This window comes from Arsenicicoccus piscis (assembly GCF_022568835.1).
GTDB lineage: Bacteria > Actinomycetota > Actinomycetes > Actinomycetales > Dermatophilaceae > Arsenicicoccus > Arsenicicoccus piscis.
Window position 1 is genome coordinate 1 of sequence record NZ_JAKZHV010000002.1, and the last position, 56,724, is coordinate 56,724.

Sequence of the window (56,724 nt, forward strand, 5' to 3'; positions counted from 1 at the left end):
CGAGAACGCCAACAAGCTGAAGGACGCGGACCTGCTGTTCACGTTCTACATGGACGCGGCGACCAAGAAGCAGGTCGAGAGCCAGCCGCTCTACGCCGCGATCCCTGCCGTCAAGCGCGGCACGGTCGTGACCTCCTCCGACCAGCAGCTCGTCACCGCCATGTCGATGATCAACCCGCTCACGGTGCCGTGGGCCCTCCCCCGGCTCAGCACGCTGATCGACGAGAAGGTCGCGCTCCTTGGCTGAGTCCGTCGTGGCCGGGCCGCGCCCACGGCGGTCGCGGGTCGCCCTGCCCGCCCTCGTCGTCGCCGGCCTCGCGCTGGTGGTGGCGGTGCTGGTGAGCCTCGCCGTGGGGAGCAACCTGGTGCCTCTCCCGGAGCTGCTCGCCGCGGCGCGCGGGCACGGCGACCCCTACGTGCAGACGCTGCTCGACGCGCGGGTGCCGCGCACCCTCACCGGCCTGCTCGCCGGTGCCGCGCTGGCGATCGCGGGCACGTGTGCGCAGGTCGCGACGCGCAACCCGCTCGCCGACCCCGGCATCCTCGGGATCACGACCGGCGCCTCGGCGGGCATCGTGACGGTCACGAGCGCGGCTACGGGCCTCGCCGACGGAAGCGCCGCCGGTGGGCTCGGGCTGATCGGCGGCGCCCTGCTCGGGGCGGTGGCCGCGACGGTGGCGGTCATGGCGCTCGGCGCGGCCGGTCGCGAGACCGAGGGCACCCGGCTGCTCCTCGGCGGAGCGGTCGTCACCGCGGTCACGCTCGCCTACAGCCAGGCGATGGCGCTGCGCAGCCCGGCGGCATTCGAGGCGCTGCGCTACTGGAGCGCGGGGTCGCTGGCCGGTAGCGCGGGTGTCCCCGTCCTCATGCTGGTGGCGGTCCTGGTGGCTGCGGCCGGCGCGTTCCTCGCCGGCCGAGCGCTCGACGCCCTCGCCCTCGGTGACGAGACCGCCTCGACCCTCGGCCACCGGCCGGCCCTCACCCGCGCCGTCGTGCTGCTGCTGGTGGCGCTGCTCGCCGCCGCGGCCACCGCGCTCACCGGGCCGATCGCGTTCGTCGGGCTGGCCGTGCCCCACATCGCGCGCACCCTCGTGGGTGCGGGGACCCTGCGCCAGCTCACCGCCGGTGCCCTGATCGGGCCGGCGGTGCTGCTGCTCGCAGACTCCCTCGGACGGGTCGTCGCACGACCGGGCGAGGTCCCGGTCGGCGTGGTCACCGCCGTGCTCGGCGCCCCGCTGCTGCTCGTCCTGCTGCACCGACGGAGCAGCCGATGACCGCCCGTAGACCGGTCCTGGCCGTCGCCGGTCTGGTGCTCACGCTCGTCGTGGTCGCCTCGGCGACCCTGGCGGCCGGGCGTCTCGGGATCGCGCCCGGCCGCCAGCTGGACGCCCTGTGGGACCTGGCCCGCACCGGTGACGGGCCGTTCGTGCTCAAGCGCCTGCGCGGGCCGCGCCTCGCCACCGGGATCGGTGCCGGCGCGGCGCTCGGGCTCGCCGGCGCGCTGCTGCAACGCACCTCCGGCAACCCCCTGGTCACCCCTGACGTCATCGGCATCACCGCCGGTGCCGGCGCCGGTCTCTCCCTGTCGCTGCTGGTGCCGTCGCTCCCCGCCGGGGTCGGGGCCGTGCTCGGCGCGGCCCTCGCCGCGCTGATCGTCCACCGGTCGACGGGCGTTGGCTTCCGCGACCCGGCCGCCGTGATCGTCGCGGGCATCGGCGTCGCGGCGCTCGCGACGGCCCTCACGCAGTGCGTCATGATCAGCGTGCGCCGTGAGGAGGCCGAAGCGCTCGGTGCCGCCCTCACCGGCAGCCTCGCGGCCCGCACCTGGACCCAGGCCGGCACGGTGGCGCTGGCCGTGCTGGTCCTCGGGGCCGTCGCGAGCACCCTGCGGGGCCGGCTACGGCTGCTCGAGCTGGGCGACGAGGCTGCGCACGCGCTCGGCGGCGCGCCCGGCCCGACCCGCGCCCTCGCCACCGCCGTGTCGATCGCGCTGACCGCGGCGGCCGTCTCGGTCGCCGGGCCGATCATGTTCGCCGCCCTCACCGCACCCCACCTGGCCCGCTGGGTGACCGGGCGGGTGCCGCTGCTCACGGCGGCCCTCGTCGGTGCCCTCGTCGTCGCGGCGGCCGACCTGGCGGTGCAACAGGTCCCCGCCGTGCAACAGCTGCCGGTCGGCGTCCTCACCGCCGCCATCGGCGGCGTCTTCCTCGGCGCACTGCTGCTGCAGCAGTGGCGCACCGGGAGGGCCTGATGACCACCTGGAAGGAACGACTCCGATGAGCCTCGCCATCACCCTCGACGACGTGTCGGTCGACTACCCGCGACACCGGGCGCTGGACCACGTGACCGCGTCCGTGCCGGCGGGCAGCTTCACCGCCGTCCTCGGGCCCAACGGCTGCGGCAAGTCGACCCTGCTGCGCGCCGTCACCCAGCTGGTGCGTCCCTCCGAGGGCGAGGTGCGGGTGGCCGACCGGCCCGTCCGGTCCTACCCCCGCCGCGAGCTCGCCCGCACGCTCGGCCTGCTCCCCCAGCAGACGCCCGTCCCGCCCGGGCTCACCGTGCACGAGCTGGTGCGCCGCGGACGCGCCCCCTACCAGCGCTGGCTCGGCTCCGCCTCGGCCGGCGACGAGGGGCACGTCACCGATGCGCTGACCCGCACGTCGATGCTCGCGCTGGCCGACGCCCCGCTCACCGAGCTGTCCGGCGGGCAGCGCCAGCGGGCCTGGTTCGCGATGGTCCTCGCCCAGGACACCCCCGTCGTCCTGCTCGACGAACCGACGACCTATCTGGACCTCGCGCACCAGTTCGCCCTGCTCGACCTGTGCGCCGAGCTGCACGACCAGGGGCGCACGATCGTCGCCGTGCTCCACGACCTCCCGCAGGCGGCGGCCTACGCCGACCACGTCCTGCTGCTGCACGACGGTCGGCTCGTCGGCGAGGGGGCCCCGCGCGAGGTGCTGACCAGCGCGACGGTGTCCACGGTCTACGGGATCGAGTGCGTGGTAGACCTCGACGCACCCGTCCCGGTCGTCTCACCGCGCCGCCGCGACGACCGGCTCAGGGCTTCCAGCCGGAGTGGCGCGCCCACTCCTGCATCCGTGGCCAGATCTGGCTGAACCACGGTTCCTTCGCCTCGGCGTAGCCATCGGTCCCGCCGAACTGCGCCGCCAGGCGCTGCTTCTCGCGCAGGTAGTCGTCGCGCGCCTGGCGGTCGTGGCGCAGCCAGTCGCGGTAGAGCAGGGCGTACTGCCAGCCTGCGCCGCCCATCTCGCGCACGTGCAGCCGCACCAGCCGGCCGGGGTCGCTGGCGCCGTGATAGCGCTTGACCCACAGCGACGGGTCGGGCAGCTGCTCCTTGGGGTGGTCCATCCGCACGTCCTCGATGCGGGGGAAGCCGATCGCAGCCAACGCGTCCACGAACGCCGGGTCGTCGGCGTCGCGCAGGTCGCTGACGCCCACCTGCAGGTCGATGACATCCTTGCCGTCGAGCCCGGGCACCGCCGTCGAGCCGATGTGCTCGATCTCGGGCGCGCGCTCGCCGAGGACCTTGCAGATCCGGGCGATCGCCCGCTCGGCGTGCAGCGGCCAGCTCTCGTCGTAGTCGACGACCTCGGCCCCGTCGCCGCGCCGGGCTGCCTCGCGGGCGCGCAGGTTGGCCTCGAAAGGCACGATCCGGTCATCCCACAGCCGCTGGACCTGGGCGTCGAGGTCGCCCTGCGCACCGTTGTTGTCGAGCAACACGTCGGCGGCCGCGAGCCGCTGCTCGTCACTGGCCTGGTGCTCCATCCGCGCCCGGGCGTCCGACTCCTGCATGCCGCGCTGCTCGACCAGCCGGCGCAGCCGCACGTCGGGACGGGCGTCGGTGATGACGACGAGGTGGAACTCGTCACCCATGCGCTTCTCGACGAGCAACGGCACGTCGTAGACCACGACCTGGTCCGGAGCAGCCTGCGCCATCAGCTCGGCGGTCCGCCGGCCCACCAGCGGGTGGGTGATCGCCTCGAGGTCGGCCCGCGCGCGGGAGTCCGCGAAGACGACCTCCCCGAGCGCCTCTCGGTCCAGCGAGCCGTCAGCCGCCAAGATCCCCGGGCCGAATCGCTCCACCACCGCGGCCAGCCCGGGCGAGCCCGCCGCGACCACCTCGCGGGCCACCGCGTCGGCGTCGACCACGAGCGCACCGAGCTCGGCGAGCCGTCGCCCGACCGTGGACTTGCCCGAGCCGATCCCGCCTGTGAGCCCGATTCTCAGCATGCCCGTCAGGCTACTCCCACCGGCCCGGTCCGGCCCGGCGCGCCATCACTGGAGGGTGACGCTGACCGATCCACCCGAGACCGTCGCCGTGCCGCTGAAGCTGGCCCTGTCCGTGGTGTCCTGCGGCGATGCAGGGCTGAAGGAGGTGGCCGTGGAGATATAGCTCAGACCGAAGGTCCCGGTGCCGTAGAACGACAGGCCGGCCGCCGTGGGCGTGTCGTCGATGGATACGGAGGTGTCGGTTGGCGCGGTCCAGCGAACAGACTGCACGTCCCCGAAGGCGTAGTAGTCATTGGGGCAGCCCGGGGGGTCAAGCACGGTCGCCTTGGCGCACTCGGCGAGCTTGCTCTGCACCGCCGCGCGCACGGCGGCCTGGGCCCCCGGGGCGAGGGTGCGCTCCAGCTGGACTGTGGACGAGTCCGGCCGGCCCACCGCAACCGTGGCAGAGGCTGCAGCCTCCAACGGCGTCGCCTTGGTCGCGAGCTCGTAGAGGCCAGGCAGCAGGACGAGACTGCTCGGCACACCGACGTCCGCTCCAGCCAGCGTGGCCGCACGGCCCGCGGTGTCTACCGAGACCGTCGCGAGGCCGTCCTCGATGCGCCAGCTCGGGGCCAGTCCCAGCAAGGTGCTCCCGGTACGCACGAGATAGAGCGTCCGCTCGACGCGGGTGTCGTCCTGCAGATAGGAGAGCCGCACGTAGCGGTGGTCGCCGTTGCCGCTGTCGGGCAGCTCCTCGATCGAGATCTCGGAGATGGGGTAGCGCGTGCTCGAGGACTTCAGCACTGCGTCAGTCAGCAGGGCAGGCGGGGTGCCCTCGGGCACGCTCAGGGTGGCGAGCGCGTCATGTGCGGAGCCCGACCGCAGCCCTTCGGCGTAGGAACCAACCGTCCGCCCAGGGCCGTAGAGCGACCCGAAGACGGCTCCGGCGATCCCCACGAGCGCACCGACCACGGCGATGGCGGCGACGCCCCCGAGCGCCAGCCGGACCTGGCGACGGTGGTTCGCAAGGGGTGTCACCTGCTCCCCTGCTGCCTGGTCGGCCAGGTCCATGACGGTCTCGCTCGGTTGACCGCCCTGGCGCATCACCGCGTCCGCCAGCCTCAGGCCCCAGACAGGATGCATGCCGCGTCGGGCGAAGCGGGACACCCACGCGGGGAAGGCACCGGCCAGCTCGGGCAGCAACCACCGCTCGCCGACCAGGAAGATCGCGCCGAGCAGGACGCCGACGAGCAGGGCGCTGCCGGAGTCGAGACCGATCTGACCCTCGCCTGAACCAGTGAGAGCCGAGTGCATGGACGAGTTCCCCGACGCGGACAGGCTCACGGAGGTGAGCATGCAGATGAGCAAGGCGCCCGCGACGGAGACCGACCCGAGCTGCAGCGCCTGCTGCCCGAGCGGCCGACGCGGGTCTCGCCGAAGCCCAAGACGGGCCGCAGATACCAGCGCAATGATCCAGGCGAGGATCGGAAGCACGTGCCAGATCCACGAAAGCTGCTGCTCGGTCAGCACATTCATGTGCGTGGCGCCCTCGACACTCGCCGCAGAGCCCGACAACGAGCTACTGATGCCCTCGCTCAGTCCAGCGATGGCCAGGACGACGTTCGGCAAGAAGGCAGCCAGCCCCAGCAGGAGCGAGACTGTGTCGGAGACGCTGGCACCGGACGTCACCCGATCCGTGGGAATCGCTGCGGTCGGGGCGGTGCTGGACTGCAGGATCAGTGAGATGACGGCGTAGATCACGCCGATCAGGGCCGCACCGGCCAGCGCCGTGACCAGCACTCGGGCCGCATGCAGGTAGCCCCCAACACGCTTGCGCACCGACTCGACCAGGTGCCACGGAGGTCGAGCCACGCAGCCGGCGACAAGGGCGGTGAGAAATGTCGCCAGCAGCGTCGAGAGAGGAGTCAGGCCCATCGACAGCTCGAGACCGAGGCGGTTGAGGTCTGCACCGGGGACGGGTCCGCGCAGCACGATCGCCAGCAGCGAGACGACCAGGGCGTACAGGCCGGCCGAGATGCCGAGGCGGCCCCACGCCTGCTGGCTGCTGCCCGACGGCGCCTGCGCCTCGGCACGGCGGTAGCCCGTGACGAGCGCCCAGACGACGAGCGCCCAGAGGCCGAGCGGGACCAGGCGAAGGACGGCGCTCCCATTGCCGGCTAGCTCGGAGTCGACGATGCTGCCGTCGAGACCGATCTGAGCGCCGTGCGAGATGCCGAAGAGGAGCATGGACCAGCGCAGCCACTCCAGGACCCCGCCTCGAACAGCGTCCGGGACGACCGTCATCGCCACGAGACCCACCAGGACGAACGCGACGAGCAGGCTGCCGCCCCCGGTGATCCCCAGCCAGCGCAGATCCGCTGCGAGCTGGCCAGACGTCGGCCGGAAGGGCTCGATCCGGGGGAAGCCGCGCGTGGCGCTCTCAGCCGTGCCGGCGCTGCCGGCCGTTGCGGCGCCGTCAGCGGTCGGGTGGATGGGGCCCTGCGCGTCGGTCGTCCTCGTAACCGTTGTCAGGGGGACAGGCTGCGACGCAACAGCGGGGTGGGAAGCTCCAGCAGGAGCTGCCGCCTCGGACGGGACGGTAGCTGAGCCCAGCGCCTGGCCGCAGCGGGCGCAGAACTGGCTGCCGGATTCGGCCTGGAGGCCGCACGACGTGCAGAACATGGGACTTCCTCGCGAGTAGCTGGGTAGGGGCGGCGCGACGACCGAGGCGGCCGATCAGCGCAGCGGTCGAAGGCGGCCCGGGGCGCAGGCGTTGGCGCGCTGGGTGGCGGACAAGTCGCTGAAGGTGGAGTCGCACCACGACTTCACGTCGTCAGCCGAGGAGAACCCGAGGTCGGCGATCGTCACGTAATACGGCTTGCCCGCCTTGGTGGTCGTCCCGTCCCCGAACTGCGTGCTGAGGAGCAGCCGCACCGAGGAGCCGAAGCGAGGGTCGTTGCGCAACGCCATGTGCTGGGCGTAGATCGCGGGCCAGTGCCACGCCCCACCACCCGGCGGCGGGGACACCTTGTCAACGATCCCTTCCGCCTTGGCCGACAACATCGCGACGTAGCGGGAGTCGAGGACGATGCCAGGCGCATCGGCCCGCTGGAGCGCTTGCAAACGGACCAGATCGTCCGAGACTGATGCGGTGGGGCTGGACTTCGCCGTCGCAGGGGCACTCGTGGGCGTGCTGTTGGTCGCGTCGGTGGGGGCGGCAGGAGCAGCCGTCGCGGACGAAGACGTGGCAGCCGCTCCCGTGGGCGCGACGCCGGCGGTGCGTGAGCCGGTGGCCGTCGGCATACCCGTAGCGGACGGGGTGGCGGCGACCGGAGCCGCGGTGGACTGCTGGCCGGGCAGGTGGCCGGTCCCGTAGAGCACCGCGCCCACCACCGCGAGGACCGCGACGCCGGAAAGTGCTAGCGCGCCACGGCCCCCACGCTGCCTCGGCACGGGCTCGGCGGTGGCCTGCCCCTCCGGTTCAGCGGCCAGTGACCCCACCCGACCGTTCTCGGTGTCGACCCCTGGGCTGGTGGGCGCATCAACGTGCGCCGAGGACGGCGCCTCGTCCTGGGCCTGCGGCGCAGGCCGGCGCCACTGGATGAACTCGTCTGGCATGTCACTCCCCCTGATGGCCGGTTCGAAACGTAACCACTTGTATCAGGCGGCATGCTTAGAGAGAGATTTAATCCATCGAACGGACCAGTGCGGCCCCCGGGCGGCCCGGCGGGTCAGCACGCTCTACGCTCGTGTCATGAAGCCTGCAACCCAGATCGAGGTCGTCGTCCGGGCGGTGCTGCGCAACGGCCCCCGCATACTGCTGGCCCAGATGAAGGGCTATGACTTCTGGTTCCTCCCCGGCGGCCACGTCGAGGTGGGCGAGTCCGCGCCGGACGCGCTCCACCGCGAGCTGCGCGACGAGCTCGGCATCGAGGTCCATGTCGACCAGCTGATCGCCGTGTCGGAGAACCGCTACGTGCTCGACGACGAGGAGCGGCACGAGGTCAACCTCGTGTTCCTCGCCCGCGTCGAGTCGCGGCCCGAGCACAGCCTGGACCCCCGGCTGGAGTTCCGCTGGTTCCAGACCGACGCGCTGATCAACCTGGACATCCGGCCCAAGGCGCTGGCGACGGTCGTGCGCTACGGACCGGCCGGCAACGAGATGCCGCTGTTCAGCGACGACCTGGGCGCCCGCAAGCGCTGACGTCCCCTGGCGGCGGCACCTGCCGGCGGCACCTGCAGGACTCCCACCCGCAAACGCTGACAGGCCCCGCCCCCACGAGGGGGACGGGGCCTGCGGTGACGAGGGAGACCGGCTGGTGCCGGGTCGATCGCCGGTGGATCAGTTGCCGGTGAGCTTCTCGCGCAGCGCGGCCAGCGCCTCGTCGGACGCCAGGGTGCCCTCGGTGGACACCTGGTCGTTGACCGGGGCGGACGAGGAGTAGGACGAGGACGGAGCGTCCCCACCCGAGACGGCCTCGGCGTCGGCCTTGGCGGCGGACTCGACCTGCGCCTTGTGGGCCTCCCACAGGGCGTGCGCCTCGGCGTACTGCTTCTCCCACGCCTCGCGCTGGGTGTCATAGCCCTCGAGCCACTCGTTGGTCTCGGGGTCGAAGCCCTCGGGGTACTTGTAGTTGCCCTGCTCGTCGTACTCCGCGGACATGCCGTAGAGCGTGGGGTCGAACTCGTTGACCTGGACCGAGCCGTCGTTGGCCTGCTTGAGCGACAGCGAGATGCGGCGACGCTCGAGGTCGATGTCGATGACCTTGACGAAGATGTCGTCACCGACGTTGACGACCTGCTCGGGCAGCTCGACGTGGCGCTCGGCCAGCTCGGAGATGTGCACCAGGCCCTCGATGCCCTCCTCGACGCGCACGAACGCACCGAACGGGACGAGCTTGGTGACCTTGCCCGGGACGACCTGGCCGATGGCGTGGGTCCGGGCGAAGTGCTGCCACGGGTCCTCCTGGGTCGCCTTCAGCGACAGGGAGACACGCTCGCGGTCCATGTCGACGTCGAGCACCTCGACGGTGACCTCCTGGCCCACCTCGACGACCTCGGACGGGTGGTCGATGTGCTTCCAGGACAGCTCGGAGACGTGGACGAGACCGTCGACACCGCCGAGGTCCACGAACGCACCGAAGTTGACGATCGAGGAGACGACACCGGAGCGCACCTGGCCCTTGCCGAGCTCCTTGAGGAAGGTCGTGCGGACCTCGGACTGGGTCTGCTCGAGCCAGGCACGGCGCGACAGGACCACGTTGTTGCGGTTCTTGTCGAGCTCGATGATCTTGGCCTCGATCTCCTTGCCCACGTAGGGCTGCAGGTCACGGACGCGACGCATCTCGACCAGGGAGGCGGGCAGGAAGCCGCGCAGCCCGATGTCGAGGATGAGGCCACCCTTGACGACCTCGATGACGGTGCCGGTGACGACGCCGTCCTCCTCCTTGATGCGCTCGACGGTGCCCCAGGCGCGCTCGTACTGGGCGCGCTTCTTGGACAGGATCAGCCGACCCTCCTTGTCCTCCTTCTGGAGGACCAGGGCCTCGACCTCATCGCCCACGGAAACGACCTCGGACGGGTCGACGTCGTGCTTGATGGACAGCTCGCGCGAGGGGATGACACCCTCGGTCTTGTAGCCGATGTCGAGCAGGACCTCGTCCCGGTCGACCTTGACGATGACACCCGAGACGATGTCTCCGTCGTTGAAGTACTTGATGGTCTCGTCGATGGCGGCGAGGAAGTCTTCCTCGGTTCCGATGTCGTTGATCGCAACCTGAGGGGCGGTCTTGGCGACCGGCGTGGCAGTCATGTAGGAGAAACTCCGATGGTGGACAGTGAAGAGAGATGGACAGATGGAATCGCGCGCACGAGTGAGCGCCAGTCCACCCTATCGGGCGTGTCCCCCCAGGGTCAAAGTCGCGCCGACCGCCCCGAGCCGGCGCCGGACGGTCCGCGCGGCGAGTTCGCCGAGGTCAGCCGGCGCGCGACCGGGGCGCAGGAGACGGCGCGCGCGAACCGCGGCTGGTGGGACGAGCAGGCCGCCGACTACTACGGCGAGCACGGGGCCTTCCTCGGTGACGTCGACCTCTGCTGGGGCCCCGAGGGGCTGCGCGAGGCCACGGCCCGGCTGCTCGGCGACTGCACCGGCCAGGACGTGCTCGAGATCGGCGGCGGTGCAGGCCAGGGCGGCCGCTTCCTCGCGAGCGAGGGGGCCAGGGTCTGCTCGACCGACCTGTCCGAGCAGATGGTCCGCGTCGGTGCGGCGATCAACGCGCGCACCGGCGTCACCCTCCCGCTGCTGACCTGCGACGCCCAGGCGCTGCCGTTCGCGGACGCCTCGTTCGACGTCGTCTTCACGGCCTACGGTGCGCTGCCGTTCGTCGCCGACTCGGCCGGTGTCCTGCGCGAGGCCGCCCGGGTCCTGCGTCCGGGCGGCCGGCTCGTCTTCTCCACGACCCACCCGATCCGGTGGGCCTTCCCGGACGTCCCGGGCGAGGCCGGCCTGACGGCGACGTCTTCCTACTTCGACCGGTCCCCCTACGTCGAGCTCGACGGAGCCGGCCGGGTGCTCTACGCGGAGCACCACCGCACGATCGGCGACCGGGTCCGCGAGATCGTCGCGGCCGGTCTACGTCTCGTAGACCTCGTGGAGCCGCCGTGGCCCGACGACCACGAGCAGGAGTGGGGCGGCTGGTCGCCGCTGCGCGGACGGCTGCTGCCCGGGACCGCCGTGTTCTGCTGCGTGAAGGACTGAGGTGTCGGCCGCCGACGTCAGTGCATGACGACGGCGGGACCACCGGTGTCGTTGGGGTCGTGGGTGAGGCCGAGCTTGGCCTCCATCTCCTCCAGCGGCACGCCCTTGGTCTCGGGCATCACCTTCAGGACCCAGATCAGCTGGCCCAGCATGAAGACACCGAAGATCGCGAACGCCACGCCACCACCGAGGGCACCGATGATCGGCGGGAAGAAGGTCGAGGTCAGCCAGGCGAACACCCAGTGGGTGAGCGAGCCGAGCGACTGCCCACGACCACGGATCCGGTTGGGGAAGATCTCGGAGATGAACACCCAGATGACCGAGCCCTGACCGAACGCGTGCGCCGCGATGAAGACGAGCAGACCGATGAGCACGAGCACCGAGGAGGTGCTGTCGAACGCGCCGCCCTTGGCCTTCTCGTAGTAGAACATCAGGCCCGAGAGGAAGCCGAGGCTGACCAGGTAGCCGATCGAGCCGATGATCATGAGCTTGCGGCGACCGATCTTGTCGATCACGGTCAGCGCCGACATGGTCGCGATCAGGTTCATCACACCGACGGCGACGCTCATCAAGAAGGCGGCGTCGGTGGAGGCGCCGGCCCGCTTCATGACCTCGGGGGCGTAGTAGAGGATCGCGTTGATGCCGGACATCTGGTTGAACATCGCGATGGTGAAGGCCAGCAGGATGACCTTCATGTGGCCGCGGGTGAAGAACGGCACCGTGGGGGCGTTCTCGGCGGCGCGCAGGGAGGAGTCGATCTCCTCGATCTGCAGGTCCGCCTCCTCGCGGGTCATCGTCAGCTTCGAGATGACCTCGCGGCCCTCAGCCTCGCGTCCGTGCGCCATCAGCCAGCGGGGCGTCTCCGGCACGGTGAGCAGCAGGGCGAGGAACAGGACGGACGGCACGACCATCACGCCGAACATCCAGCGCCAGTCGCTCGCCTCGTCGGCGACGACCAGACGGACGATGTAGTTCGACAGGTAGGCGAGCAGGATGCCGAGGACGATGTTGAACTGCACCAGGCCCACGAGCCGGCCGCGGACCCTGGCGGGGGCGATCTCGGCGGTGTAGATCGGGGCGCACACCGACGCCGCACCGACGCCGATGCCGCCGAGGAACCGGAACACCTCGAGCATCCCGACGTTGGTCGACAGGGCCGAACCGAGGGCGCCGACGACGTAGAGCACGCCGATGACGAAGAGCACCTTCTTGCGGCCGAACCTGTCAGCGGGCTGACCCGCCGTGAGGGCACCGAGGATGGTGCCGAGCAGGGCCATCCCGACGGCCCAGCCGAGGCCGGCGTCGGAGAGGTTGAAGGTGGACTTCAGCTGGTCGGTGGTGCCCGAGATCACGGCGGTGTCGAAGCCGAAGATCAGGCCACCGAGCGAGGCCACGATGGCGCTCCGGATGACGAGGGGTTTCATGCGCGCCACCGTAGGTCGGCGGGAGAACGATCAGTCTGGGCAAATGGTTCCGGCGCAACGTTTCCCCACCCGGTTGACCGAATCGTGACCTCCCCCCCCGCCGACCGGCTCGCCGGAGCGGACGTGGATACTGCAGGCATGGACACAACGACGTCTCCAGCACCCAGCGACCTGCAGATCGCCCGCGCGGCCCGGCTCGCGCCGATCGAGGAGATCGCCGCCGCCGCGGGGCTGCAGCCCGAGGACCTCGAGCCCTACGGCCGCTACCTGGCCAAGGTCGACGACCGGACGGCGGAGCGGCTGGCCGACCGGACCAAGGCGAAGTACGTCGTCGTCACCGCCATCACCCCGACGCCGCTCGGCGAGGGCAAGACCACGACGGCGGTCGGTCTGGCCCAGGGGTTCGCGCGGATCGGGCGCCAGGGGGTGCTCGCGCTGCGCCAGCCGTCGATGGGTCCGACCTTCGGCATCAAGGGCGGCGCGGCGGGAGCCGGGCACAGCCAGGTCGTCCCGATGGAGTCGCTCAACCTCCACCTGACCGGCGACTTCCACGCCATCACGGCGGCGCACAACCTTCTGGCAGCGATGCTGGACAACCACCTGCACCACGGCAACGACCTCGACATCGACGAGCGCTCGATCAGCTGGCGGCGGGTCGTCGACGTCAACGACCGGGCACTGCGCAATGTCGTCGTGGGTCTCGGCGCTCGGATGGACGGCGTGCCGAGGCAGACCGGATTCGACATCACGGCGGCCAGCGAGGTCGGCGTGGCCCTGGCGCTCGCGACCTCGCTGCAGGACCTGCGAGCCCGCCTTGGCCGGATCGTCGTCGGCTACACCCGCTCCCGGGGCGGCCGTCACGGCGGAGGACCTCAAGGCCGCCGGCGCGATGACCGTGATCCTGCGCGACGCGATCAAGCCCAACCTGTTGCAGACCCTCGAGCGCACGCCCGTGCTGGTCCACGCCGGGCCGTTCGGCAACATCGCCACCGGCAACTCCTCGGTGATCGCCGACCGCATCGGCATCCACCTCGGCGACTACCTGATCACCGAGGCGGGCTTCGGGTCCGACATGGGCGCCGAGCGGTTCTTCAACATCAAGTGCCGGCTCACCGGCCTGCAGCCCGACGCCGCGGTGCTCGTCGTCACGGTGCGCGCGCTCAAGGCGCACTCGGGCCGGTTCACGGTGGTCGCCGGTCGGCCGCTGCCCGCTGAGATGCTCGAGGAGAACCCGGACGACGTGCGCGCCGGCGTCGACAACCTGCGCAAGCACATCGAGATCGTCCGCAGCTTCGGGGTCTCCCCCGTCGTCGCCATCAACGCCTTCCCGGGCGACCACCCGAGCGAGCACCAGGTCTACGGCGCCGACGGGGTGCGCTACTCCCCCGAGGCCGCCCGGCGGCTGCGATCCTTCACCGAGCTCGGCTTCGGCGAGCTGCCGGTGGTCATCGCCAAGACCCACCTGTCGATCTCGTCCGACGCCACCCTGCGAGGCGCCCCCACGGGGTGGACCCTGCCCGTCGGCGAGGTGCGGCTCGCGGCCGGGGCGGGTTATGTCTACGCGATCGCGGGTGAGATGCGCACCATGCCGGGGCTGCCCAAGCATCCGGCTGCCGAGCGCATCGACATCGACGCGGACGGCCAGGTCGTCGGGCTGTCCTGACCGTCCCGCTCAGGAGCGTCCCGACCGTCCCGCCTCAGGACCTTCCCGCTCAGCGCGCCGCGACGGCGAGCGCGACCGCCAGGACGCCGGCAGCGACGGCCGTCGGCATGACGAGCAGCCCCTCGAGGGCGAACCGTCGGCTCGACACCTCCAGGCCACGCACCCGGCAGCGGTCGCGCCACAGCAGGTTGGCGAGGGAGCCCCAGATCAGCACGACCGGGCCGACGTTGACCGCGACGAGCAGCGCTGCCGCACGGGCCGGCTCGGCGGCGAACGGCTCGAGCGCGAGGTAGGTGGGCAGGTTGTTCGTCGCGTTGGCGAGCACGGTGGCGACGCCCGCCAGCTGCAGCAGGTCCCCGGCACCGGTGCCCGCGCCGAGCGCCTCGGCCACGAGGGTGTGCGCGGGTCGCATCACGGCGGCGATGACGAGGAACAGGCCGAGCGCGAACGCCGCCATGTCCCAGGGGGCGAGCCGCACCAGCCGCCGCGGCACCACGGTGCCCGGCTGGCGCACGACGAACGCGACCAGCAGCACCAGGAAGCCCCCCAGCGCCGCCTCCCAGGCCTCGACGCCGGCCACGATGGCCGGGCCGGTGGCCGTGGCGACGAGGGCAGCGGGCCAGACGAGCCAGGGATCGTGCTTGGGCAGGTGCTCGGAGACGGGGTAGCGCCCGCGCAGCGCCGTCCGGTGGCGCACCAGCAGGGTGCCGACCACGACCACCAGCACGGCCGCCTGGGGCCAGGTCAGCAGGTGCATGAACTGGCCGGAGGTCAGCGAGAGATGATGCTGGGCAAGCAGATTCGTGAGGTTCGAGACCGGCAGCAGCAGGCTGGCGGCGTTGGCCAGCCACACCGACGCGAACGCGAACGGCAGCGGCGCGACGCCCAGCTCGGCCGCGAGCGCCAGCGCGATCGGGGTGAGCAGCACGGCGGTCGTGTCCAGGCTCAGCACCCACGTCGCCACGATCCCCACCCCGCAGAACAGCAGGTAGAGCACGGCCGTGCGTCCGCGGGCGAGTCGCGCCGCCCCGTGCGCGACGAGGTCGAACAGGTCGGCGTCGTCGCACAGGTCGGCCACCAGCTTGATCAGCACGAGGAAGCCGAGCACCGGCGCCGCGCGCTCCAGCACCGGGCGCGCGTCGGCCCACGGGAGCAGGCCGGTGGCCACGACGAGCACGCCGAGCAGCAGCAGGATCAGGCCGCGGTGGCCGAGCAGCCAGGCGAGGCCGAAAGAGCCGCGACGGTCGGCGCGGCTAGTCACCCGAGTCGTCGGGCTCGACCAGGTCCTTGCGCGGGCCGGCGGCGCGCTCGGCTAGCCGGCGCCGCAGCTCGGCGGCCGCAGCGGGCGAGTCGGACCCGACCGTCACCGCGTCGCCGACGGCGATCCGTCCCTCGGTCAGGACGGCGAGGTAGATCGCGGCCTTGGCCTCGCGCTCGGCACCGATCGCCTTGAGCAGGCCGGGGTCGGCGGCCACGTCGACCTGGGCCAGGTCGACCGTGCGGCACCGGGTGACCCGCTTGGCGACCACGAAGCTCGCACTGCCGATGGTGACCTCGCGGTCGAGCCAGCCGTCCTCGACATAGGGCTCGTCGGTCTCGACGACGATGTTGGCGCGCAGGTGACGTGCGTCGACGGGGCCGTGACCGAGCAGCCGGCCCAGCGCGGCGAGGGTCGCGGTGCCGACGATGCTCACGTCGGAGTCGTCCTTGTGCTTGGTGGTGGTCTCGGGGCGGATCTCGACCGGCTCGCCGAGATGGTCGGAGACCGCCTGGTCGGACTCGGGGTCGAGCACGCGGACCGCGAGCCCGCCGGGCAGCTCTACCTCGACGTTGCCGTCGACCGTCCGCGCCGCCAGGTCGAAGATCGCGTCGTTGCGTCGGAACCGGCGCCCGTCCTTGCCGCAGACCAGCCGGCCGTCGTCGCCGTAGACCGCCCAGTTGCGGTCGCCCTCGAGACCGGTGTGGTCGGTCTCGACCTCGTCGAGCCGCTCGGCAGCCATGGCCTTGACCGGATAGCGATAGATGGCGACGACCTTCACGCGTGGCTCCTCCTGGGCCCGCCCGGCCGGCGCCGGGCACTCGCCATCACCCTAGTGCTCCGCGTCCTGCCAGGACCGGCCGTAGCCGATGTTGACGTCGAGGGGCACGTCGAGCTCGGCGGCCGAGCCCATCGCCTCGCGCACGATCCGCTCGACCGACTCGCGCTCCCCGGGAGCCACCTCGACCACGAGCTCGTCGTGCACCTGCAGCAGCACCCGGGAGCGGCCGGCCGCGGCGTCGAGCGCCTGGTCGACCTTGAGCATCGCGACCTTCATCACGTCGGCCGCCGAGCCCTGGATGGGCGCGTTGAGCGCCATCCGCTCAGCCATCTCGCGGCGCTGGCGGTTGTCGCTGGTGAGGTCCGGCAGGTAGCGGCGCCGACCCATGATGGTCTCGGTGTAGCCGACCGAGCGGGCCTGCTCGACGACCTCGTGCAGGTAGTCGCGGACCCCGCCGAAGCGCTCGAAGTAGCCGTCGCGCAGGGCCGCGGCCTCGCTCGTCGGGATCTGCAGCTGCTTGGACAGACCGAAGGCGGACAGGCCGTAGGCGAGGCCGTAGGACATCGCCTTGATCTTGGACCGCATCGCCGGCGTGACCCCCGCCGGCTCGACGCCGAAGACGCGCGAGCCGACGAAGCGGTGCAGGTCCTCGCCGGAGCGGAACGCCTCGATCAGGCCGGCATCACCGGACAGGTGCGCCATCAGGCGCATCTCGATCTGGGAGTAGTCGGCCGACATGAGCGACTCCAACGGCCCCTCACGGTCGGAGCCGACCACGAAGACCGAGCGGATCCGCCGGCCCTCCTCGGTGCGGATGGGGACGTTCTGCAAATTCGGCTCGGTGGAGCTCAGCCGGCCGGTCGCCGCGATGGTCTGCAGGTAGGTCGTGTGGATGCGGTCGTCGTCGGCGACCGACTTGATCAGCCCCTCGACCGTGCTGCGCAGCCGGCTGGCGTCGCGGTGGCGCAGCAGCGCCTCGAGGAACGGGTGCGGGCTCTTGGCCTGCAGGTCGAGCAGCGCGTCGGCGTCGGTGGTGTAGCCCGTCTTGGTCTTCTTGGTCTTGGGCATGCCGAGCTGGTCGAACAGGATGACCTGCAGCTGCTTGGGGCTGCCGAGGTTGACCTCCTGCCCGTCGATGGCGTGGTAGGCGTCGAGCTGGGCCTCGCGGACCTGGGCGGCGAAGTCCTTCTCGAGGTCGCCGAGCGCGTCGGCGTCGACCGCGATGCCGTCACGCTCCATGCCGGCGAGCACCCGGACGAGCGGCAGCTCGAGGTCGGCGAGCAGCTCGGCCTGACCGGTGCCGGCGAGCTCGGCGTCGAGCGCGTCGGCCAGCTCGAGCACGGCCTTGGCCCGCACCATGGCCTCCTGCGCGGCGCCGTCCTGGTCGGCGGAGAAGTCGAGCAGCCCCTGGCCGTCGGCCTCGGTCTCGGCCTTGAGCTCGCGCTTGAGGTAGCGCAGCACCAGGTCGGCCAGGTCGTAGGAGCGCTGGTCGGGACGCACCAGGTAGGCGGCGAGGATGGTGTCGCTGGTCAGCCCGGCGAGGTCGAGCCCGCGGGACCAGAAGGCCTCCATCGGCCCCTTGGCGTCGTGCAGCGCCTTGGGCCGGTCGGCCGCGGCGAGCCAGGCCTGCAGCGCCCGGTCGGCGGGCTCGTCGAGCGCCGTCACGTCGACGTAGGCGGCCGCCCCGTCGGGAGCGGCGAGCGCGAGCGCGTCGACGTCACCGCTGCCGCGAGCCCACCGGCCGACGACGTGGACACCCACCCGCTGCCCCACCGGGGCGTGCGCCTCGAGCCAGCCCGGCAAGGCGTCGGGGGCGAGGACCTCGCCGTCGATGTCGAACCCGGCGTCGGCCTCCTCGGCCGGCGCCTCGACGGTGGCGAACAGGCGGTCCCGCAGGACCCGGAACTCCAGCCCGTCGAACACCTGGTGCACCTGGTCGCGGTCCCAGTTGACCCGCTCGATGTCGGCGATGCCGATGGGCAGGTCGACGTCGCGGACCAGGCGGTTGAGCTTGCGGTTGATCAGCACCTGCGAGAGGTGCTCGCGCAGCGCGTCGCCGGCCTTGCCCTTGATCTCGCCCACCCGCTCGACGATGCCGGGCAGACCGCCGTACAGAGCGATCCACTTGGCCGCGGTCTTGGGGCCGACGCCTGGCACGCCGGGCAGGTTGTCGCTGGTCTCGCCCACGAGCGCGGCGAGGTCGCTGTAGAGCTCGGGGGCCACGCCGTAGCGCTCCTCGACCGCGGCCGGGTCCATCCGCCACACCTCGGAGACCCCGCGGACCGGGTAGAGCAAGGTGGTGCGGGCGTCGACGAGCTGGAAGGCGTCGCGGTCGCCCGAGCAGATGATGACCTCGTCGATGCCCTCGGCGGCGGCCTGCGTCGTGAGCGTGGCGATGATGTCGTCGGCCTCGTAGCCCTCGGCGTCGACGTAGGTGATCTTGAGCGCGTCGAGGACCTCGCGGATCAACGACAGCTGGCTGCCGAACTCGTCGGGCGTCTTGTTGCGGCCCGCCTTGTAGTCGGCGTACTCCGCGAGGCGGAAGGTCTGGCGCGACTTGTCGAACGCCACCGCGAGGTGCGTCGGCTGCTCGTCGCGCAGCAGGTTGATGAGCATCGAGGTGAAGCCGAAGACCGCGTTGGTCGGCTGGCCGGTGGCCGTCGAGAAGTTCTCGACCGGCAGGGCGAAGAACGCGCGGTAGGCCAGCGAGTGTCCGTCGAGAAGGAGAAGTCGGCTCACAGGTGGCAGCCTAGGGCCCATGACTGACACACCCCCAACCGAGGTGCCGATCGAGGTCCTGCGTGAGAGTGGTCGCGGGACCCTCCTCGAGCGCATGGGGATCGAGCTGACCAGCGCCACCAAGGACCGCGTGACCGGCACCATGCCGGTCAGCGGCAACACCCAGCCCTACGGCCTGCTGCACGGCGGCGCCTCGGTCGTGCTCGCCGAGACGCTCGGGTCCTACGCCGCCATGCTCAACGCGGGCGAGGGACGCATCGCGGTCGGCGTCGACATCAACGCCACGCACCACCGGTCGTTGCGGGAGGGGGTCGTGCGGGGCGTCGCCACCCCGGTGCACGTGGGACGGTCTACGGCGTGCTTCGACGTCGTGGTGACCGACGAGCAGGACCGGCGCGTCTGCACCTCGCGCATCACCTGCGCCCTGCTCGACGCCCCCCGCTGACCGACCGCTGGCCGACCGCCGACCGACCGCTCAGACCAGGTGTGCGTGCCGGTCCTGCAGGTCGGAGACCGGACGCAGCTCGGCGCCGGCGAGGCTCGCCGCGACCGCCGAGCTGCGGGCGCGCAGGTTGCGTCGCTTCGCGAGCACGCGGTCGAGCGGCGTGCGGTCCTCGCCAGCCAGCTTGCGGGCCAGGACAGCGGTCGGCACCACGCGACGGGTGACGAGCGGCGAGAAGCCGAGCCGCGCGAGGTAGCGGTTGGAGTCGCGCGCGGCGGCCGGCACGGAGGCGGCGATCTGGGTGGTGCCGCGCTTCTCGGCGGTCGCGGCGGCACGCGCGAGCAGCTGCCTGGCGATGCCGCGGCCCCGGTGGTCCGGATCCACGTAGAGCACCTCGACCGTAAGGTTGGGCGACTCGGTGAGGCCGGAGAGCGGGTTCGTCGTCAGGACCAGGAAGCCGATGAGGGTGTCCTCGTGCAGGGCCAGGTAGGTCATCACGCCCGGGCGGGACAGCACCTGCTGCAGCCGGTCGGTGGAGATCGCCCGAACCACCGAGTCCACCATGACGGCGTTCTGCTCCACAGCCTGGGTCCAGAGCGCGTGCAGGGCCGTCCAGTCACGGTCATCGACACTGCGGACGTAGGTCCACGGACGAGCCACGTCAACCTCCTGGGGAGTCCTTGGGTCCTGGCTAGGACTCCCCCGCGGGCCCGGCCAGGGCCTCAGCATGCCAGGTGGTCGCGCGTCGCGCCAGGGCGGGTCGCATTTGATCGGAACGTTCCTTCAAATGCCCTGGTCATGGCCGGATGAGATGTCCGTCCACCCCCACCGAGGCGCGCCGCTAGGCTGTCCCGGTGCCTCACCTGATCAGCGCCGCCACGCAGTCCGGGTTCGTCGGGCTCGGGACGGTGCTCAACGTCGCCACGGTCGTCGTCGGCTCGCTCGCGGGCATGGTCGTCGGGAACCGATTGACCGAGCGCACCCGGTCGGTCGTGACCGACTGCCTCGGCCTCACCACGTTGCTGATGGCGATGCTGTCGGCGTGGTCGGTCACCGACCCGGCGCTGAAGGACGCGGTCGGCTCCGGCGCGCCGATGCTGATCGTGCTGGGCTCGCTGCTCGTCGGGTCGATCATCGGCACCACGCTGCGCATCGAGGACCGCCTCGAGGGGCTGGCCGGGACGATCCAGACCTGGGTCGCTCGCCGCTCGCGGACGAGTACCGTTGCGGCACAGGCGAGCTCGGAAGGATCCACGGATGGGTCGACGGCTGGCGCGAGCACCGCCGACGCCCGCCCCATCGACGAGCGGGAGCGCTTCATCGAGGGCTGGCTGACCGCGTCGCTGCTGTTCTGCGTCGGGCCGCTGACCATTCTCGGGTCGATCTCCGACGGGCTGGGCCGCGGCATCGACCAGCTCGCGCTCAAGTCGGTGCTCGACGGCTTCGCGGCGCTGGCCTTCGCCTCGTCGTTCGGCATCGGCGTGCTGCTCTCGGCGGCCTCGGTCGCCGTGATCCAGGGCGCCCTGACCCTGCTCGGCTGGAGCCTCGGGTCGGTGCTGCCGGACGCGCGCATCAGCGCGCTCACCGCCACGGGAGGTCTGATGCTCGTCGCGATCAGCTTGCGGCTGCTGCGGATTCGCGACATCCCGGTGGGTGACCTGCTGCCGGCGCTGATCGCGGCGCCGCTGCTCACCCAGCTCGTGGTCGTGCTGCGCTGACGACCTCTCCCCCAGTCCCCCACGAGGACCCGGGGCGAGACGGTCTACTTCTTCTTGTCCTTGGCGTCGCCCATGCCCTCGATGACGGCCTCGGCGACCTGCTTCATGCTCAGGCGCCGGTCCATCGCGGTCTTCTGGATCCAGCGGAACGCGTCGGCCTCGGAGAGCTTCAGCTTGGCCATCAGCACGCCCTTGGCCCGGTCGACGACCTTGCGGGTCTCGAGCCGCTCGGACAGGTCGGCGATCTCGGACTCGAGCGCTTGGTACTCGCTCCAGCGGTGCACGGCGATGTCGATGGCCGGACCCAGGTCGGCAGCTGTGAACGGCTTGACGATGTAGGCCATGACGCCGGCGTCGCGGGCCCGCTCGACGAGCTCGGTCTGGCTGAAGGCGGTGAGCATGACGACCGGGGCGACCTTGGCGTTGCCGATCTGCTCGGCCGCCGAGATGCCGTCCAGCACAGGCATCTTCACGTCCATGATGACCAGGTCGGGCTTGTGCTCGGTGGCGAGGGCGACCGCCTGCTCACCGTTCGAGGCCTGGGCGACCACCTCGTGCCCCGCCTCCTGGAGCATCTCGACGAGGTCGAGCCGGATGAGGGCCTCGTCCTCGGCGACGACGATGCGACGGCCTGCTGCGCTGGTCTGCTCACTCACCCGCACAGTCTATAGGCGCAGGTCGCCCTGACGAGAACTGAACGGGCCGCGGACGAGGGTGCCGGGAGCGGGACTCGAACCCGCACGCCCTTGCGGGCGGAGCATTTTGAGTGCTCTGTGTCTGCCATTCCACCACCCCGGCCGGGGATTCGGCGTCCTTATCGTAGACCGTCCGCAAACGTTCCCTGCGCCGCTCCCCCGCGCGGCTCAGCCGCGGGTCTCGCCAGTGCGCCGGTTGATCGAGTCACCCATCTTGTGCACGCGCACCGAGTTGGTGGTGCCGACGACGCCCGGCGGGGTGCCGGCGACGACCACCACGTAGTCACCCTCGTCGACGCGGCCGGCGGCCAACAGAGCCAGGTCGACCTGCATCACCATCTCGTCGGTGTGCTTGGCGCCCGGCACGAGGAAGGTCTCGACCCCCCACGACAGCGACAGCCACGACCGGGTGGACTGCTCGGGGCTGAAGGCGAGCACCGGGATGTCGGGACGCAGGCGGGACAGCAGCTGGGCGGACTTGCCGGACTGGGTGAACGTCACGAGGTACTTCACGTCCAGGTGCTTGGCGATCTCGACCGCGGCCTGGGTGACGGCGTCGCCGACGTGCCAGCGCGGGTCCTTCGCCGGGTGCATCCGGTCCAGGCCGTGCTCCTCGGTGGAGGCGATGATGCGTGCCATCGCCTGGACGGTCTCGATCGGCCACTTGCCGACGCTGGTCTCGCCGGACAGCATGATCGCGTCCGCGCCGTCGAGGACGGCGTTCGCGCAGTCCGAGGCCTCGGCGCGGGTCGGGCGGGAGTTCTCGATCATCGACTCCAGCACCTGCGTCGCGACGATGACCGGCTTGGCGTACTGGCGGCACAGCTCGATGGCGCGCTTCTGGACCAGCGGCACCTCCTCGAAGGGCAGCTCGACGCCGAGGTCACCTCGGGCGACCATGATCGCGTCGAACGCCTGGACGATCTCCTCGAGCGCGTCGACGGCCTGCGGCTTCTCGATCTTGGCGATGACGGGGACGCGTCGGCCGACCTCGTCCATGATCCGGTGGACGTCCACGATGTCGGCGGCGTTGCGCACGAAGGAGAGCGCGATCATGTCGACGCCGAGGGCGAGGCCGAAGCGCAGGTCCTCCTCGTCCTTCTCGGACAGGGCCGGCACCGAGACGGCGACGCCCGGCAGGTTGATGCCCTTGTTGTTGGAGACGTAGCCGCCCTCGACGACCTCGGTGACGACGTCGGTGGGCGTGACCTCGACGGCGCGCAGGCTGACCTTGCCGTCGTCGACGAGCAGCAGGTCGCCCACGGAGACGTCGCCCGGCAGGCCCTTATAGGTGGTCCCGACGCGGTCCTGGTCGCCCAGGATGTCGTCGGTGGTGATGGTGAAGCGGTCGCCGCGGCCGAGGAGGACCGGCCCGGTCGCGAAGCGGCCGGTGCGGATCTTGGGCCCCTGCAGGTCGGCGAAGATGCCGACCGCGTGGCCGACCTCGTCGCTGGCCTGCCGGACGTTCTCGTAGACCTGCCTGTGGTCTTCGGGGGCTCCGTGGCTGAAGTTGAGGCGCGCCACGTCCATGCCAGCGGCGACGAGCTTGCGCATCTGGTCGATGGAAGAGGTGGCGGGCCCGATCGTGCAGACGATTTTTGCTCGGCGCATGGTCCCCAGCCTACCGCCAACCCCGCACGCCGCCTCTCACGGGGAGACCGCCCGACCCCATCGGGCCGGGCGGTCTCGGGCCGCTTCTCGGACGCAGGCTCGGCCCGCGTCCGGGTGAGCGTCAGACGACGAGCGGGCGGTCGGTCGGCTCGATCGGGCGGGGCAGGTTCGACGGCTTGCCGGTGAGGTAGGCGTCGACCCCGTTGGCCGCGGACCGGCCCTCGGCGATGGCCCAGACGATGAGCGACTGGCCGCGTCCGGCGTCACCGGCGACGAACACGCCGGGCACGCTGGACATGTAGCTGCGGTCGCGCTTGATGTTGGTGCGACCGTCGACCTCGACGCCCAGCTGCTCGACCAGGCCCTCCTGCTGCGGCCCGAGGAAGCCCATGGCGAGCAGCACCAGCTGCGCCGGCAGCACCCGCTCGGTGTCCGGCACCTCGTGGAAGCCGCCGTCCTTGAACTCCACCTCGCTGAGGCGCAGGCCGCTGACGTTGCCCTGCTCGTCCTTGAGGAACTCCTTGGTCGAGACGGCGTAGACCCGCTCGCCACCCTCCTCGTGGGCGCTGGCCACGCGGAACAGCATCGGGTAGGTCGGCCACGGCTGGGTCAGCGGTCGGTCCGCACCCGGCTGCGGCATGATCTCCAGCGAGGTGACCGAGCGCGCGCCCTGGCGGTGCGACGTGCCGATGCAGTCGGCGCCGGTGTCACCGCCACCGATGACGATGACGTCCTTGCCCTCGGCGGTGACCTGGCCCTCGACCGTCTCCCCGAGGGCTACCCGGTTGGCGGGGGGCAGGAAGTCCATCGCCTGCAGGATGCCGCCGGCGTCGCGACCGGGGACCGGCAGGTCGCGGCGGACGGTCGCACCCATGGCGAGCACGACGGCGTCGAAGCGACGCATCAGCTCGGTGCCGGTGAGCTCGGTGCCGACCTCGACGTTGCACCGGAAGCGGGTGCCCTCGGCCTCCATCTGCCGGATCCGGCGCTCGACGACCGCCTTCTCCATCTTGAACTCGGGGATGCCGTAGCGGAGCAGGCCGCCCGGGGCGTCCGCCCGCTCGTAGACCGCGACCGTGTGCCCGGCGCGGGTCAGCTGCTGGGCCGCGGCGAGGCCGGCGGGGCCGGAGCCGATGACCGCGACGGTCTTGCCCGAGAGGCGGTCCGGCGGCTGGGGGTCGACCCGCTGCTGCTCGAACGCCTTCTCGATCGTCGTGACCTCGATCTGCTTGATCGTCACGGCCGGCTGGTTGATGCCGAGCACGCAGGCGGTCTCGCACGGGGCCGGGCACAGCCGCCCGGTGAACTCGGGGAAGTTGTTGGTCGCGTGCAGCCGCTCGATCGCCTCGCGCCAGTCACCCTTCCACGCCAGGTCGTTCCACTCGGGGATGAGGTTCCCGAGCGGACAACCGCTGTGGCAGAACGGGATTCCGCAGTCCATGCAGCGTGACGCCTGGCGCTGGAGCTGGTCCACGGGCTGCGCCTCGTAGACCTCCTTCCAGTCCATGATGCGCACGGGGACGGGCCGCCGCTCGGGCAGCTCGCGCTCGCGGTACTTGAGAAAGCCTTGGGGGTCAGCCACGGGAAGCCTCCATGATCCGGTCCCACACCTCGGAGCCGTCGAGGTCGAGTCCTTCGTTCTCGGCCTGCGCGCGCACGTCCAGCACCCGCTGGTAGTCGCGCGGCAGGATCAGGGTGAACCGGCCGACGTTCGCGGGCCAGTCCTCGAGCAGGGCCTGGGCGACCGGCGAGTCGGTCCAGGCGACGTGGTCGCGCAGCAGGCGCTCCAGCACGGGCAGGTCGGTGTCGCGCAGGGGCATGACATCGACCAGCTCGCGGTTGACCCGGGCCTGGTCGAGGTCGAGCACGTAGGCGACGCCGCCGGACATGCCGGCGCCGACGTTGCGCCCGGTCGGCCCGAGGATGGCGACCGTGCCACCGGTCATGTACTCGAGGCCGTGGTCGCCCACGCCCTCGACGACGGCCGTGATGCCGGAGTTGCGGACGCAGAACCGCTCGCCGACCAGCCCGCGCAGGAAGACCTCACCGGTCGTCCCGCCGTAGCCGATGACGTTGCCGGCGATGACGTTCTCCTCCGCGACGAGCGACGCCGAGGTGTCCGGGCGGACGACCACGCGGCCACCGGACAGGCCCTTGGCGACGTAGTCGTTGGCGTCGCCGTAGAGCGTGAGCGTCACGCCGCGCGGCAGGAACGCGCCGAGCGACTGACCGGCGGACCCGCGCAGGGTGACCTCGATGGTGCCGTCCGGCAGCCCCTCGGGGTGGGCGCTGGTGACGGCGTTGCCGAGCATCGTGCCGACAGTGCGGTTGACGTTGCGCACCGGCGTCTCGATGGTGACCTTGCGGCCCTCGGTGATGGCCGGCTGCGCCTGCTCGATGAGGGTGTTGTCGAGCGCCTTGGCGAGGCCGTGGTCCTGACCGCTGGTGCAGAAGCGGGCCGAGCCGTCGGTCGGCCGGGCCTCGCGCAGGATCGGCGCGAGGTCGAGGCCGGAGGCCTTCCAGTGGTCGATCGCCTTGCGGGTGTTGATCGACGAGCTCTGGCCGATGGCCTCCTCGAGGGTGCGGAAGCCGAGCGCCGCGAGGTGCTCGCGGACCTCCTCGGCGATGTACTCGAAGAAGGTCTCGACGAACTCCGGCTTGCCGGAGAAGCGGGCTCGCAGCTCGGGGTTCTGCGTCGCGACGCCCACGGGGCACGTGTCGAGGTGGCAGACCCGCATCATGATGCAGCCGCTGACCACGAGCGGGGCCGTGGCGAAGCCGAACTCCTCGGCGCCGAGCAGCGCCGCGATGACGACGTCGCGACCGGTCTTCAGCTGGCCGTCGCACTGCACGACGATGCGGTCGCGCAGGCCGTTGAGGATCAGCGTCTGCTGGGTCTCGGCGAGGCCGAGCTCCCACGGCGCGCCCGCGTGCTTGAGCGAGGTGAGCGGCGAGGCGCCGGTGCCACCGTCGTGCCCGGAGATCAGGACGACGTCGGAGTGCGCCTTGGACACCCCGGCCGCGACCGTGCCGACGCCGACCTCGGAGACCAGCTTGACGTGGATCCGGGCCTTGGGGTTGGCGTTCTTCAGATCGTGGATCAGCTGCGCCAGGTCCTCGATCGAGTAGATGTCGTGGTGCGGCGGCGGCGAGATCAGGCCCACGCCCGGGGTCGAGTGCCGGGTCTTGGCCACCCACGGGTAGACCTTGTGGCCGGGCAGCTGCCCGCCCTCGCCGGGCTTGGCGCCCTGGGCCATCTTGATCTGGATGTCGTCGGACTCGGTGAGGTAGATCGAGGTGACGCCGAAGCGACCCGACGCGACCTGCTTGATCGCCGAGCGGCGCTCGGGGTCGAGCAGGCGCTCGAGGTCCTCGCCGCCCTCGCCGGTGTTGGAGCGCGCGCCGAGGTGGTTCATCGCGATCGCGAGGGTCTCGTGCGCCTCCTTGGAGATCGAGCCGTAGCTCATCGCCCCGGTGGAGAACCGCTTGATGATCTCGCTCGCCGGCTCGACCTCGTCGATCGAGATCGGCTTGTGGCCGGTCTCGGACGCGGACGCGAACTCGAACAGCCCGCGCAGGGTCATCAGCCGCTCGGCCTGCTCGTCGACCCGCGCGGTGTACTGCTTGAAGATGTCGTAGCGCCGCTGGCGGGTGGCGTGCTGCAGCCGGAAGACCGTCTCGGGGTCGAACAGGTGCGGCTCGCCCTCGCGACGCCACTGGTACTCACCCCCGGTCGGGAGGGTGCGGTGCGCGAGCGGCACGGCGTTGATCGGGTAGGCCCGCTCGTGCCGGGCCGCGCTCTCAGCGGCGATGACGTCCAGCCCGACGCCGCCGAGCTGGGTGACGGTGCCGCTGAAGTACTGGTCGACGAGCTCCTGGGACAGGCCGATCGCCTCGAAGACCTGGGCGCCGCGGTAGGAGGCGACGGTGGAGATGCCCATCTTGGACATCACCTTGAGCACGCCCTTGCCGAGCGCCTTGATGAGGTTCTTGACCGCCTTGTGCGGGGCCAGGTCGCCGAGCTCGCCGCGGCGGGCGAGGTCCTCGACGGACTCCATCGCGAGGTAGGGGTTGATCGCCGCCGCGCCGTAGCCGATCAGCAGGGCCACGTGGTGCACCTCGCGGACGTCGCCGGCCTCGATGATCAGACCGACCTGGGTGCGCTGCTTGGTGCGGATGAGGTGGTGGTGGACGGCCGAGGTGAGCAGCAGCGACGGGATCGGCGCGGTCTCGCGGTCGGAGTCGCGGTCGGAGAGCACGACGAAACGGGCCCCGCCGCGGATCGCCTCGGACACCTCGTCGCAGATCGCGTCGAGCCGCCCCTTGAGCGCCAGCGCTCCCCCGTCGACGGCGTAGGTGCCGCGCACCACGTGCGTGGCGTAGCCCGGGAGGTCGCCGTCGGCGTTGATGCGCACGATCTTGGCGAGCTCGTCGTTGTCGATCACCGGGAACGGCAGCGCGACCTGACGGGCCTGGTCGGGCGTCGCGTCCAGCGCGTTGCCCTCGGGGCCGATCGTGGAGCCGAGGGAGGTGACCAGCTCCTCACGGATGGCGTCCAGCGGCGGGTTCGTGACCTGCGCGAACAGCTGGGTGAAGTAGTCGAACAGCAGCCGCGGGCGCGAGGACAGCACCGCGATGGGGGTGTCGGTGCCCATCGAGCCGAGCGCCTCGCCGCCGGTGCGCGCCATCGGCGACAGCAGGATCTTCAGCTCCTCGGTCGTGTAGCCGAACGTCTGCTGGCGGCGCACGACCGATTTCGGGGTGTGCACGACGTGCTCGCGCTCGGGCAGGTCGCCGAGCTCGATGACGCCTGCCGCCAGCCACTCGCCGTAGGGCTCGGCGGCGGCCAGCTCGCTCTTGACGTCGTCGTCGCTGATGATCTCGCCCTTGGCGGTGTCGACCAGGAACATCCGGCCGGGCTGCAGACGGCCCTTGCGGACCACCCTGGCCGGGTCGATCTGGTCGAGCACGCCGGCCTCGGAGGCCAGCACGACGAGCCCGTCGTCCGTGACCCAGTAGCGGCCGGGGCGCAGGCCGTTGCGGTCGAGGACCGCACCGATCAGGGTGCCGTCGGTGAACGTCACGCAGGCCGGCCCGTCCCACGGCTCCATGAACATGGAGTGGAACTCGTAGAACGCCTTGCGGGCCGGGTCCATCTCCTCGTGGTTCTCCCAGGCCTCCGGGATCATCATCAGGACGGCGTGCGGCAGCGACCGGCCGCCGAGGTGCAGCAGCTCGAGCACCTCGTCGAACGACGCGGAGTCCGAGGCGTCGGGGGTGCAGATCGGGAACAGCCGGTCCAGGTCGCCCGGGATCACGTCGCTGCGCAGCATCGACTCGCGGGTGCGCATCCAGTTGCGGTTGCCCTTGACGGTGTTGATCTCGCCGTTGTGCGCGATGTAGCGGTAGGGGTGCGACCTCGGCCAGCTCGGGAAGGTGTTGGTCGAGAACCGCGAGTGGACCAGGGCCAGCTCGGTGGTCCAGCGCTCGTCCGACAGGTCGGGGAAGAACTGCTCGAGCTGCTCGGTCGTGAGCATGCCCTTGTAGACCAGGGTGCGCGCCGACAGCGACGCGAAATAGACGTTGACCTCGTGCTCCGCGCGCTTGCGCAGGCAGAACGCCAGTCGGTCCAGCTCGATCCCGCTGGCGGCGGCGCCGCCGGACTGGGCCACGAACAGCAGCCGGAAGGCGGGCATGCACTCCTGCGCCATCTGGCCGACGAGCCCGCGCACGTGCGGGACGTCACGCCAGCCGAGCACGTCGAGGTCCTCCTCGTGCGCGAGGGCCGCGATCCGCCGCTCGGCGCGCTCGCGCTCGCCGTCCTGCTCGGGCAGGAACGCCATGCCGACCGCGTAGTGCCCGGCCTCGGGCAGCTCGAAGTCGGTGACCGCGCGCAGGAACTCGTCGGGGACCTGGGTGAGGATGCCGGCGCCGTCGCCGACCGTCGGGTCGGCGCCGGTGGCGCCGCGATGCTCGAGGTTGGTCAGGGCGAGGAGCGCCTGGTCGACGATGTCGTGCCCGGCGGAGCCGCGCAAGGTGGCGACGAGGGCGACACCGCACGCGTCGTGCTCGAACTCCGAGCGGTAGAGGCCGTGGTCCTCGGGGCCTGCAGCGAAGCGACGAAACGTCGGCGGGACGGGCATGAGGTCCGTCACGGTGATCACCGTCCTTACGGCACGGGACCGCTCGCTTCACGACCTGGCGACAACCTAGTCGAGGGCGAGCGGTCAAGGGGCTGGGGCCACCCGGGGAGCATCGTCGGGCCTCGGGTGGCGGCAGGGGTTCAGCCTGCCGCGTCCTGCGTTCTGGACACCTACGCGTCCGCTGGTTGAGACTTTTCGTCCCGGTCTCGGCCGCCACGGGCGAGGAGGAACCAGCCGAGCCCGAAGGCGAAGACCAGAATGCTGGTCCATACATTAAGGCGTAGCCCGAGGATGTGGTTCGCCGGGTCGACCCGCAGGATCTCGATCCAGAGCCGGCCGAGGGTGTAGCCCATGATGAGCAGCGCGAACAGCTGGCCGCGGCGCAGGACGAACCGCCGCTCCACGGCCAGCAGCACCCCCGCCAGGGCGAAGCACCAGAGCGCCTCGTAGAGGAAGGTCGGGTGGAACACGCCGAGCGGGATCGGGTTGCCGGCGGCGTCCCGGACGGCCTGGCCGCCCGACCACTGCCAGATCTCGAGGCCCCACGGCAGGGTCGTCGGACCGCCGTAGAGCTCGTTGTTGAAGTAGTTGCCGAACCGGCCGAGCCCCTGGGCGATCGCGAGGCCAGGGGCGAGGGCGTCGGCGAAGACCATCAGGTCCACCCCGTGGCGGCGGCAGCCGATCCAGGCCCCGAGCGCCCCGAGCGCCACGGCGCCCCAGATGCCGAGCCCGCCCTCCCAGATCTTGAACGCGTCGAGCGGGTGCCCACCGGGCCCGAAGTAGGGCTGGTAGGACGTGATGACGTGGTAGAGCCGGCCCCCCACGATCCCGAACGGCACCGCCCAGAACGCCACGAGGTCTACCTGCTCCGCGGTGCCGCCGCGGGCCTCGAGGCGCCGCCTGGTCATGATCAGCGCCACGAAGATGCCCGCGAGGATGCACAGCGCGTAGGCGCGCGCCGGCAGCGGGCCGAGCCACCACACGCCCTGGGTCGGGCTGGGGATGAGTCCCGGGAGATGAGCGAGCATCGAGGGTCGCCGGTCGCTCTACTGGCTCGCGGCGGGCGACGCCGCCGGGGTGGCGGCCTTGGGGTCCTTGGCGATCTGCTCCATCAGCGCCGGGAACTGCGCGGAGGTGACGCCGGCGAGGCGCTGCAGCGGGACCGTCGTGCCGTTGACCTTCAGGGTCGGCGTGCCGGTGACCCCGGCCTTGCTGGCGGCGGCGTCGGTGCCGGTCACGAAGTTCTTCATCGAGCCGTCCTTGACGCACTGCTGGAAGGTCGTCAGCTTGTCACCGGTGATGCCGGCGTCCTTGGCGAAGGTGTTGAGCAGCTGGTCGTCGGTGTAGCCCTGGCCCTCGGTGGCCGGCTGGTTGGCGAAGATCGCGTCGTGGTAGCCCTTGTAGGCCCCGACGACGTCGGCGCAGGCCGCGGCGTTGCCGGCACGCGCCGACGAGTCGTTGCGCAGGTTGTTGTCGAGGAAGGTCATGTCGCGGTAGGTCACCAGGGCGGTGCCCGCGGCCGCCATCTTCTCGATCTCGCCGCCGAAGACGTCCTCGAACTGCTTGCAGATCGGGCACTGGTAGTCGAAGTAGAGGTCGAGCTTCATGGCGTCGGCCTTGGCCTTGCCGTTGTCGATGATGATGCCGGTCTTGTCGGCGTTGGCGTTCGGCGGGGTCGTCGCGGACCTGGCCGCCTGGTCGACCGAGGACTGCGAGCTGCGGTAGGCCCAGGTCGCCCCGATCATGGCGAGCGCGAGGACCAGCACGGTCACGACCGCGACGATCACCACCCGCGAGCCGTTGGCCTTCGGTGCGGCCGCGGCCGCCTTGGCCTTGCGGTCCTGGGGGCTGCTGCTCATCGGGCGATCTCCTTGTCACTGCTGTCGGTCGTGCTGTCGCTGGTGCTGGTGGGGCCACTGGTGCCGGTGCTGCTGGTGGTGCTGGTCGTCGCGCCCGGGGCGCGATCCGGGGCGAGCCAACCGTCGACGCTCCACAGGCTACGGGGTCGCACGACCAGCCACAGGCCGAGGGCGAGCAACCCGGCGTCGCGCAGGATCTCGCCGAGGTAGTTGGTCTGCTCGGGCGCGATAGTGCCGCCACCGCCGAAGCAGCCGCAGTCGATGGACAGCCCGCGCGACCAGGCACTCACGATGCCACCGACGAAGGCGAGCAGCAGCACCGACACGGTGGCGGCCGCCCAGCGGGTGAAGACACCGAGCACGAGCAGCAGCCCGAGGATGATCTCGAGGCCGGGGAGCAGGTAGCCCACGAGGTTGGCGGCGTCGTAGGGCAGGATCTGGTAGGCCCGGACGGCCTGCGCGGAGCCCGGCAGGTTGGTGACCTTGAGGGCGCCGGCGACGATTATCACTGCGCCGAGGACCAGCCGGGCGAGCAGCGAGACGTAGGGGGCGACCCGGCTCATGCCTGGGGTCCTTCCCCGTGCTCCGCGCGGCGTCCCTCGCGGACCCCGGCCGCCAGCTCGCGGGTCAGCGCCCGCAGCGCGTCCTCGCCCTCGCCCAGGGCCTTGACCAGCGCGGACCCGACGATGACGCCGTCGGCGTAGGCGGCGACCTCGGCGGCCTGCTCGCGCGTGGACACGCCAAGGCCCACCGCCAGGGGCAGGTCGGTGGCCGCACGAGCCCGGTCGATGGTGTCGTGCGCCCGACCTCCGACGGTGGTGCGCGCCCCGGTCACGCCCATCACCGAGGTGACGTAGACGAAGCCCCGGCAGGCTGCGGTCGTGGCGGCCATCCGCTGCTCGGTGGTGCTCGGGGCGACCAGGAAGATCGGGTCGAGACCGTGCTGGTCGGCGGCGGCGAGCCACGCGCCGGCCTCGTCGGGGATCAGGTCGGGGGTGATCAGGCCCCAGCCGCCGGCAGCCGCGAGGTCCGCGGCGAAGGCGTCGACGCCGTGCCGCAGGACGAGGTTGTAGTAGGACATGATCACGGCCGGTGCGCCGGCCTCGGCGACCGCGCGCACGGCCCGGAAGGCGTCCGCGACCCGCACGCCGCCCGCGAGAGCCACGACCGAGGCGTCCTGGATGGTCGGGCCGTCGAGGACCGGGTCGGTGTAGGGGATGCCCACCTCGACCACGTCGCAGCCGGACTCGACCAGGGCGACCATCGCGGCGATGGAGTCGTCCACGGTCGGGTAGCCCACGGGCAGGTAGCCCACGAGCGCGGCCCGACCCTCGGCCCGGCACGCCGCGAGGGTGCGCGACAGCTCGGTCGAGGGCGGGGTGGTCGTCACCTCGGTGCTCACCAGCCACTCCCCTCTTCCTGCGCCGGGTGCTCCTCGGCCTTGCGCTTCTCCTCCTCGACGAGCTCCTCGCCCGTGAGGTATCCGAACCAGCGGCCCGCCGTGTGCACGTCCTTGTCGCCGCGCCCCGAGAGGCTGACGAGGACGACCGCGTCGGGGCCGAGCTCGCGCCCGACCTGCATGGCACCGGCGAGCGCGTGCGCGCTCTCGATGGCAGGAAGGATGCCCTCCGTGCGTGAGAGCAGCCTGAACGCCTCCATCGCCTCGTCGTCGGTGATCGCGCGGTACTCGGCGCGCCCGGAGTCGTGCAGCATCGCGTGCTCGGGCCCGACGCTCGGGTAGTCCAGCCCGGCCGACACCGAGTGCGACTCGATCGTCTGGCCGTCGTCGTCCTGCAGCAGGTAGGTGTAGGCCCCGTGCAGCACGCCCGGGGTGCCGGTCGCGAACCGCGCGGCGTGCCGGCCGGACTCGATGCCCGCACCACCGGCCTCGAGGCCGATCAGCCGCACGCCCTCGTCGGGGACGAACGCGTGGAAGATGCCCATCGCGTTGGAGCCGCCGCCGACGCAGGCCACGACCGCGTCGGGCAGCCGGCCGGTGAGCTCCTGCACCTGCTCGCGGGCCTCCTCGCCGATGATCTTGTGGAAGTCGCGGACCATCTCCGGGAACGGGTGCGGACCGGTGACGGTCCCGAGCACGTAGTGCGTGGTCTCGACGTTGGCGACCCAGTCGCGGAAGGCCTCGTTGACCGCGTCCTTGAGGGTCTGGCTACCGTGCTCGACGGGGATGACCTCGGCGCCGAGCAGGCGCATCCGGGCGACGTTGAGCGCCTGGCGCTCGGTGTCCCGCTTGCCCATGTAGATGACGCAGTCCAGCCCCATGAGTGCCGCGGCCGTTGCGGTGGCGACGCCGTGCTGGCCCGCCCCGGTCTCGGCGATGACGCGGGTCTTGCCCATCCGGCGGGTGAGCAGCGCCTGCCCGAGGACGTTGTTGATCTTGTGCGACCCGGTGTGGTTGAGGTCCTCGCGCTTGAGGATGACCCGCGCCCCGCCGCAGTGCTCGGCGAAGCGCGGCGCCTCGGTGATGATGCTCGGGCGACCGGTGTAGGTGCGCTGCAGCCGGTCGAGCTCGGCGACGAACTCGGGGTCGACCCAGGCCTTCTGGCGCTGCTCGTCCAGCTCCTCGAGAGCGGCGATGAGCGCCTCGGGGACGTAGCGCCCACCGAAGGCGTCGAAGCGGCCGACTGGTGTGCTCACCAGGACCTCCTTGGTCGTAGTCGACACCGGCGCGACGGCCGGCGACAGGGTCGGGCTAGTGCCGCAGGGCCGGGTGGGCGCCCGCGGCGATCAGGTCGGCGACGGCCTCGCGCGGGCGGCCACCGGTCACGAGCGCCTCGCCGACGAGGGCGGCGTCGGCACCGGCGCGGGCGAGGTCGAGGATGTCGTGCTGTCCACGGACGCCGGACTCGGCGACCTTCACCGCGCTCGCGGGCAGCATCTCGGCGACCTTGGCGAAGGTGGAGCGGTCGACCTCGAGCGTCTTGAGGTTGCGGTTGTTGACCCCGATCACCCGGGCGCCGGCGTCGACCGCACGCCGCGCCTCCTCGGTGTCGTGCACCTCGACCAGGGCGGTCATGCCGAGGGACTCGGCGCGCTCGCGCATCGACACGAGGGTGGTCTGGTCGAGGGCCGCGACGATGAGCAGGATGACGTCGGCGCCGTGCGCGCGCGCCTCCCACAGCTGGTAGGGCTCGACCATGAAGTCCTTGCGCAGCACCGGCACGTCGACGCGCGAACGCACCTCGGCGAGGTCGCGCAGGCTGCCCCCGAAGCGGCGCTGCTCGGTGAGCACGCTGATGACGCTTGCCCCACCCTCGGCGTAGTCGGCGGCGAGGCCGGCCGGGTCGGCGATCAGTGCGAGTGCGCCCTTGCTCGGGCTGGAGCGCTTGACCTCGGCGATGATGCGGATGCCCTGGGTGCGTCCGGCCGCGAGCGCGGTGGCCGCGTCCAGGGCGGGTGCCCGTCGCTCGGCGGCCTCCTTGAGGTCGTCGAAACTGGTCTGCTGCTGACGCTCGGCGAGGTCCGCACGGACCCCGGCGATGATGTCGTCGAGAACGGTCGGCGTTGCTGGCACCTGGCCAGGCTAGGGCCCCGGCAACAGTTGGCCTAAATCGGGGCCCCGCGTCTCACCAGGTTGGACGGGGTGGGACGTGGAGCTGGACGGTGCGGCGCACGGGCTACCAGCGCAGGACGCCGAACACCAACCACCCGGCGAGGACCGCGCCGAGGACCCGACCGACCGGAGCGCGGTCCAGCAGCGGGTCGACCCGGCTGGGCCGGCCGGCGCGACGGCTGCGCACGTCGTCCACGAACCACGCGAGGGAGGCGACCGCGACCAGGAGCACCACGACCGTGGCGTAGCCGTTGCTGTGCAGGGCCGCCGTGAGGTCACCGTGGGCGAGCGAGCTGACGGCGCGCATGCCGCCGCAGAACGGGCAGGGCAGGCCGGTCACGGCGAGAAAGGGGCAGCTGCCCCAGGACCCGGGCTGGTGCGGGTCCCGCACGAGCAGGGCGCCCACGCCGAGCGCCTGCGCGCCCACGAGCGCGGCGGGCAGGTCCAGCGGACGGACGTCGGTCACTCTCGACACGGTAGCCGAGGACCCGATGATTCCTGAGCGGATGCTCAGCGTGCGTTAGCGTGGCGACAACGACCGGCGCAGGGACCGGTCCCGTTCTGCAGGAGACGCTCGTGAGCAACCAGCAGCCCCCGCCCTACGGCGAGAACGACCCGCAGGAGCCGTCGGCGGGCTCGTCCGGTGCCCAGTCGAACAACCCCTACGGCACTCCCGCGCCCCCGCCGCCCGGCAGCGGTGGCTACCAGGCTCCCCCGCCGTACCAGAGCGGCGGCTACCCCGGTGGTGGCTACCAGCCGCCGCCCCCGCGCAACACGCTGGCGATCGTCTCGCTGGTGCTCGGTATCGCGTCGATCCCCCTCGCCTGCTGCGGTGGCTACCCCGGCCTCGTCGCCGGCATCGCGGCCATCGTCCTGGCGGTGCTGGCGCGCGGCAAGGTCCGCCGCGGCGAGGCCGGTCAGGCCGGGCTGGCGACGGCCGGCATGGTCACCGGCATCGTCGGTCTGGTGATCTCGGCCGCCCTGCTGATCGTCGGCATGATCCTCGGCCCGAAGATGGCCGAGTGCCAGAACATCTCGGACCCGCAGCAGCAGAGCCAGTGCATGATCGACAAGCTGCAGGGCAAGTAGGCCCTACCAGCTCCTACCAGCTGCTACGCCAACGACGTGAGCCTGCGCACCGGATCGGTGCGCAGGCTCACGTGCTTGGTGCGCCTGGGGCTGGGTGCGTCAAGTGTCAGGGTGCGTCAGTCGTGCGTGTGGGCGGCGGTGTTCTTGGGGCCGCCGTCGCCGTAGCCGGCGCGCGCCAGCATGACCCAGGTCAGCACGCCGACGAGCGCGAGGACGAAGCCGATGATCGTGATGACGTGCGCGGCCATGGCGACGCCGATGCACGCGATGACGGCCGCGACCAGCATGATCACGACGCCGACGTAGCCGGCGGTGCTCCGACCGTGGTTGTGCGGGTCGATGGTGGTGGTGCGGGCTTCCTTCTGGTCCGTCATGGTGTCGACTGCTCCTCGATCGGTCGGCGTTGGTGCTCGGGCGTCATTGTGTCAGGTATCGGCGCCGGAATCGCGCCGGACCTGCGGGTCGGCGAGGTCCTCTCGGCTGACCTGGTCCCACAGGCTCTCGCGCTCGGGCTCGGCGGCGGCCGTCTCGGCGCTCACCGGGGCCTCGTAGGCCGCGGAGAGACCCTCCCAGCGGCGGGCCCGGGCCAGCGCGGCGATGCCGGTCGCGGCGAGCAGCAGCGAGACCACGAGCGCTGCGTACACCGGCCAGGCCACCGTCCCCTGGACGGCGACCGACCCGGTGCGGGCGACCTTCTCCGCGGCGACGTGACCGAGAGCTCTACCGGGGTCCACCAGCAGGTAGAGCGTGGCCGCCGCCGCGCCGAGACCGGCGACCAGCAGCAACGCGGCGCTGACGAACCGGGCGACCCGCCCGGTGGTGGCCACCGCGATCGACGCGGCCACCGCGACCAGGCCCATGGCCGGGACGACCGGGGCGAGCGACCCGCCGGACCCCGAGATCCCCCCGCCGAGGACGACGTCGTGGGAGCTGCCGGTCGCCCAGGTGAGCGACGCGAGCACCAGCAGGGAGGCGCCGAGCAGGACCCCGACGAGGGCTACGGTGCGCTTGCTGAGGGCCATCACGGGGCCTTCGTGGGAGCTGCCGTGGGAGTTGCCGTGGGGGTCGTCGTGGGCGCCCGCAGCCCGGACGCCGCGGCGACCGCCCGCAGCGCCGACGCCGCCTTGGTCACGGTCTCGGCGAGCTCGGTCTCGGGCACGGAGTCGGCGACGATGCCGGCACCCGCCTGCACGTAGGCGACGCCGTCGCGCACGAGCGCCGTGCGGATCGCGATGGCCATGTCCAGGTCGCCGTGGAAGTCGAGATAGCCGACCACCCCGCCGTACATGCCGCGCCGGGTGCCCTCGAGCTGCTCGATGAGCCGCAGCGCGCGCGGCTTCGGCGCCCCCGACAGGGTGCCGGCGGGGAAGGTCGCGACGAGCACGTCGTAGGCGGTGCGGCCGGGGCGCAGCACCCCGACGACCGTCGACTCCAGGTGCATGATGTGGCTGTAGCGACGCGTGGTCATCAGCTCGATCGTGTCGACCGTCCCGGGCAGGCAGACGCGCTGCAGGTCGTTGCGCGCGAGGTCGACGAGCATGACGTGCTCGGAGCGCTCCTTCGGGTCCTCGAACAGCTCCTTGCCGTTGGCGATGTCGGCCTCCGGGCTCGCGCCACGCGGGCGGGAGCCGGCGATCGGGTGGGTGATCACCTTGGTGCCGTTGACCTTCACCAGCGCCTCCGGGCTGGACCCGACGATGTCGAACGCCGCGCCGCCGTTCGGGTCCGGCACCCGCAGCAGATACATGTAGGGGCTCGGGTTGCTCGCCCGCAGCACGCGGTAGACATCGAGCGCGTCAGCCGGGCACGGCACCGAGAAGCGTTGCGACAGCACGACCTGGAAGACCTCGCCTGCACGCACCGCCTCCTTGCCGGCCTCGACGATCTCGCAGTAGCGCTCGGGCGTCATGTTCGACGTCGGCTCGGGTGCCACGGTCTCGACGACGGCGACCGTGCTGGGGGCCGGCTGCGCGAGGTCTACGACCATGGCGTCGAGGCGGCGCACGGCGTCGGCGTGCGCGTCGTCGACCCGCTCGTCGGTGGCGTCGAAGTTGATCGCGTTGGCGACCAGCAGCAGCGAGCCGTCGCTGTGGTCGAGGACCGCGAGGTCGGTGGCGAGGAACATCGCCAGCTCGGGCAGGCCCAGCTCGTCGACCGCCGTCTGCGGCACCTTCTCCCAGCGGCGGACCACGTCGTAGCCGAGATAGCCCACCATCCCCCCGGTCAGCGGCGGCAGCCCCTCGATCGGGTCGGTGGCGAGCAGGTCGACGGTGTCGCGCAGCACCTCGACGGGGTTGCCCTCGGTCGGCGCGCCCACGGGCACGTCCCCGAGCCAGACCGCCTCGCCGTCGCGCTCGGTCAAGGTGGCGCGGCTGGCGGCCCCGACGATCGAGTAGCGGCTCCACACTCCCCCGTGCTCGGCGGACTCCAGCAGGAAGGTGCCGGGGCGGTCCTTCGCGAGCTTGCGGTAGAGCGAGAGCGGGGTCTCGGCGTCGGCGAGCAGTCGGCGCACCACGGGGATCACCCTCCGGTCGGCCGCCAGCTCGCGGAAGGTGTCGAGCGTGGGCCAGGTCTGGCCGAACGCCAGCGCGGGGAGGGCCTCAGTGGTGCTGGTGGTGGTGCGGGAGTCGGTGGTCACGCGTCCTCCTCGCTGGTGGTGTCGGCCAGCAGCACGTCCGCCTCGAAGCAGGTGCGGTCGCCGGTGTGGCAGGCAGCCCCGACCTGGTCGACGGTGACGAGCAGGGTGTCGCCGTCGCAGTCGAGCGCGACGGAGCGCACGTGCTGGACGTGACCGGAGGTGTCCCCCTTGCGCCAGTACTCCGCGCGGCTGCGGCTCCAGAAGGTCACCCGACCCTCGGTGAGGGTGCGCCGCAGCGCCTCGTCGTCCATCCAGCCGAGCATCAGCACCTCGCGGGTGTCGTGCTGCTGGATCACGGCGGCCACCAGGCCCTGGGCGTCGCGCTTGAGCCGGGCCGCCACGGCCGGGTCGAGCGTGCCGGCTGCCTCGGCGGCGTCGGGTGCATCGGGTGCATCGGTAGGAGTCGGGAGGGTCACGGCGCCCATTGTGCCGCCTTCGCGGCAGCGGTCCGACGGGCGACCAGGGGCTGGCTCGTCGAGTGGTGGCAGGATGGGGCCATGACGAGCCACGCGAAGGACGCCCGCACCGGCCTGGCCGACCTGCTGGACTGGGTCGGCCCCGACGCCCCGACGCTGTGCGAGGGCTGGGACGCCCGCGACCTGGCGGCGCACCTGGCCATCCGCGACCGGCGCCCCGACGCCCTGCCCGGCATCGGGATCTCCGCGTTCGCCAAGCACACCCAGAAGGTCCAGGACGAGATGGCTGCCCGGCCCTACCCCGAGGTCGTGGACCTGGTGCGGTTCGGGCCCCCGGTCTACAACCTCACCCGGCTGAAGGCGGTCGACGAGCGGGTCAACCTCGTCGAGTACTTCGTCCACACCGAGGACGTCCTGCGCGCCCAGCCCGACTGGCACGAGCCCCGCACGCTGGACCACGACGTCGAGGACGCGCTGTTCAGCGCCCTGTCGATGATGGGCCGGCTGGCCTTCCGGTCCTCCCCCGTGGGCGTCGTGGCGGTCTGCCCGGGCCACGGCCGCGCCGTGCTCAAGAAGACGGGCGACGACGGCGCCGTCGTGCTCACCGGCGCCCCCGGCGAGATCCTGCTGCTCGCCTCGGGGCGCACGGACCAGGTCCGGGTCGAGATGTCCGGCGAGCCCGCAGCCGTGGCCGCGTTCGAGTCCCAGCAGCGCAGCCTGTAGCCGCGGTCTGTAGCCGCAGCTTGTAGTCATGGCGGCCTGCGCTGCCGCTCGCGTGCAACGTTCGCCCTGACCGTCGGCGTCCTCAAGGTGTGGGGACGACGCGACCTGGGGGGCTGCGTCGACCCCGCCGAGGCGGACGAGTGCTCCGCCTCCGGACGTCGTCAGCAGGGAGGCCGACATGTTCGCTCGCACGCGCACCAGCTCGCTCAACCCCACCCTCACCACCCTCTCGACCGCCGTCGCGGCCACGCTGCTCGCTGCCGGAGCCGCGGTCACGGGCCTGCCGGGCAGCGTGTCGCCCGCGGCCGCCTCGGTCGGCACAGCGGCCGTGCACTGCCCTCGCGGCTGGGGCTCGTTGCCCCAGGCGTCAACCGGCACCGGCACCGGTGTCGTCACCGGCGTCCGCTCCGGGACGCACCCGTGCTACGACCGGCTGGTGGTCGACCTCGGTCGGATGTCCGGCACGGTGGGCTACCGGGCGGGCTACGCGAAGACGTTCACGACCATCGCGAGCGGCGAGACCCGCGACCTGCGCGGCGCCGCGACCCTGATGGTGTCGGTGCAGGCGCCGGCCTACGACAGCTCGGGGCGGCCGACCTACGTCCCGGCGAACCGGTGGGAGGTCGTGAGCACCAGCGGCTACCCGACGATCAAGCAGGTCGCGTGGGGCGGCTCGTTCGAGGGCGAGACGCTGCTCGGCATCGGCACCCGCGCGCGGCTGCCGATGCGGGTGTCCGTCCTCACCGACGGCACCAACCAGCGGCTCGTCGTCGACGTCGCCCACCGCTGGTGAGCGCGGGTCGCCGTCCGCCGAGTCGTCTCAGAGATCGGCTCAGCGGACGGCGATGCCGTCGGCCCGGAGCGCGTCCTTGACGTCGCCGATGGTCAGCTCGCCGTAGTGGAACACCGACGCGGCGAGCACCGCGTCGGCGCCCGCGCGCACCGACGGGGCGAAGTGCTCGACGGCACCCGCGCCGCCGGAGGCGATCAGCGGCACCGACACCTCGGCGCGCACCAGCGAGATCAGCTCGAGGTCGAATCCGTCCTTGGTCCCGTCGGCGTCCATGGAGTTCAGCAGGATCTCACCCGCACCGAGCTCGACCGCCCGCGCGCACCACTCGACCGCGTCGATGCCGGTGCCCACGCGACCGCCGTGGGTGGTGACCTCGAACCCGTCGAGCACCCGGCCGTCCTCCGCGCGGTGCCGGCGCACGTCGGCCGACAGGACGAGCACCTGGTTGCCGAACCGGTCGGCGATATCAGCGATCACCTCGGGCCGCGCGATGGCCGCGGTGTTGATGCCGACCTTGTCGGCGCCGGCCCGCAGCAGCCGGTCGACGTCGTCGGGCGTGCGCACCCCGCCGCCGACCGTGAGCGGGATGAAGACCTGCTCGGCGCAGTGCCGGACCATGTCGTACGTCGTCTCGCGGTTCCCGCTGCTCGCCGTCACGTCGAGGAACGTGAGCTCGTCGGCCCCCTGCTCCCCGTAGACCTTGGCGAGCTCCACGGGGTCGCCCGCGTCGCGCAGGTTCTCGAAGTTCACGCCCTTGACCACCCGGCCGGCGTTGACGTCCAGGCAGGGGATCACGCGCACGGCTACCGTCACGGGCCAGATCCTAGGCGAGCGGGGCGTGTCGGTGCGGGCGAGTACGGTGGGCGGACCGGGGTGTTGGAGGGGGTGCCGGTGCGCTCTCCTATGCTGACCGCCATGCCTGCCGCCCCCGCCGACCCCGCCTGCCTGGTCGATCCGGACTCGGCCGACGCGGCGGCTCAGGCGCTGATCGCCGTCGCTGCGGCCAGGCCACCGAGCGCCGGCGGCACCCGGGTGGTGGCGATCGACGGGCCGTCCGGGTCGGGCAAGACCGTCTTCGCCGAGCGCGTCGTCGACCAGCTCGCGACGCTCACCGGCCACCGGCCCCAGACCGTCCACATGGACGACCTCTACCCCGGCTGGCACGGGCTGGCGGCCTCGATCCCGGAGCTGGTCGGGCGGGTGCTGCGTCCGCTCGCCGAGGGGCGGCCGGCTGGGTACCAGCACTACGACTGGGCCTCGGGGCGCTACCACCCCGCGGTCGAGCCGGTAGACCCAGCGGCCTACCTCGTCGTCGAGGGCGTCGGGTGCGGGTCACGCGCCTGTGCGCCCTATCTCAGCGCGCTGGCCTGGCTCGACGCGCCGACCGAGCAGCGCCGGGCCAGGGGCCTCGCCCGCGACGGCGAGACCTACGCACCGCACTGGGACACGTGGGCCGCCCAGGAGGGAGAGCTCTACGGGACGGAGCGGACGCGCGAGCGCGCAGACGTGGTGCTCGACACCGGCACGCCCTGAGATGATGGGCGCATGGAGCCCGTGCAGATGATGGACGCGGTCACCGCGAGCATGCAGGCGCGCACCGGGCGCGCGCTCGCCGAGTGGGTGGAGCTCGTCGAGCAGGAGTCGGGCGTCGACCCGCTCGACCAGCGCGCGGTCCGAGCCTGGCTCAAGAGCGTGCACGGCGTCCCGCAGAACTCGCAATGGGCGATCGCGTTCGAGGTCGCCGGTCGCGCGGGCTGGGTGATGCCGACCCCCGACCAGTTCGCGGACGAGCTGTTCACGGGTGCGAAGGCCGCCCTGCGTCCGCTGCACGACGCGCTCGTGATCCACGCCGCAGCGCTCGGTGCGGACACCGAGGTGCAGGGGCGAGCGAGCTACACACCGGTCGTGCGCAAGACGCAGTTCGTCGCCGTCGCACCCGGGCCCCGTAGCAGCTGCGGGTGGGGCTGCGCTACAAGCAGGAGGCTCCTGACGACGAACGCCTCTCCCCCGCAAAGGGATTCGCTCAAGCGATCCATTGGCTGCACCTGCCCGCCGACAGTGACGTGGAGCAGAGCGTCACGAACCTCGACCCGTTGCTGCGGGCCGCCTACGAACAGAACGGCTGATGCCCTCCTCCGAGCGCGAGCCGCTGCTGCGCCGCACGGCCGACCTCGGCGCTCGCGCCCTCGAGCGCAGCGCTCGGCTGTCTCGACGCGAGGCCGCTCGCCGCGCCAGGGTGCTGCGCAACAAGGCCTACTTCATCGTGCAGTGCGCGCTCGCCGCCGCGACGTCGTACGCACTGGCCAAGTATCTGTTCCGGGTGCCTATCCCCCTGTTCGCGCCGGTCGCGGCGATGGTGTGCCTCGGGATGACCCACGGGCAGCGGCTGCGTCGCGCGCTCGAGATCACCGTCGGCGTCGCCGTGGGCGTGTTCTTCGGCGAGCTGCTGGTGCACTTCTTCGGCATCGGGGTGTGGCAGATCGCCCTGCTGGTCATGCTCGCCATGAGCACCGCCGCCCTGCTCGGCGCCGGCGCCCTGATCGTGACGCAGGCCGGCGTGCAGGGCCTGGTCGTGGCGCTCCTCGGCGGCATGCCGGGGACCGCCTTCGGGCGCTGGTTCGAGGCCCTGATCGGGTGTGCCGTCGCCATCCTGTTCGCGTCCGTCGTGCCGAGCTCTACGCTGCTGCGGCCGCGGGCACAGGCCAGCGAGATCATGGACCACCTCGCGGACCTGCTCAGCCGGATCGCCCAGGCCGTCCGCGACCGAGATCGACCGGCGGCCGAGAGCGTCCTCACCGAGGCACGCACCACCGAGGAGGACCTCGACAAGCTGCGCGGCTACGCCACCGACTCCGTCGACATGCTGCGCGTCTCGCCGTTCCACCGGCGGCGCATGTCCGAGATGCAGCGCGTCCAGGACAGCCTCGAGCCGCTCGACCGGGCCGTGCGCAACGCCCGGGTGCTCATCCGCCGCGGCACCGTCTCGCTGCAGACCGGTGAAGAGGTGCCCGGCAGCTACGTCCGAGCGATCGAGCACCTCGCCACCGTCGTGGCCGAGCTCGCCGAGTGGTACGGCCGCGGCTCCCCCGCCGACGACACCGAGGACGTCCCCGCACTCGCCCGCGCAGACCTGCTCGAGATCGGGCGGGAGACCGCGCACCCCGAGCCCGGTGCCGACCTGTCCGCCGAGGTGATCCGCGCGCAGATCCGCTCGATGCTCGTCGACCTCCTGCAGATGATCGGTCAGCCCTTCCGCGAGGCGCAGGCGGCTATCGCCGAGACCGCCGGCGAGGAATGAGGTTCTGGCCGCTGCCGTGGTGGGCGGACCGTTGGTGTGGGGGTGCCCGCCGTGCCGTTCGGACGGATTCATGACCGAAAACGCTCGATCTGAACGATCCACACGTCGTGAATCAGTCCGAAGCGCCCGCCCGGCGGCGCATGGCCTGATCCCGCGCGCCGCCGACGTTGCAACGGGCGCGGAGGACGACGCCGATCTCAGTACCAGTGCGGGGAACGCGACTGCCAGGCAGCCCAGGCGGCGCAAGGAGAACCGTAGGAGCTCTGGATGTAGCCGAGGCCCCAACGGATCTGGGTGGTGGGGTTGGTGAGCCAGTCCCCACCCGCGGCCGCCATCTTGGACGCCGGCAGCGACTGCGGGATGCCGTACGCGCCCGAGCTCGGATTGGTCGCCGACCAGTCCCAGCCGCTCTCCCCCATCCAGAGGTTGTTGAGGCACTGCCACTGCCCGGACCCGAAGCCGTAGCTCCCGAGCATCGACCGCGCGATCGCCCTCGGGCTGCCGCCGCTGCGCCCTGAGCCGGCCAGCGTGGCGGCGTCAGCGGTGGAGGCGCGATGCCGACCTGACACGCCAGACCCCGACACCCCAGACCCCGATCCACCAGATCTCGACGCCTCAGACGCAGCGGCAGCAGCGCGCCGGGCAGCCGCCCGCTCAGCAGCCCGCTGAGCGGCCGCCCGAGCAGCAGCGGCCCGAGCCGCCGCAGCCTTGGCGGCGGCGATGCCGTCCAGGCGCTGCTTCTCCAGGGCGGCGGAGGTGCGCTGCAGGGTGGCCAGCTGAGCGGCCATCGCGTCCTGCTGCTTGGCGATGGCCGTCGCCTTGGCCTGCGCATCGGCGACCTTGCGCTGCGCCACGGCCAGCACGGCGGCCGCCTGACGCTCGGCGGCGCGGACCTGGGCCTCGGCGCGCTCCGCCTCGGCCCGGTCCAGATCCGCGACGGCCCGCGCCCGGGTGGCGTCGTCCTGCACGCTGGCGCTGTGCGAGGCGAGCGCGTCCAGCGCCGAGCTGACGTCGAAGAGCTGCTCGGGGGTCTGGCTCGTCACCAGCGCGGCGAGCTGTTGCATCGACCCGCCCTGGTCCGCGAGCGCCTGGGCGCTCTGGGCCACCGTCTCGTCGGCCCGAGCGAGCGCCGCCTGCGCCGAACGCGACCGGGCGGCAGCAGCCTGCGCCTCGTCGGTCCGGTCGGCCAGGGCGTCCTCGGCGGCCCGGTAGTCCGCCGCCGCACCGCTGACCTCGCGCTGGACGGCGACGAGCTGGTCACCGGCGGCGGCGTAGGCGGCCTCCAGGGCGTGCACGCTGCGGGCGGTCGCGGCGGCCTGCGCCTTCGCGGCGTCGACCTGCTGCTGGCTCGGGTAGACCGGGGGCGACTGGTCGCGGGGCACGGCGGCCGACGCCGGTGCTGCCCCGGCGAGCGCGAGGGCCACCACGGTCAGCGTCACACCGCCAGCCTGGGGCGCGCGACGAGCGACGAAGCTCATGGAGACGCCTTTCACGTGGGGTTCGACGGGCGGCTCCACGCTAGGCCAGCAGGGCCCCGGTGCTGGTCCAGCGGCGACTGCCTCGAGGTCACGGTCACGTCACCCTGGATCACGATTAGGGCAGGTCAGTGACCCGAACGGCGCAACGGATCGCTCTGGTCGTCACTGTCGCGATACATCCCCAGCGCGTCGAGAACGAGGTTTGTGCCGCCGGCCGGGTCCTGCGCGGAGGCCTTCAGGTGGGCCGGCGCCAGCGCGTGCGCGAGGTGGTAGACCGCCACGGTCACGATGGTGCCGAGGGCGATGCCGGCCAGGGTGAAGTCGTCGGTGAACTTCAGCGAGACGTCACCGATGCCGATGATGATGCCGGCGGCGACCGGGACCAGGTTGACCGGGTTGCCGAAGTCGACGCCGTTCTCCTTCCAGATCTTGGCGCCGAGCAGGCCGATCATGCCGTAGAGCACGACGGTGATCCCGCCGAGCACGCCACCGGGCGTGGCCGAGATGATCGCGCCGAACTTCGGCGAGAAGCCGAAGCCGATCGCCACCAGCGCGGCGACGACGTAGGCCGCGGTGGAGTAGACGCGGGTGGCGGCCATGACGCCGATGTTCTCGGCGTAGGTCGTGGTAGGTCCGGCGCCGACGCCGGTCGCGATCATCGAGCCCAGGCCGTCGGCGGTGATCGCCCGGCCCATCTCGGCGTCGAGCGGCTGGCCGGTCATCTCGGCGACGGCCTTCACGTGCCCGGTGTTCTCGGCGATGAGCGCGATGGTCACGGGCAGCGCGACGAGGATGAACGCCAAGTGGAAGGTGGGCAGGTGCAGACCCACCACGTTGGTCGCCGAGCCGAGCTTCCAGGTCGCGTCATCACTCACCGGAGGTAGACCGACCCAAGACGCAGCGGCGACCTGCGCCCAGTCGACGCGCAGGTGCTCTACGACACCGGAGGGGTTCTGCGCGGTGACCGCGCCGGGCTGGAAGCTGGTGATCGGACCGACGACCTTGTCGAGGCCGTAGGACAGCAGGTAGCCCGCGATGAGGGCGACGAAGATCGCGATGCGCGAGACGAACCCGCGCACCGCCACGTTGAGGACCACGACGAGCAGCATGACCACGAGCGCCACCCACTGGTCCTGCGGCCAGTAGGTCTTCGCGACCACCGGCGCGAGGTTGAAGCCGATCAGCATGACGACCGCACCGGTGACGACCGGCGGGAGCACCCGGTGGATCACCCGGGCGCCGGCGAGGTGGATGATCACACCGACGATCGCGAGCGCGACGCCACAGACGAACATCGCGCCGGTGACGTCCGAGGGCCGACCGCCGGCCGCGTAGATCGCGGTGGCGACCCCGACGAAGGAGGCCGACGACCCGAGATAGGACGGCACCCGCCCCCGGACGATCGCGAGGAAGAGCAGCGTCGCGACACCGCTCATCATCACCGCGAGCTGCGGGTTGAGCCCCATCAGGATGGGGAAGACGAAGGTGGCGCCGAACATCGCCACGACGTGCTGGGCTCCGAGCCCGACCGTCTTGCCCCAGGAGAGGCGTTCGTCAGGGGCGACGACCGCACCCGGTTCGAGAACTCCGCCGTTGTGCAGCTTCCACATCGCCATGAGGCAGCAGTCTAGGTGCGGCTGCCCTCGACGAGCGCCATCAGGCGGCCGACCTCACCGGTGCCGCGCAGCCCGTCGGAGCGCTGGATCGCCATGACGGCGACCTGGTCCGCGTCGTGCAGCATCAGGGACGGCCACGGGTCGCCGGGGGCGTACTTCACGGATTCGACCTGCGCCCAAGGGATCTCGCGGGTGAGGAACAGGTTGCGGATGACGATGCCGTCGCGGTCAGGGGTGGCCCGGATGGCGGCGTAGCGCCCCATGACCGCCGCGATCGCCAGCCCGATGCCGCCGAACAGCAGCCGGTCACCGGGTCCGTAGCCGTGCTCGCCGCCAGGCATGCCGAGCGCGATGACGATGAAGATGAGCAGCACCGCGGTGCCGGCGGCGAGCGCGACGTAGCGCCCCCGGCGAGGGACGAAGGGGGCGTACGGGTCGTCGCTCATCAGGTCCTCCCAGTCAGAGCCGGCACGCAGTCACAGCCGGCACGCGGCGATGTCGGTGACGAGGATGCCGCGCGCACCCACGCCGTAGAGCTGGTCCATGACGAGGTTCGTGGCGCGGCGGGGCACCATGGAGCGCACGGCCACCCACGCCTTGTCGTGCAGCGGGGAGATGGTCGGGGACTCCAGCCCCGGCGTCAGCGCGACCGCTCGGTCGAGCAGCGCGACGGGGCAGTCGTAGTCCATGACGACGTACTGCCGGGCCACGAGCACTCCCTGCAGGCGTCGACAGAGGACCTGCACCTGGTTCTCGGCGTCGGCGTCGGCCTGCGGGTTGGCGCTGCGGATCAGCACCGCCTCGCTGCGCAGGATCGGGTCGCCGAACACCTCGAGCCCCGCGTTGCGCAGCGTGGTCCCGGTCTCGACGACGTCGGCGATGACGTCCGCGACCCCGAGCGTGATGGACGTCTCCACGGCGCCGTCCAGCCGGACGACGTCGGCCTCGATGCCCCGCTCGGCGAGGTAGTCCCGGACCAGGCCCGGGTAGGACGTCGCGACCCGACGACCGTGGATCTCGCTGATGTCGCTCATCGCACCGGCGCGCGCGGCGAAGCGGAAGGTGGACCCGCCGAAGCCCATCGGCATGATCTCGGCGGCCTCGCTGTGGGAGTCCAGCATCAGGTCGCGCCCGGTGATGCCGACGTCGACCGTCCCCGACCCGACGTAGACCGCCACGTCGCGCGGCCGCAGGTAGAAGAACTCGACCCCGTTGTCGTGGTCGGTGAGAGTGAGCTCCTTGGACTCGCGGCGCTGGGCGTAGCCCGCCTCCTTCATCATCGCGACGGCGGGCTCGGACAGCGATCCCTTGTTGGGGATGGCGACACGCAACATGGTTCGTGGCTGCTCTCGGTGGGTGGGCTGGTCGGTCTCGTTCAGCGGGGCAGGCTGGTCGGTCTGGGTCACAGGGACAGACGGGGTCACAGGTATCGGTAGACGTCGTCGGGCGTCAGACCCTTGGCGACCATGAGCACCTGCAGGTGGTAGATCAGCTGGCTGATCTCCTCGGCGGCCTCGGCATCGCTCTGGTACTCGGCGGCCATCCACACCTCGGCGGCCTCCTCGACGATCTTCTTGCCGATGAAGTGCACCCCGGCGTCGAGCTCCTTGACGGTGCCGGAGCCCTCGGGTCGGGTCACGGCCTTGTCGGAGAGCTCGACGAACAGCTGGTCGAAGGTCTTCACACCGGCCAGCCTATCCGCGCGTCAGGGGTGGGCGTGCTCGGCGACCAGAGCTCGGAGCTCGTCGACGGCCGCTGCCGCGTCCTGGGCCCCGTAGACCGCGGAGCCGGCCACGAACACGTCGGCCCCGGCCTCGGCGCACTGCTCGATCGTCCGGGCAGACACCCCGCCGTCGACCTGGACCCACACCTCACCACCGTGGCGCCGCACCGACTCGCGCACCGCCCGCACCTTGGGCATCTGGTCGGCCATGAAGCTCTGACCGCCGAACCCGGGCTCGACCGTCATCACGAGGACCATGTCGACGTCGGGCAGCAGCTCCTCGTAGGGCTGCCAGGCCGTCGCCGGCTTGAGCGCCATCCCGGCCCGGCCCCCGGCCGCCCGCAGCGCCCGGGCCAGCCGCCGCGGGTCGTCGGTCGCCTCGACGTGGAAGGTCGCGCTCGCCGCGCCCGCCTCGATGTACTGCGGCGCCCAGCGGTCGGGGTCGTCGATCATCAGGTGGCAGTCCAGCGGGATCGGGCTCACCCGGGCGAGCGCCTCGACGACCGGCAGGCCGATCGTGAGGTTGGGCACGAAGTGGGCGTCCATCACGTCGACGTGCGCCCAGTCGGCGTTGGCGATGCGGTCCAGCTCGAGCTGGAGGTTGGCGAAGTCGGCGGACAGGATGCTCGGTGAGATCTGCACCCGCCCAGCCTAGCGACGCGCCGATCAGTGCTTGCGCAGCAGCGCCAGATACATCGCGTCGGTGCCGTGCTGGTGCGGCCACAGCTGCAGGGCCGGGCCCTCCCCCGCCACCTCGACGCCGGGCGCCACCTCGGCGAGCACCGGTCGCGCGTCCAGCCAGGACGCGTCGTCGCGGTGCTTCAGCACGTCCTTGACGACGTACTCGGTCTCGTTCAGGTGCGGGCTGCAGGTCGCGTAGCCCACGACCCCGCCCGGCCGGGTGGCGTCCAGGGCGCTGTTGAGCAGCTCGCGCTGCAGCGAGGCGAGGACGGGCACGTCACCGGACTCGCGCCGCCAGCGGGCGTCGGGCCGTCGGCGCAGCGCGCCGAGCCCGGTGCACGGGGCGTCGACCAGGACGCGGTCGTAGACCCCGGGCTCGTCCTCCCCGACGTGCCGCCCGTCGCCGACCTGGACCTCGACGTCGGCACCACGCTCGACGGCCTCGCGCACCGTGGCCTGCACCAGCTCGGCGCGGTGCCGGGACACCTCGTTGGCGATCAGGGTCGCGCCGCGCTCGAGCGACAGGCCGGCGAGCACGCCCGCCTTGCCACCCGGCCCGGCACACAGGTCCAACCAGCCCTCGTGCTCGCGCGGGTCCTCGACGGGCGCGGCCGCGAGCACGAGCGGGAGCAGCTGGGAGCCGGCGTCCTGGACGGCGGCCCGGCCGCGGCGCACCGGTGGCAGCTCGCCGGGGTCGCCGCTCGGCAGGGTCGCGCCGATGGGCGACACCTCGCTGGCGACGGCGCCGAGGTCGACCAGCTCCGCGACGGTGGCGAGCCCCGGACGGGCGACGAGGGAGACCTCGGCGGGGGTGTTGTCGGCCTCGAGGAGGCGCACGAGCTGGGCATCGACGTCCGCGCCGGTGGCGACGCCGTGCCCGATGAGCGCGCCGCGCAGCGCCCGGACGATCCACTCGGGGTGCGACCAGCGCGCCGCGAGGTGGTCCGGCGCGGTGTCGTCGGCGCCGACCCGGTCGAGCCACTCCTCGCGGCTCGACTCGCTGACCTTGCGCAGCACGGCGTTGACGAAGCCGGACGCGCCGGCGCCGTTGACCATGCGCGCGAGCCCGACGGTCTCGGAGACGGCGGCGTGCACCGGCACCCGCATGGCGAGGACCTGGTGGGCGCCGAGTCGCAGCGTGTCGAGCACTGCAGGGTCCACCTGGTCGAGCGGACGCTCGGTGGAGCGCGCGATGACCGCGTCGTAGAACCCCCGCCAGCGCAGCGTCCCGTAGGTCAGCTCGGTCGCGAAGGCGGCGTCCCGTCCGTGCAGCTGCTGCTCGCGCAGCAGCCTCGGCAGCGCGAGGTTCGCGTAGCCCCCGTCGGCCACCTCGCGCAGCACGGTGTAGGCGGCGAGCCGGGGCGCGTCCGCGGTCCGGGAGCGCTCGCTCGGCCGCTGACCCGAGTAGACCCGTCGCGGACCGCCGGCGCCTCGCGCACCGCTGCGGGTGCGGCCCTTGTGGTCGCGCTGATCCCGCTGATCGCGATCGCGCCGATCGCGCTGGTCGCCCTGCTCAGTCATCCGTCCCTACCGTCTCGTCGTCCCCGATGCGGGCCCCCCGGGCCCAGTCCGCCGCGTCCATGGCCTTCTTGCCCGGCGGACGCACGACGCCGAGCCGCACGGCGGTCGTGGCCGTCCCGACGAAGACCTCGCGCTTGGTGATCTCGAGCTGCCCCGCCGCGAGGTCGAGCCGCTCGGTCAGCGCCACCGGGCCGACGCCGAGCCGCTCACCCCGGAAGCGCGTCCACGCACCGGGGTCGGGCGTGCACCCGCGGATGTGTCGATCGACCCCGAATCCCGGTCGCGCCCAGTCGATCTCAGCCTCCTCGACGCTGAGCTTCGGGGCGAGGGAGACGCCGTGCACGGGCTGGGCGACCGCCTGCAGGTCACCGGTCTCGAGCGCGTCGAGGGTCTCGACCAGCAGGCCGGACCCGGCGATCGCGAGCCGGTCGAGGAGGTCTCCGGCGGTGTCGGTGGGGCGGACCGTCTCGGTCATCCGGCCGTAGACCGGCCCGGTGTCCAGCCCCGCCTCGAGCAGGAAGGTGGTGGCGCCGGTGATCTCGTCGCCGGCCATCACGGCCCGTTGCACCGGCGCGGCCCCGCGCCAGGCCGGCAGCAGCGAGAAGTGCAGGTTGACCCAGCCCCTCGGCGGCACGGCGAGCGCCGGCGGCGGCACGAGTGCGCCGTAGGCGACGACCGGGCAGCAGTCGGGGGCGTAGGACGCGAGCTCGGCCTGCGCCTCGGGGTCGCGCAGCGAGCGCGGCTGGAGCACCGGGACCCCCGCCTCGAGGGCCCGCGCCTTCACCGGTGACTGGGACATGCTCCTGCCCCGACCGGCGCGGGCGTCTGGGCGAGTGAGCACGGCAACGACCTCGTGGGCCGAGCCGAGCAGCGCGTCCAGGCTCGGCAGGGCGACCTCGGGCGTGCCGGCGAAGACCAGCCTCATCGCGCGCCCCCGCCGAAGGTGCCGGCGTGCGGCGACAGCTTGATCATCGGTCGGGTCAGGCCCGACCAGTCGGCCTGGCGGATCAGCGCCATGGCCGCCTTGCGCTGCTCGCGGTCCATCCGGTCGATGAACAAGATGCCGTCGAGGTGGTCGGTCTCGTGCTGGACGCAGCGGGCCAGCAGCTCGCTGCCCTCGATCGTCAGCGGCTCGCCGTGCATGTCCTGGCCGGTGGCGACGACGCGCAGGGCACGCGGGGTGGGGAGCTTCACCCCCGGGAAGGACAGGCACCCCTCGTCGCCCTCCTGCTGCTCGTCGGACAGCTCGAGCGAGGGGTTGACCAGGTGCCCGAGGACGCCGTCGACGTGGTAGGTGAAGACGCGCAGCGAGACGCCCAGCTGCGGCGCGGCGAGCCCCGCACCCGGCGCGTCGATCATGGTGTCGGTGAGATCGGCGACGAGCCGCTCGAGCTCCTTGTCGAAGACCGTGACCGGCTCGGCAGGGGTGCGCAGGACGGGGTCGCCGAACAGGCGGATGTCCAGGACTGACACGGGGTGGGACCTCGCAGGGCTCGGTGGGGGCGTGCTGGGAGCAGGCGTGCCCAGTCTACGGCCGGGGCCGCACGGGCAGTCCGCGCGAGACGAGCTCGCGGCGCAGGGCCTCCGCGTCGGTGAACAGCACCGCGTCCAGGCCGCAGGCGCTGGCGGCGAGGACGTTGCGGGGCGAGTCGTCGGTGAAGAACGCCTGGGTGAGGGGCAGGCCCATCCGCTTCTCGAGGGCGTTGAACAGCGCCGGGTCGGGCTTGGCGGCACCCTCCTCGCCGGACACCACGATGTCGTGGAAGAGCTCGAGCCAGTCGAACCGCTCGCGGGCGACGCCGAAGGTCTCGGCCGGCCAGTTGGTCAGCGCGAACAGCGGCACGCCGGCGGCGTGCAGCTCACGCAGCAGCGCCACGGTGCCGGGGATCTCGCCGCGCAGGCTCTCGGCGTAGTGCGTCCGGTAGGCGCGGATCTCGTCGGCGTAGTGCGGCAGCCGACCGATCGCCTCCGCCTCGGCCTCGTCGAAGGGGCGCCCCGCGTCCTGCAGGTGGTTCCAGCCCACGAAGTCGACCCCCTCGTCGGAGAGGTAGACCGTGGCGCGCTCGGGCCCGACGGCTGCGGCGATGGCGGGGTGCGGGTCCCACGCGATCAGCACCTGACCCAGGTCGAAGACAACGGCTTGTGGATGCATCCTCACGGGCCACCACCCTACGGGCTCAGCAGGGCGATCAGGCCGCGCACCAGGGCACCGAGGCCGCCCAGGCCGGCGAGCGTGATGGCGACCCCACGGGCCGTCGAGGCGGGGACGCGCCGGGCGAGCCGGCCGCCGGCGGCGATGCCGACGACCACCGTCGCCACGACCGCGGGCACCACCCACCACGGCGGCAGGGCGACCCCGGTCGCCCCCATGGCGAGCTTGACGGTCACCGACACGGCGCCCATGGTCATGAAGACCGGCTGCATCGTCGCGGCGAAGGAGCGGTGGTCCCAGCGGGTCAGGTGGGAGTGGACGACCATCACCGGCGCGGCCACCCCGGCCGTGGTGTTGAACAGCCCGCCGACCAGCCCGGCGACGGGCGTCACCCAGCGGCCGCGCAGCTCCGGCATCCGGCCGAGCGCACCCGCGACGACCGTGACGCCGATGGCGAGCAGCACCACCCCGCCGACGACCACCAGCAGCCAGGCGGCGGGGGCCGTCCGGACAACCCACCCGCCCGCGATCGCTCCCGGCACCGCGCACGCGCAGATCACCCGCGCCTTGGCCCAGTCGACCGCACGCCACAGGGCGAGCATCATCAAGAAGCCGGACACGGTGGTCGTCGCGTTGGCCACCAGCACGCCGGACGCGGCGCCGAGCACGAGGGTGAGGATCGGCGCCAGCACCAGGCCCATGCCGGTGCCCGAGAGGCGCTGCAGCACCGACCCGACGAGCACGGCCACGAGGACCAGGACCAGGGTGCGGGGGTCGTGCGCCGCGCCGGTCACAGGGCTGCCTCCGCCGGGTCGACCCGCACGGCGATCGGGTCGGGGTCCTTGCGGGCGCTGCGCACGGCGCGCAGGGCGCGCAGCCGGTCGGCGAGCTCGAGCGTCTCGCTGCGGTCGACCCGCAGCAGCATCCGCCGCAGGTCCGCCTGCTCCCCCGGTGCCACCGGCTGGGCGCGGCGGCGGGGATCGGGCGGCACCGGCAGCGGGCCCAGCTGGTCGACGTGCTCGGGCAGCGCGAGCGAGCGCACCGCCTCGGCGAGCGCCCGCCGCTCCCCCTCGAGCCGGGCCATGGTCACGGTGGGCGGCAACCGCAGCTCGCGCCGCTCGTCGAGCTCGCGGGCGGCCAGCCAGGCGGGGTCCCAACGGACCAGCGCCTCGACCGGTGGCAGGGTCACCTCGGTCGGCGCGCCGACGAGCACGGCGACCCCACCCTCGGTCGCGCCACGCGCGAGGGCCGCTGCGGCCAGCCAACGACGTAGCGTCTCGGGGCCGGTGTCGAGCTCGGGTCGGTCGAGCAGGGCCCAGGCGTCGAGCAGCAGCACCGCGGCGTAGCCGGCGGTGGCGACCGGCTCGGCCCCGGGGGTGGCGATCACCAGCGCGGGCGACTCGCCCACCTCGGCGACGACCTGGTCGGCCCCGGAGGTGATCACCGGCACGCCGGGGAAGGCGCGGCCGAGCTCCTCGGCGGTGCGCCGGGCCCCCACGACCGCCGAGCGCAGCTGCCGGCTCTCGCAGTGCGGGCACTCGAACGGCTCGCTGCGCCCGCACCACCGGCAGCGCGGCTGGGCGGACCGCGCGGTGAGCTCGAGCGGGCCGTGGCAGTGCCGGCAGCGGGCCGGCTCGCGGCAGGTCTGGCAGGACAGGGCCGGCAGGTAGCCCCGGCGCGGCACCTGGACCAGCACCGGACCCCGGGTCAGCGCCTCCAGGGCCGTCTGCAGCGCCACCGACGGCAACCGGGCGGCGACGGCCGCGGCGTCCCGCTGCTGGTCGACCCCCTCACCCGCGACCAGGACGCGCGGCACCCTACGACGCACGGTGGCGGCGTCGGCGACCACCGGCGCACAGCGTCCCTCCTCGACCTCCTGCTGCATCGCGACCGAGCGGGAGAACCCGGCGCTGAGCACGGCGGCACCCGTGGCACGGGCCCGCTCGAGCAGCACCTCGCGGGCCTGCGGGTAGGGCGCTCGCGGCTCGGCGAGCAGGTCGTCGCCGTCGTCCCACCACACGATCAGCCCGAGGTCCGGCACGGGCGCGAACATCGCCGCGCGCGACCCCACCACGGCGCGCACCTCGCCGCGCAGGATCTTGAGGAACGCGGTGTAGCGCGCCTGCGGCCCCTGGGCGGCCGTCAGCCGCACGTGCTGGTCCTTGCCGAGGGCGGCGGTCAGCGCGACGTCGAGCCGGTCGACGTCGCGGGTGTCGGGGGCGATGACGAGCACCCCCCGCCCGGCGGCCAGCGCGGTGCGGGCCGCCTCAGCCACCAGCGCCGGCCACGCGTCGTCACCGGTGCCCGGCAGCGCCAGCCAGCTGGCCGCCGGCGAGCCACCGGAGGCCAGGTGGCTGAGGAAGGCGGCGCCGGCCCGGTAGTCGCGCCATCCCGTGGCACCGGCGGTCTCGGTCGGGACGGCAGGCGCAGCCTCCGAGCCGACCCTGGAGCCGGCCTCGGGGCCGGCAGCGGACTCCGCGGCGGACCCCGCAGCGGCCCGGGCGTCGGCGGCTCGCTCGGCGGTGGCGTGCCGCGGCGGGACGGCGAGCCGGACGACGTCCATGACCGAGCCGGCATAGCGCCGCGCCACCCAGCGCGCGAGCGACAGCACCTCGGGGGTGAGGACCGGCTCGGGGCTGACCACCCGGCGCAGCGGGGCGAGCCGGCCCTGGTGCTCGGTGTCGGCGACCCGCTCGACGACGAAGCCGTCGACGTCCTGGCCGGCGAAGCGCACCTTGACCCGGGCGCCGGGCACGGCCTGGTCGGCCAGCGGCTCGGGCACGAGGTAGTCGAACGGCCGGTCCAGGTGGGCCAGCGGCACGTCCACGAGCACCCGCGCGACCGGGTCGACGACGGCACCCGTCGGCACCTGGCGGTCACCCTTCATGTGGGCCCGCACCAGCGCCAGCGGCTCGCCGTCGATCGACATGCGCCCAGTTCTACCGCAGGCCGGTGACAGACCCCCCTCGTCACCGAGCGGCGCGCTGCAGCTCCTCCACGCGGTCGGTGCGCTCCCAGGTGAAGCCGTTCTGGATGCCGGGTGCGCTGGTGCGACCGAAATGGCCGTAGGCCGCAGTGGCCGAGTAGATCGGGCGCAGCAGGTCCAGCTGGTCGATGATCGCGGCGGGGCGCAGGTCGAAGACCGTGCTGATGGCCCGCTGGATCGCCTCGACCGGCACCGTCTCGGTCCCGAACGTCTCGACGTAGAGCCCTACCGGTTGCGCCTTGCCGATGGCGTAGGCGACCTGGATCTCGCAGCGCGTGGCGAGGCCCGCCGCGACGACGTTCTTGGCGACCCAGCGGGTGGCGTACGCGGCGGACCGGTCGACCTTGGACGGGTCCTTGCCGGAGAACGCACCGCCACCGTGGCGGGCCATGCCGCCGTAGGTGTCGACGATGATCTTGCGCCCGGTCAGGCCGGCATCGCCCATCGGGCCGCCGATGACGAACAGGCCGGTGGGGTTGACCAGCGTGCGGAAGCTCGAGACGTCGAGCTCGGCCGCGGCACCGTGCTCCTGCAGGACCGGCTCGATCACCTCGCGGACGATCTCGGGCTGCAGCTGGCCCTCGAGGTCGATCCCGGCAGCGTGCTGCGTCGACACCACGACGGTGTCCAGGCGCACGGCCCGGTCACCGTCGTACTCGATGGTGACCTGGGTCTTGCCGTCGGGGCGCAGGTAGTCGAGCGTGCTGTCCTTGCGGACC

The 56,724-nt window shown here is 72.2% G+C and carries 51 protein-coding genes, 1 tRNA gene and 3 pseudogenes (1 of these 55 only partly in view); 16 read left to right on the forward strand and 39 right to left on the reverse strand.

Features of this window, described 5'->3' with window-relative positions; genetic code table 11:
- The 4 genes and pseudogenes from MM440_RS02990 to MM440_RS03005 all read left to right on the forward strand — a co-directional run.
- Positions 1-247: pseudogene (locus MM440_RS02990) on the forward strand (iron-siderophore ABC transporter substrate-binding protein); the annotation flags it as partial.
- Positions 240-1,274 carry a FecCD family ABC transporter permease gene (locus MM440_RS02995; protein ID WP_241441756.1) on the forward strand — a complete coding sequence of 345 codons (1,035 nt, stop codon included), beginning with the start codon at positions 240-242 and terminating at the stop codon, positions 1,272-1,274. The pseudogene MM440_RS02990 and the gene MM440_RS02995, both read left to right, overlap by 8 nt.
- Complete coding sequence (locus tag MM440_RS03000; RefSeq protein WP_241441759.1) at positions 1,271-2,251, forward strand: iron chelate uptake ABC transporter family permease subunit; 981 nt, start codon at positions 1,271-1,273, stop codon at positions 2,249-2,251. Before MM440_RS02995 ends, MM440_RS03000 begins: the two co-directional genes overlap by 4 nt.
- Before the next feature lie 25 nt (positions 2,252-2,276).
- Positions 2,277-3,116: an ABC transporter ATP-binding protein gene (locus MM440_RS03005; protein ID WP_241441760.1), complete on the forward strand. Its 840-nt coding sequence runs from the start codon at positions 2,277-2,279 to the stop codon at positions 3,114-3,116.
- On the opposite strand, the gene coaE is transcribed toward MM440_RS03005, so the two are convergent.
- From coaE to MM440_RS03020, 3 genes are read right to left on the reverse strand one after another with little or no spacing between them, the layout of a single operon-like run.
- Positions 3,058-4,251 carry a dephospho-CoA kinase gene (gene coaE, locus MM440_RS03010; protein ID WP_241441762.1) on the reverse strand — a complete coding sequence of 398 codons (1,194 nt, stop codon included), beginning with the start codon at positions 4,249-4,251 and terminating at the stop codon, positions 3,058-3,060. The two genes, MM440_RS03005 and coaE, sit on opposite strands and share 59 nt — an antisense overlap.
- Positions 4,252-4,296: 45 nt before the next feature.
- Positions 4,297-6,912 (reverse strand): zinc ribbon domain-containing protein, encoded by a 2,616-nt coding sequence (locus tag MM440_RS03015; protein ID WP_241441764.1) that lies wholly within the window; start codon positions 6,910-6,912, stop codon positions 4,297-4,299.
- A 54-nt stretch (positions 6,913-6,966) separates the two neighbouring features.
- Positions 6,967-7,848, reverse strand: coding sequence for a hypothetical protein (locus MM440_RS03020; RefSeq protein WP_241441765.1), 882 nt, complete (start codon positions 7,846-7,848; stop codon positions 6,967-6,969).
- Positions 7,849-7,984: 136 nt separating this feature from the next.
- On the opposite strand from MM440_RS03020, the gene MM440_RS03025 reads away from it, so the two are divergent.
- Positions 7,985-8,434: an NUDIX hydrolase gene (locus MM440_RS03025; RefSeq protein WP_241441767.1), complete on the forward strand. Its 450-nt coding sequence runs from the start codon at positions 7,985-7,987 to the stop codon at positions 8,432-8,434.
- A gap of 138 nt (positions 8,435-8,572) precedes the next feature.
- On the opposite strand, the gene rpsA is transcribed toward MM440_RS03025, so the two are convergent.
- The gene (rpsA, locus tag MM440_RS03030; RefSeq protein ID WP_241441768.1) at positions 8,573-10,042 is read right to left on the reverse strand and encodes a 30S ribosomal protein S1; all 1,470 of its coding nucleotides are present in this window, start codon (positions 10,040-10,042) and stop codon (positions 8,573-8,575) included.
- Positions 10,043-10,129: 87 nt separating this feature from the next.
- Here rpsA and MM440_RS03035 point away from each other — a divergent pair, with 87 nt between their 5' ends.
- On the forward strand, positions 10,130-10,987 hold the full coding sequence (locus MM440_RS03035; protein WP_241441769.1) for a class I SAM-dependent methyltransferase: 858 nt from the start codon (positions 10,130-10,132) through the stop codon (positions 10,985-10,987).
- A gap of 17 nt (positions 10,988-11,004) precedes the next feature.
- On the opposite strand, the gene MM440_RS03040 is transcribed toward MM440_RS03035, so the two are convergent.
- Positions 11,005-12,411 carry a sugar porter family MFS transporter gene (locus MM440_RS03040; RefSeq protein ID WP_241441771.1) on the reverse strand — a complete coding sequence of 469 codons (1,407 nt, stop codon included), beginning with the start codon at positions 12,409-12,411 and terminating at the stop codon, positions 11,005-11,007.
- A 138-nt stretch (positions 12,412-12,549) separates the two neighbouring features.
- Here MM440_RS03040 and MM440_RS03045 point away from each other — a divergent pair.
- Positions 12,550-14,074: pseudogene (locus MM440_RS03045) on the forward strand (formate--tetrahydrofolate ligase).
- Between the two features lie 49 nt (positions 14,075-14,123).
- On the opposite strand, the gene MM440_RS03050 reads toward MM440_RS03045, so the two are convergent.
- The 3 genes from MM440_RS03050 to polA are packed head-to-tail and all read right to left on the reverse strand — an operon-like array spanning position 14,124 to position 18,852.
- Entirely contained in the window at positions 14,124-15,335 is a 1,212-nt protein-coding gene (locus MM440_RS03050; protein ID WP_241441773.1) for an SLC13 family permease, read from the reverse strand.
- Positions 15,328-16,113, reverse strand: a complete 786-nt coding sequence (locus MM440_RS03055) for an MOSC domain-containing protein (RefSeq protein ID WP_241441775.1) — start codon at positions 16,111-16,113, stop codon at positions 15,328-15,330. The genes MM440_RS03050 and MM440_RS03055 overlap by 8 nt, the downstream gene beginning before the upstream one ends.
- A 51-nt stretch (positions 16,114-16,164) precedes the next feature.
- The gene (polA, locus tag MM440_RS03060) at positions 16,165-18,852 is read right to left on the reverse strand and encodes a DNA polymerase I (protein ID WP_241441776.1); all 2,688 of its coding nucleotides are present in this window, start codon (positions 18,850-18,852) and stop codon (positions 16,165-16,167) included.
- Between the two features lie 19 nt (positions 18,853-18,871).
- On the opposite strand from polA, the gene MM440_RS03065 reads away from it, so the two are divergent.
- Entirely contained in the window at positions 18,872-19,297 is a 426-nt protein-coding gene (locus MM440_RS03065) for a hotdog fold thioesterase (protein WP_241441778.1), read from the forward strand.
- A 30-nt stretch (positions 19,298-19,327) separates the two neighbouring features.
- Here MM440_RS03065 and MM440_RS03070 read toward each other — a convergent pair whose 3' ends face one another.
- Positions 19,328-19,954 (reverse strand): GNAT family N-acetyltransferase, encoded by a 627-nt coding sequence (locus MM440_RS03070; RefSeq protein WP_241441780.1) that lies wholly within the window; start codon positions 19,952-19,954, stop codon positions 19,328-19,330.
- Between the two features lie 194 nt (positions 19,955-20,148).
- Here MM440_RS03070 and MM440_RS03075 point away from each other — a divergent pair, with 194 nt between their 5' ends.
- Entirely contained in the window at positions 20,149-21,012 is an 864-nt protein-coding gene (locus tag MM440_RS03075) for a DUF554 domain-containing protein (protein WP_241441782.1), read from the forward strand.
- Between the two features lie 44 nt (positions 21,013-21,056).
- Here the strand turns inward: MM440_RS03075 and MM440_RS03080 are convergent, their stop codons facing one another.
- The 12 genes from MM440_RS03080 to MM440_RS03135 all read right to left on the reverse strand — a co-directional run bounded on the left by MM440_RS03080 (position 21,057) and on the right by MM440_RS03135 (position 35,357).
- On the reverse strand, positions 21,057-21,668 hold the full coding sequence (locus MM440_RS03080) for an ANTAR domain-containing response regulator (protein ID WP_241441783.1): 612 nt from the start codon (positions 21,666-21,668) through the stop codon (positions 21,057-21,059).
- Positions 21,669-21,727: 59 nt separating this feature from the next.
- A tRNA-Leu gene (locus MM440_RS03085) sits at positions 21,728-21,810 on the reverse strand.
- 65 nt (positions 21,811-21,875) lie between these two features.
- Positions 21,876-23,318 (reverse strand): pyruvate kinase, encoded by a 1,443-nt coding sequence (gene pyk / locus MM440_RS03090; protein ID WP_241441785.1) that lies wholly within the window; start codon positions 23,316-23,318, stop codon positions 21,876-21,878.
- A 121-nt stretch (positions 23,319-23,439) separates the two neighbouring features.
- Entirely contained in the window at positions 23,440-24,900 is a 1,461-nt protein-coding gene (locus MM440_RS03095; protein ID WP_241441787.1) for a glutamate synthase subunit beta, read from the reverse strand.
- The gene (gltB, locus tag MM440_RS03100) at positions 24,893-29,461 is read right to left on the reverse strand and encodes a glutamate synthase large subunit (RefSeq protein WP_241443337.1); all 4,569 of its coding nucleotides are present in this window, start codon (positions 29,459-29,461) and stop codon (positions 24,893-24,895) included. Before gltB ends, MM440_RS03095 begins: the two co-directional genes overlap by 8 nt.
- 170 nt (positions 29,462-29,631) lie before the next feature.
- Complete coding sequence (lgt, locus tag MM440_RS03105; RefSeq protein WP_241441788.1) at positions 29,632-30,489, reverse strand: prolipoprotein diacylglyceryl transferase; 858 nt, start codon at positions 30,487-30,489, stop codon at positions 29,632-29,634.
- A gap of 18 nt (positions 30,490-30,507) precedes the next feature.
- Positions 30,508-31,320: a DsbA family protein gene (locus MM440_RS03110; RefSeq protein WP_241441789.1), complete on the reverse strand. Its 813-nt coding sequence runs from the start codon at positions 31,318-31,320 to the stop codon at positions 30,508-30,510.
- Positions 31,317-31,883 carry a MauE/DoxX family redox-associated membrane protein gene (locus MM440_RS03115; RefSeq protein ID WP_241441790.1) on the reverse strand — a complete coding sequence of 189 codons (567 nt, stop codon included), beginning with the start codon at positions 31,881-31,883 and terminating at the stop codon, positions 31,317-31,319. The genes MM440_RS03110 and MM440_RS03115 overlap by 4 nt, the downstream gene beginning before the upstream one ends.
- The gene (gene trpA, locus MM440_RS03120; RefSeq protein WP_241441791.1) at positions 31,880-32,722 is read right to left on the reverse strand and encodes a tryptophan synthase subunit alpha; all 843 of its coding nucleotides are present in this window, start codon (positions 32,720-32,722) and stop codon (positions 31,880-31,882) included. The genes MM440_RS03115 and trpA overlap by 4 nt, the downstream gene beginning before the upstream one ends.
- On the reverse strand, positions 32,719-33,975 hold the full coding sequence (trpB, locus tag MM440_RS03125) for a tryptophan synthase subunit beta (RefSeq protein WP_241441793.1): 1,257 nt from the start codon (positions 33,973-33,975) through the stop codon (positions 32,719-32,721). The genes trpA and trpB overlap by 4 nt, the downstream gene beginning before the upstream one ends.
- Positions 33,976-34,030: 55 nt before the next feature.
- Positions 34,031-34,852 carry an indole-3-glycerol phosphate synthase TrpC gene (trpC, locus tag MM440_RS03130; RefSeq protein ID WP_241441795.1) on the reverse strand — a complete coding sequence of 274 codons (822 nt, stop codon included), beginning with the start codon at positions 34,850-34,852 and terminating at the stop codon, positions 34,031-34,033.
- A gap of 103 nt (positions 34,853-34,955) precedes the next feature.
- Positions 34,956-35,357, reverse strand: a complete 402-nt coding sequence (locus MM440_RS03135) for a DUF2752 domain-containing protein (RefSeq protein ID WP_241441796.1) — start codon at positions 35,355-35,357, stop codon at positions 34,956-34,958.
- Between the two features lie 110 nt (positions 35,358-35,467).
- Here MM440_RS03135 and MM440_RS17230 point away from each other — a divergent pair, with 110 nt between their 5' ends.
- Positions 35,468-35,980 (forward strand): DUF4190 domain-containing protein, encoded by a 513-nt coding sequence (locus tag MM440_RS17230; protein WP_241441797.1) that lies wholly within the window; start codon positions 35,468-35,470, stop codon positions 35,978-35,980.
- Between the two features lie 116 nt (positions 35,981-36,096).
- Here MM440_RS17230 and MM440_RS03145 read toward each other — a convergent pair whose 3' ends face one another.
- Genes MM440_RS03145 through hisI form a run of 4 tightly spaced genes read right to left on the reverse strand, consistent with a single transcriptional unit; the run spans position 36,097 to position 39,043 of the window.
- Positions 36,097-36,354 carry a DUF6704 family protein gene (locus MM440_RS03145; RefSeq protein ID WP_241441799.1) on the reverse strand — a complete coding sequence of 86 codons (258 nt, stop codon included), beginning with the start codon at positions 36,352-36,354 and terminating at the stop codon, positions 36,097-36,099.
- A 51-nt stretch (positions 36,355-36,405) separates the two neighbouring features.
- A complete protein-coding gene (locus MM440_RS03150) occupies positions 36,406-37,002 on the reverse strand; it encodes a Trp biosynthesis-associated membrane protein (protein ID WP_241441803.1) in 597 nt (198 codons plus the stop codon).
- Positions 37,002-38,618, reverse strand: a complete 1,617-nt coding sequence (locus MM440_RS03155) for an anthranilate synthase component I (protein WP_241441804.1) — start codon at positions 38,616-38,618, stop codon at positions 37,002-37,004. Before MM440_RS03155 ends, MM440_RS03150 begins: the two co-directional genes overlap by 1 nt.
- Positions 38,615-39,043 (reverse strand): phosphoribosyl-AMP cyclohydrolase, encoded by a 429-nt coding sequence (hisI, locus tag MM440_RS03160; protein ID WP_241441805.1) that lies wholly within the window; start codon positions 39,041-39,043, stop codon positions 38,615-38,617. Before hisI ends, MM440_RS03155 begins: the two co-directional genes overlap by 4 nt.
- A 72-nt stretch (positions 39,044-39,115) precedes the next feature.
- Between hisI and MM440_RS03165 the strand changes: the two genes are divergently transcribed.
- Positions 39,116-39,757, forward strand: a complete 642-nt coding sequence (locus tag MM440_RS03165) for a TIGR03085 family metal-binding protein (RefSeq protein WP_241441808.1) — start codon at positions 39,116-39,118, stop codon at positions 39,755-39,757.
- 178 nt (positions 39,758-39,935) lie between these two features.
- Complete coding sequence (locus tag MM440_RS03170) at positions 39,936-40,550, forward strand: AMIN-like domain-containing (lipo)protein (protein ID WP_241441809.1); 615 nt, start codon at positions 39,936-39,938, stop codon at positions 40,548-40,550.
- Between the two features lie 39 nt (positions 40,551-40,589).
- On the opposite strand, the gene hisF is transcribed toward MM440_RS03170, so the two are convergent.
- Complete coding sequence (gene hisF / locus MM440_RS03175) at positions 40,590-41,363, reverse strand: imidazole glycerol phosphate synthase subunit HisF (RefSeq protein ID WP_241441811.1); 774 nt, start codon at positions 41,361-41,363, stop codon at positions 40,590-40,592.
- 102 nt (positions 41,364-41,465) lie between these two features.
- Between hisF and MM440_RS03180 the strand changes: the two genes are divergently transcribed.
- From MM440_RS03180 to MM440_RS03190, 4 genes and pseudogenes are all read left to right on the forward strand, one after another.
- A complete protein-coding gene (locus tag MM440_RS03180) occupies positions 41,466-42,083 on the forward strand; it encodes a uridine kinase family protein (protein ID WP_241441812.1) in 618 nt (205 codons plus the stop codon).
- 228 nt (positions 42,084-42,311) lie between these two features.
- Positions 42,312-42,434: pseudogene (locus MM440_RS17690) on the forward strand (DUF5655 domain-containing protein); the annotation flags it as partial.
- Between the two features lie 74 nt (positions 42,435-42,508).
- Complete coding sequence (locus MM440_RS03185; protein ID WP_241441813.1) at positions 42,509-42,676, forward strand: hypothetical protein; 168 nt, start codon at positions 42,509-42,511, stop codon at positions 42,674-42,676.
- Positions 42,676-43,848: an FUSC family protein gene (locus MM440_RS03190; RefSeq protein WP_241441814.1), complete on the forward strand. Its 1,173-nt coding sequence runs from the start codon at positions 42,676-42,678 to the stop codon at positions 43,846-43,848. Before MM440_RS03185 ends, MM440_RS03190 begins: the two co-directional genes overlap by 1 nt.
- Before the next feature lie 197 nt (positions 43,849-44,045).
- Here MM440_RS03190 and MM440_RS03195 read toward each other — a convergent pair whose 3' ends face one another.
- The 13 genes from MM440_RS03195 to metK all read right to left on the reverse strand — a co-directional run.
- Entirely contained in the window at positions 44,046-45,326 is a 1,281-nt protein-coding gene (locus MM440_RS03195; protein ID WP_241441816.1) for a coiled-coil domain-containing protein, read from the reverse strand.
- 125 nt (positions 45,327-45,451) lie between these two features.
- Complete coding sequence (locus tag MM440_RS03200; RefSeq protein WP_241441818.1) at positions 45,452-46,942, reverse strand: uracil-xanthine permease family protein; 1,491 nt, start codon at positions 46,940-46,942, stop codon at positions 45,452-45,454.
- Positions 46,943-46,953: 11 nt separating this feature from the next.
- The gene (locus tag MM440_RS03205) at positions 46,954-47,388 is read right to left on the reverse strand and encodes a PH domain-containing protein (protein WP_241441820.1); all 435 of its coding nucleotides are present in this window, start codon (positions 47,386-47,388) and stop codon (positions 46,954-46,956) included.
- A 30-nt stretch (positions 47,389-47,418) separates the two neighbouring features.
- Complete coding sequence (gene hisG, locus MM440_RS03210; RefSeq protein ID WP_241441822.1) at positions 47,419-48,276, reverse strand: ATP phosphoribosyltransferase; 858 nt, start codon at positions 48,274-48,276, stop codon at positions 47,419-47,421.
- Between the two features lie 86 nt (positions 48,277-48,362).
- Entirely contained in the window at positions 48,363-48,626 is a 264-nt protein-coding gene (locus MM440_RS03215) for a phosphoribosyl-ATP diphosphatase (protein WP_241441823.1), read from the reverse strand.
- 21 nt (positions 48,627-48,647) lie between these two features.
- Complete coding sequence (gene rpe, locus MM440_RS03220) at positions 48,648-49,307, reverse strand: ribulose-phosphate 3-epimerase (protein ID WP_241441826.1); 660 nt, start codon at positions 49,305-49,307, stop codon at positions 48,648-48,650.
- Between the two features lie 24 nt (positions 49,308-49,331).
- Positions 49,332-50,867 carry an RsmB/NOP family class I SAM-dependent RNA methyltransferase gene (locus tag MM440_RS03225; protein WP_241441827.1) on the reverse strand — a complete coding sequence of 512 codons (1,536 nt, stop codon included), beginning with the start codon at positions 50,865-50,867 and terminating at the stop codon, positions 49,332-49,334.
- Positions 50,860-51,792 carry a methionyl-tRNA formyltransferase gene (gene fmt / locus MM440_RS03230; RefSeq protein ID WP_241441828.1) on the reverse strand — a complete coding sequence of 311 codons (933 nt, stop codon included), beginning with the start codon at positions 51,790-51,792 and terminating at the stop codon, positions 50,860-50,862. Before fmt ends, MM440_RS03225 begins: the two co-directional genes overlap by 8 nt.
- Positions 51,789-52,340, reverse strand: coding sequence for a peptide deformylase (gene def, locus MM440_RS03235; protein WP_241441829.1), 552 nt, complete (start codon positions 52,338-52,340; stop codon positions 51,789-51,791). The genes fmt and def overlap by 4 nt, the downstream gene beginning before the upstream one ends.
- A gap of 55 nt (positions 52,341-52,395) precedes the next feature.
- Complete coding sequence (locus MM440_RS03240) at positions 52,396-53,019, reverse strand: HAD family hydrolase (RefSeq protein ID WP_241441830.1); 624 nt, start codon at positions 53,017-53,019, stop codon at positions 52,396-52,398.
- A 17-nt stretch (positions 53,020-53,036) separates the two neighbouring features.
- Positions 53,037-53,813, reverse strand: a complete 777-nt coding sequence (locus tag MM440_RS03245) for a sulfite exporter TauE/SafE family protein (protein ID WP_241441831.1) — start codon at positions 53,811-53,813, stop codon at positions 53,037-53,039.
- Positions 53,810-55,948 (reverse strand): primosomal protein N', encoded by a 2,139-nt coding sequence (locus MM440_RS03250; protein WP_241441833.1) that lies wholly within the window; start codon positions 55,946-55,948, stop codon positions 53,810-53,812. The genes MM440_RS03245 and MM440_RS03250 overlap by 4 nt, the downstream gene beginning before the upstream one ends.
- Positions 55,949-55,988: 40 nt before the next feature.
- A protein-coding gene (gene metK, locus MM440_RS03255) for a methionine adenosyltransferase (RefSeq protein ID WP_241441835.1) crosses the window boundary here: on the reverse strand, positions 55,989-56,724 show its 3' portion. Its footprint extends 479 nt past the window's final position; 736 of the gene's 1,215 nt are visible here — the last part of the coding sequence; the start codon falls outside the window, past its right edge; the stop codon is at positions 55,989-55,991.

Coding starts and splice junctions, on each gene's coding strand:
- MM440_RS03000 (WP_241441759.1), top strand. CDS start 1,271: ATGACCGCCCGTAGACCGGTCCTGGCCGTCGCCGGTCTGGTGCTCACG.
- MM440_RS03005 (WP_241441760.1), top strand. CDS start 2,277: ATGAGCCTCGCCATCACCCTCGACGACGTGTCGGTCGACTACCCGCGA.
- coaE (WP_241441762.1), bottom strand. CDS start 4,251: ATGCTGAGAATCGGGCTCACAGGCGGGATCGGCTCGGGCAAGTCCACG.
- MM440_RS03015 (WP_241441764.1), bottom strand. CDS start 6,912: ATGTTCTGCACGTCGTGCGGCCTCCAGGCCGAATCCGGCAGCCAGTTC.
- MM440_RS03020 (WP_241441765.1), bottom strand. CDS start 7,848: ATGCCAGACGAGTTCATCCAGTGGCGCCGGCCTGCGCCGCAGGCCCAG.
- MM440_RS03025 (WP_241441767.1), top strand. CDS start 7,985: ATGAAGCCTGCAACCCAGATCGAGGTCGTCGTCCGGGCGGTGCTGCGC.
- rpsA (WP_241441768.1), bottom strand. CDS start 10,042: ATGACTGCCACGCCGGTCGCCAAGACCGCCCCTCAGGTTGCGATCAAC.
- MM440_RS03040 (WP_241441771.1), bottom strand. CDS start 12,411: ATGAAACCCCTCGTCATCCGGAGCGCCATCGTGGCCTCGCTCGGTGGC.
- MM440_RS03065 (WP_241441778.1), top strand. CDS start 18,872: ATGACTGACACACCCCCAACCGAGGTGCCGATCGAGGTCCTGCGTGAG.
- pyk (WP_241441785.1), bottom strand. CDS start 23,318: ATGCGCCGAGCAAAAATCGTCTGCACGATCGGGCCCGCCACCTCTTCC.
- gltB (WP_241443337.1), bottom strand. CDS start 29,461: ATGCCCGTCCCGCCGACGTTTCGTCGCTTCGCTGCAGGCCCCGAGGAC.
- lgt (WP_241441788.1), bottom strand. CDS start 30,489: ATGCTCGCTCATCTCCCGGGACTCATCCCCAGCCCGACCCAGGGCGTG.
- MM440_RS03110 (WP_241441789.1), bottom strand. CDS start 31,320: ATGAGCAGCAGCCCCCAGGACCGCAAGGCCAAGGCGGCCGCGGCCGCA.
- MM440_RS03115 (WP_241441790.1), bottom strand. CDS start 31,883: ATGAGCCGGGTCGCCCCCTACGTCTCGCTGCTCGCCCGGCTGGTCCTC.
- MM440_RS03145 (WP_241441799.1), bottom strand. CDS start 36,354: ATGACGGACCAGAAGGAAGCCCGCACCACCACCATCGACCCGCACAAC.
- MM440_RS03150 (WP_241441803.1), bottom strand. CDS start 37,002: ATGGCCCTCAGCAAGCGCACCGTAGCCCTCGTCGGGGTCCTGCTCGGC.
- hisI (WP_241441805.1), bottom strand. CDS start 39,043: ATGGGCGCCGTGACCCTCCCGACTCCTACCGATGCACCCGATGCACCC.
- MM440_RS03165 (WP_241441808.1), top strand. CDS start 39,116: ATGACGAGCCACGCGAAGGACGCCCGCACCGGCCTGGCCGACCTGCTG.
- MM440_RS03170 (WP_241441809.1), top strand. CDS start 39,936: ATGTTCGCTCGCACGCGCACCAGCTCGCTCAACCCCACCCTCACCACC.
- MM440_RS03180 (WP_241441812.1), top strand. CDS start 41,466: ATGCCTGCCGCCCCCGCCGACCCCGCCTGCCTGGTCGATCCGGACTCG.
- MM440_RS03190 (WP_241441814.1), top strand. CDS start 42,676: ATGCCCTCCTCCGAGCGCGAGCCGCTGCTGCGCCGCACGGCCGACCTC.
- MM440_RS03195 (WP_241441816.1), bottom strand. CDS start 45,326: ATGAGCTTCGTCGCTCGTCGCGCGCCCCAGGCTGGCGGTGTGACGCTG.
- MM440_RS03200 (WP_241441818.1), bottom strand. CDS start 46,942: ATGGCGATGTGGAAGCTGCACAACGGCGGAGTTCTCGAACCGGGTGCG.
- MM440_RS03205 (WP_241441820.1), bottom strand. CDS start 47,388: ATGAGCGACGACCCGTACGCCCCCTTCGTCCCTCGCCGGGGGCGCTAC.
- hisG (WP_241441822.1), bottom strand. CDS start 48,276: ATGTTGCGTGTCGCCATCCCCAACAAGGGATCGCTGTCCGAGCCCGCC.
- MM440_RS03225 (WP_241441827.1), bottom strand. CDS start 50,867: ATGACTGAGCAGGGCGACCAGCGCGATCGGCGCGATCGCGATCAGCGG.
- fmt (WP_241441828.1), bottom strand. CDS start 51,792: ATGAGGCTGGTCTTCGCCGGCACGCCCGAGGTCGCCCTGCCGAGCCTG.
- MM440_RS03240 (WP_241441830.1), bottom strand. CDS start 53,019: ATGCATCCACAAGCCGTTGTCTTCGACCTGGGTCAGGTGCTGATCGCG.
- MM440_RS03250 (WP_241441833.1), bottom strand. CDS start 55,948: ATGTCGATCGACGGCGAGCCGCTGGCGCTGGTGCGGGCCCACATGAAG.